This is a genomic window from Paenibacillus cellulositrophicus, from assembly GCF_009363095.1.
Taxonomy (GTDB): Bacteria; Bacillota; Bacilli; order Paenibacillales; family Paenibacillaceae; genus Paenibacillus_AQ; species Paenibacillus_AQ favisporus.
Map to the genome: position 1 here is coordinate 6,045,207 of NZ_CP045295.1, position 57,671 is coordinate 6,102,877.

The following is a 57,671-nucleotide window of genomic DNA, read 5'->3' on the forward strand; positions in this document are numbered from 1 at the left end:
CTGATCAATCCGGTGTTCATCAACCCGTTCATGTCCGTATTCACGCCGTTCAAATACGCCATGTACAAGGAAACGGCCGGACCGGAGCAGATCCGTAAAATGTTCAGGCTGTACAACTTCGTAGGCTGGCTGTGCGTGCTCGGGCTCTCGCTGTTTGCCAACCTTGCCACGCAGCTGGTCGCCACCGAGGCATACCGGGATGCGAACTACATTATCCCGATCGTGGCGATTTCGTATTTTTTGGCGGGTGCGGCGGATTTCTATGCGCTGGGGCTCCATATCGCCAGAAAAATGAAGCTGTACTCGATCATTATCATTATAGCCGCCCTGATCAACGTCGGCTGCAACCTGGCGCTTATTCCGCTTCTTGGGCTGTACGGATCGGCCATATCCACCGTGATCGCTTATATGGCCTCGAATTATTTGTTTTACCGGTTTGGCACCAAGTATTATTCGATTGGGCTCGGCCTGCTGTTTCCGTACAAGTACTTGTCCGTTACCCTGCCGATTTACGGCATTTATTTCGTCTTGATGCAGGTCATCCATTCTGTGCTGCTGGAGATTCTGTTTAATGGCATTCTCTGCTGCGGCTTCGTTTACTTATGCCTGCTGTGCAAGCTGGTGACCCGGGCGGAGCTGGGCGGGATGATCCGGCAGGTGCTCAAGCAGAAGTCCAATATGTCCATGAAAGGAGTCCAATCCGAGCTATGAATACCCGAATTGTGACCGATATAGAGGGGTTTCAAAGCCTTCAGGAAGACTGGGAGCGGTTGGAGCTTCAGGATCCGGATGCGACCTATTACAGTACATTTCAGTTCAATTATTTCTGGTGGAAAACCCATTCCAAGGACCCGGGCAAACGGCTTTTTATCGTGTGCTGCCTCCTGGACAACAGGGTTGTGGGGATCGCACCGCTCATGATCCGCCGTGACCGCAGCAAACTGTTCAGCTGCAGCACGCTTTGCTTTATCGGTCAGGGCGATTATTTCACCTTTTTGCTCGAAAGGGGGAGCGGAAGCGAGATCAAAATTCTGAAGGAGCTGTTCGGCGCTTTTCACGCCCATGACAGCCTCTGGGACAAATTCGAGCTGACCCATCTGACGCAGGAGTCGCAGCTGCTCCACTACCTGCTTCGCCATGAGCAGTATAACGAACATGTGCAGTACCTCACTTCCTGTCCGGTGATCCCGATCAGGGAGCATGAGACTTACGAGCGGCTGAGCCAAACAAAGGATTTTATCAAAATGAAAAAGACGCGGGATAAGCTCCGCAAACAGGTGAACTACCGGTTCAAGGTCGTCACCGGTGAGCAGAACGCGGAAATTTACGACCGGGTTGCCCGGGTTCACCGGCTGCTGAAGGAGTACCTGCAGACCGAAAAAGGCAGGTCCGAAAGACGGAGCCTGTTTGAAAACGAGTACACCGACGAGTTTCTCAGGCGGCTGTTCCGCAATAACGAGCAGGTGGTCGTCTTTATGCTTGAGGATGAGCGCGGGGAGATTATCAATTACAGCATCTGCTATCTTTACAAGGATGTTCTGTACGATTGGAATTCGGGTTACGCCCCCGAATATTCGACTTTTCACGGCCTAGCCAACGTGCTCATGATCGAAACGCTGGAGCATTTGTTCAAGGAGAAGCTCGGCAAGCGGCTCGACTGCGGGGCGGGCAGCTATGCCTGGAAGTTTAAATGGACCAGCCGGTTCAACGTAAACTATACGTTCAAGATGTGGAATCTGCTGAAAGCCAGGGGCCGGTTGTACCGGTTTTTGTCCGGATTCAAAACGATGCTTCAGACCGCCTTCATTATGACCGGAATGATCGAAATCATGCTGTAACGTCTACCGGCAGCCGAGCTGACTCAAGGATAAAGGAGTTTAACTGGAACCATGAGTATAAAAATTGTTACCGATACCGATGGATTCCTTAGCATTCAAGAGGATTGGGAGCGCTTGCAGGAGCTGGACGACGAATTGACCTACTACAGCACCTTTCAATATAACTACGCATGGTGGCTGACCTTTGGAGAGGACCGGAACAACAAGCTGTTCATTATTTGCTGCAGCCGGGACAACGAAATGGTCGGCATCGCTCCGCTTGTCATCCGTACGGTGGATAAAAAAATCGTGAAATGCCATGTGCTCGGCTTTATGGGTAAGGGCGATTATTTCAATTTCATCCTCCATTCCCAAAAGGGCAGTCCGGCTGCGATTATCAAGGAAATTTTCAAAGCCATCGAGGACCATTCCGACCTGTGGGACAAAATCGAATTGACGCACCTTGCAACCGACACATCGCTGCTTCACTTTTTACTGCGCCATGACAGGTACAATCCGAGCATCAAGTACCTCACCTCCTGTCCGAGCATCCGGATCGGCGGATGGGATACCGCAGCCGGGTGGGATACGAGCGGAATCAATGCCAAGGCGAAAAAGAAGCTGAGGAAGCTCCAGCAGGAGACCGATTATCAGTTCAAAATGGTGGACTGCCGGCAAAGCGGGGATATTTATGACCGGATCTCCAATGTTCACAAGCAGGAGAAGACGTATCTGCACGAGCAGAGGGGAAGGATCGACCGCAGAAGCCTGTTTGAAGACCAAAAGAATGAGGAGTTTTACAAGCGGGTATTTATGAACAACGACCAGGTCATTGCGTCCTTCCTCGAGCTTGAGGATTCGAACGTGATGATCGCCTACCAGCTGTTTTTTCTGCACAGGGGAAAGCTGTACGGCTGGAATACCGGGTATTCCCCCGATTATGCGAAATACGGCGTCTTCGACGTACTGATGCTGGAAACGATCCGCCGGCTGATCGAGCAGGGGCAGGTGACGGACATCGATCTGGGCGCCGGTTCGTACCCGTGGAAGTTCCGGTGGACCAATCAATTTACCGTCATGTATTCGCTGCAATTGTGGAACAATGACCGCCTTCACACCAGGCTGTACCGAATGCTGGTCAAGGGGAAGGGAATCTTGAAGTACCTGAACCGGAAAACCGCTGTGCATTCCTGATGCAGCAGGGTGAAGGAAAGGGATAAGGGGAAAATCGTCATGAACTTGGAGAAATGCAAATGGTTTAACGGCGCCGATTCGCCTGTTTTCTTTATGATCGATGATCTGGCCAATACGTGGGTGGACGTCAACCATAACGGAATTCCCGATCTGGAGGAGGATTGGGGATACTGCAAAAATGGAGAAAACTCATCCTTCCGGTACTTGAATGAGCAAATCCTGCGGCATTTTCCGCAGGTCAAGGTAACCTTCTTTGTTCCGGTAGGGGTCCGGGCCGGTATGTCCGATCATCCGGTGTGCAGGCAAACCTCCCTCCCGATCAACGCCGACGAGGAGAGCAGGGCTTTCTTCCGCGGCATTCACCGGCACCCAGGCTATGAACTCGCCTATCATGGTACGACCCATGGCCGAACGGGACCGAATCCGGAGGATTTTGTACAGGAATGGGAGCTGTTCGAAAGCGCCGAAGAAGCATTGGAACGTACCTTGGAAGGGATATCGGTCTATGCCGATGCCGTCGGCGAAAGGCCGAAAGGCGGCAAATACTGCGGGTACGCCGGCAACGATTGCTCGGATGAAAGCATTGATCGGGCGGGGTTCATTTGGTGGTGCAGATACTGGAACCGGGGGGCGGGAGACCCTGCGATGAAACGGATCAGCGGCGGGGATCCAGATCCGCTCACCAACTACGATATTAAACGCTTTGGCGAAGGCGGCGTCATCGACATTCCCTCGACGGTGGACGGAGGGCTGCTGAATGGGATTTACCGGCCGGAAGCTTCCTTGAAGGGGATGGCCAAACGGTTCTTAAAGACGCCGCTTCGCCGCTGGAAGCTCCGTGAGCTGGATTATTTGCTGGAGAACAGGCTGGTCATCGGGATTCAGGAGCATATTTCCCCCGCACGCGACGACGGGAAGAGGCAGTCCCCCAACATTTTTGACGACTGCGGCAGCCTGCAGGCGATCTTTCGTTATTTGGAGGGGAAAAACGTATGGTACTGCACCGGCTCGGAGCTTGCCGATTACGTGAACCTCCGGGATCACGTGCAGGTCGTGAGTTATCCGGGTGAGGAAAGGATGTTTACCCTGGAACACGAATCCAGATACGGAAACGGCGGCGTTCTCTCGCTGAAGCTGGACCCGTCCAATCCTGCAAGCATCCTGCTGCCCGACGGCACGGCAGTCCGGGTAACAGCCGGGATTGCGAACCTTCCGGTCATGAAAGGGGAATATTTCATTCGGGAAGGTGAAATCAGATGAAGCAGACGATGATCGTCATCTCGGATTATATCGAAGGCGCGCCGGTGGTCGCATCGGTCCGGTATACCGGATTGATGAAGCATTTTATGGAACAATACCGCCTGATCGTCGTGAACGACCGGAAATGCGGTCCGGCGCCGAGCCGGTATGCCGCTGTCAATTACAAATACGATACGCCCAGCAGTACTTTTACGCAGACGATGGTTGGCGGTGAGCCTTCCGGCCGGGGAATCAAGCAGCTTATTGAAGGTGTGCTCAGAAACAAATGGACGATCACGGCATGGAGGAACTATAAATACAGCTCCTATGCTTTCAGGCGCATGAACATCCGCCTCTTCCACGAGCTGGACGCATGCCTGGAGCAGAACGAGGTATCAGCCGTATTTTTGACGATACCGGATGTGTACGGACTGTACATCATTGACCACATCAAACGCAAAGCGCCGGGAATACCGGTAGTGATCGAGATCAGGGACATCATCAACCATAACATCGGGGAAGGTCAGCCCCGTCAGGCCTACCGCAGGGCGGAGAGGATGATCCCCCGGCTGGCCGACGAAGTCGTGGCCGTGTCCCAGGGGATCCGGCAGCATTATGAACTTGAGCAGGAACGGCCGTCTATACGGCTGATCCGCAACGGATACGACGAGGAACTGTTCCGAAACTGCGCATATCAACGTATTTCCGACAATGTTCGCGAGCTGACCATGGCTCATATTGGCTCCATCTATAAAGGACGAAATATACATGCATTGATCGAGGGGCTGCAGCTGTTTCACGAGAGGACCAGCATACGGATCAAGCTGAAAGTTGCGGGGCTGCTTGACCAGCAGGCGGCCAGGGATCTATCCAATGTGAACATGACAGGTGACGGGGTTACGGTGGAGATCGTAGGAAGCGTCAGGCATGAGGCGGCGGCGTCTCTGCTGAAAGAAGCGGACGTAGCGGTCATTCTTACGCATACCAAGGGCAGCGATTATGCCATCCCGGGCAAAACCTTTGAATATATCGGGGCGTGCAAGCCGATCCTGGCTGTTACGGCCGACCGGGAGCTGGTGGAATTGGTCCACGGCCGGTATGGCATCTGTGCGGGCCATCACCGGGACTCCGTGGCCGATGGTTTGGCGGACTTGATCGCCAAGGAGTTCGATTTCTCCGGCCGGTCAGCCTTTTCCCGTACGAACCAGGCGGAGCAGCTTCTGGCCATGATCGGGGAGCACATTCGTGGAGCGACGCAAAAAAGAGTAGAGAGGGTATAAAATGGCGCTGATTTTGTCGTGTTCCTACGTGCTGCATGAAATGCTGTCCGCTAATTTGGACCTGATGTACTTTCTAAGCCTTGTCCTGATTTTCGTGGATATCTATAAAAACAAACGGCTGACGGTCAAAGCACTGGGTTACATCTACCTCGTCGTCCTGTATGCGCTGCTGCAGATCGTACTGAACGACCAGATCGAGATTCCAAGACTGGTGATTAACGTCGCGAAAATCTTTCTGAACGTCTTTTTATTCATCCAAATCAAGGAATCGAAAATTCCATTACCGGTATGGAGAAAAATGGCCGTCTATTCCTCCCTGCTTCATGTATTCCTTCTTGCCGTCAGCCTGGCGTTTAAAACGGAATGGCTGTGGAGATTGGACGAAACGGTCAATATTTATCAAAAAACGAGGCTGTCGCTTCTGTACTTCGAACCGAGCGAAGCCTCTTTTCATGCCGCCTTGCTGGTCCTGCTGCTCGTTTTCTTTGCCCTGCGGGAAAAATCAGGGTCCAGGAATCTTCTTCACTTTGCGCTGATCGGCGCGAATCTGGTCATCGTGGTGCTCTCGGCAGGCATGGGCGGGATGTTCAGCCTGTCCCTGGCCTGTGTTGTGATGTACTTATTTTATTTGAAGGAAAACTTCAGCACGGTCCGGGTGCTCGGACTGATTGCCCTGATCTTTCTGGCGGTTCTTAGTGTGCTGGCGGTCGTGAACAGCAATAACAGCTTCTATCTCCGCTTTAACGATATCGTGAACGGAAATGACGGGTCGGTCGTCTACCGGTTCAACGTCAGCTTTCGCGTCATGAAACAGATGCTGCTGGACACACATTATTTCGGCGTCGGATTCGGCAACCTGAACACGGACACGATCCATAACGCCTATGCCGGCTTCGGGCTGGTGGATGTCATCTCCAACTCCTTCATGTACGCCTTGGCCGAGGGAGGGTGGCTGATGCTCCTTCTCCTCGCAGTCTTCTTCCTGTCATTGATCCTTCCGGTTCGTCCGGAAGAAAAAATATTGAAATACGCGCTTCTCTTCTTTATTGTCAGCTACCAAATCGCCGGCGGATATTTTACGAACCCGGTCAATTGGATTGTGTATGGCATCATAGCCAATCCCTATTTGCTTCGGCACAGCCGCAGCCCAAATCCTGTTCCCGCTGAGAATTTGCCCGCCGCAGGCGTTCAGAGCACGGGGACCTTGGAGTTGAAGTCATGAAACTGCTGCATGTCACCCTCGGATTGCCCCCATACCGAACAGGCGGACTGACGAAATACAGCGTCGATCTCATGCTGTCCCAGCTGCAGCAGGGGCATGAAGTCAGCTTGCTGTATCCGGGGCGTTATACTTGGTCCGGAAAAATGAAAACAAAGCCAAACCCTCCGTATGAGGGCATCGGCGTATACGAGATCATCAATCCGCTTCCGGTTCCCCTTCTCGGAGGGATCGGCCGCCCACCCGCATTTTCCCGAGCCGGGGATCCGGAGGTATTCCTTGAGCTGCTCCGTAAAGTACAGCCGGATCTGATCCATTTTCACACTTTGATGGGAATCCATAAAGAACTCTTGGAGGCGGCCAAAGCGCTGGGAATCCGGACGGTATATACGTCGCACGACTACTTCGGCATCTGCCCCAAGGTCAACCTCCTGAATGCGGCAGGAGACCACTGTGACGATTTTGACCAGGGAAAGAGCTGCATTTCCTGCAACCAGCATACGTATTCGCCGCACATGATCTACATGATGCAGTCCTACAGCTACAGGCGCTTGAAAAACAGCCGGATTTTGCAAAAGGCCCGCAGGGCCGTAAAAAAACGAACTTCCAGCACTTCCAGCACTTCCAGCCATATGCCTAGGAAAGCGGGGGATTCCAAGCCTATGATTCATCCGGAACGGGCCAACGAATACAAAGAGCTCAGAAGCTATTACTTGGAAATGTATCAAATGATCGACGAATTTCATTTCAACAGCCAGGTGGCCAAGGAGATTTTTACGGCTTACCTGAACGTGAAAGGAAAAGTCCTGTCCATCCGCCACCGGCATATGGCCGACCGGAGAGTCTTAAAATCATTTCCTTCAGCGGATGAACCCCTGCGCATCGCTTATTTGGGTCCGGTTGACCGCTATAAAGGATTTTTCCTGCTGCAGGAGGCGCTGGATCAACTGCCGGATACCCATGCGGGCCATTGGCATCTTCACGTTTACGGAAATGACGTCATCCCGGCATCGGCACCACCTGCTGAACACTGCACCTTTCATGGCCGCTATGAACCAGATCAGCTTGCCGGTATTTTCGCGGAAACCGATCTGCTGATCGTCCCCAGCATATGGAAGGAAACGTTCGGTTTCGTCGGGCTGGAAGGGCTGTCGCACGGGGTACCGGTGCTGGTCTCCAGACAGGCGGGCGTGAAGGATATGATCGCAGACGGAGTCAACGGATGGATTTTTGAGCCTGATCCCGCGGATCTGGCGCAGCGTCTTACACATCTGCTGGCCAATCGGCATTTGCTGACCGCGGCGAACCGCAGCATCGTGAACAGCGAACTGGACTTGTCCATGCAGCGTCATGCCCAGGATATCTATGATTGGTATCTTCAAATCGGAGAAGAGGTCGTGGTCAAATGAAGCACGTGTTTATCGTTGGCTCGAAAGGAATACCGGCGAAGTACGGCGGGTTTGAGACCTTCGTCGACCAGCTGACCGGAAGAAAGACCGACGGGGATACAAAGTATCATGTAGCCTGCCTGTCCGACCGCAAAGCAGAGGAATTTATGTATCAGGATGCACGCTGCTTTCCGGTGCACACACCGAAGATGGGAAGCGCAAGAGCAGTCGTCTACGATGTGCTCAGCCTGCTGGAGTGCCTGAAATATATCAAAACCCATCGGCTTGAGAACAGCATCGTTTATGTATTGGCCTGCCGGATCGGCCCGGTTTTCTATATTCTAAAAAGGCAGCTCGAAAAGCTGGGGGTGCCTGTGTTCGTCAATCCTGACGGTCATGAATGGAAACGGGGAAAATGGAGTACACCCGTCAAACGCTACTGGAAGTGGTCCGAGCGGCTGATGGTGAAGCACGCGGACCTTCTCGTTTGCGATTCCCGCGGGATCGAGCAGTACATTCATGACATGTACGCCCGGTATGAGCCGAATACCACCTTTATCGCCTACGGGGCGGACGTGACGCCGTCTCCGCTGGACGATGAGGATCACCGGTTTACGGATTGGATGGACCGGTTCGGATTGTCCAAATACGGATATTATTTGGTCATCGGCCGCTTTGTTCCGGAGAATAACTATGAATTGATGATCCGCGAGTTTATGAAGTCGGGCACCGCCAAAGACCTGGTCATTGTGACGGGGGCCCAGCAGCAGCCATTTTATGACGAGCTGCGGCAAAGAACGGGTTTCGATTCGGATCCGCGGATCAAATTTGTAGGAACCGTCTACGAGCAGCCGCTTTTGAAAAAGATCCGGGAGCAGGCATACGGATACTGCCATGGTCATGAAGTGGGCGGAACGAACCCGTCCCTGTTGGAATCACTGGCATCGACACGGCTGAACCTTTTGTTTGACGTCGTATTCAACCGGGAAGTCGGCGGGGAGAGCTGCCACTATTTTTCGAATGAATCCGGCGCCTTGAGCAGGCTGATCGATGAGGCTGAATCGTGGAGTCACGAAGAGCTGGAGGAGCTTGGGGAACGGGCGAAGCACCGGATCCGGAGCTTATATTCGTGGGATCATATCGTGCAATCCTACGAAACGCTGTTTCAAGGGAACGATTATGTGCGGGCGAAGCAGGCGGGCGGAAGCCGACTGGCGCGCACCAAAGGGACGACAACACCTTTGTGAAGTAAACTGGGCCCATTCGTCAGGGTACAGCACTTGGCTATATGGAACCTGCGGCAGGTAAAATAGGCAAGCGGCCCTAGGGAAATGTCCAAAGCTAAGCAAGTCTGCCCCGAATACAATAGCATTGGACTTGACATTCGTTGATGGGGAGGTTTTGCCTATGGGTCGTCTTTTCGATAGGCATCAGCATAAGAAGGGGATAAGGCAGCGGGGAAACAGGGGCCGCGCCCAGCCGGAGAAGAAAATCGCTTCCATATCGGCGGCTGAAGCGACCAGTGGGAATCTTCCGCTGAACTCGGTGGGGACGTCCAATCTGGTGGATGGGGCCGTGGTGACGACCAAAATCGCCGAACATTCGGTCACTGCCGACAAGCTCGGTTTGACCTGGCTGAGCGTCCCTGCCGCTGCAGGCTTCGCTGATGCCCTGAGCCGATTGAAAGCCCAAGGGGGTGGCGTGCTCGTAGTCCCCGCGGGAGATTATCCGATCCCGGCCGATACGGTGGTGGATCCGGGCATTACCCTTCGCTTGATGAACGGGGCCCGGCTGAACATCGCACAAGGAAAAGTGCTGACCATTAACGGCGGCGTGGAGGCCGGATTGTACCCCATCTTTACAGGTTCAGGCATCGTGAACGGGGCGCTGGCTGAATATTATCCGCAGTGGTTCGGAGCGGCTGCCGACGGGAACGCGGACGATTCAGCCGGGATTCAGTCCGCCGTCAACGCAGCGGACGGTTCGGGGGCGACCGTGGTCCTGCCTGCAGGAACGTACAAAATCAGGGAAATCAAGCTTCAGAACCGTATGAAGCTGAGAGGAGAGAAGGGCGCAGTACTGGAGCCGTTTACCGCGGGTCAGGATGCAAAACTGACCGCTTCCGGAGCAGCCGGATTCGAGGTAGCCGACCTTGAAGGGCCCATCAGCTTGAACATCCTATCCAGTTCGGATTTCGTCATCCGGAACCTCCGGGTTCGTCAAAATGTGGAGGGATGGCATATCTACCAGTCCGAAGACGGACAGCTTATGGATAACCACATCGTGGAGTCCGCCAATAAGGACGAACGATTCATATACCTTAACGATTGTACCCGTATGCTCGTTCAGGGCAACCAGATCCGAAATCAGACCTTGTTCAACGGCGCAGATCCGAACAGCAATACGGGAATCAATATTTCCTCCTCCAGCTACTGCCAAATCGTCAATAACTATGTGGAAAACTGCGGCGGTCAGGGCATCTGCTTTGACACCAATACAGGGATTGCGGACGCTGCGTCCCGGGCCTGCTTCAGCAACATTGCCGCAGGCAATATCGTGATCGGGAACGGGCAGGAAGGGATTACGGCGTTTGCTTCCAAACAATACGAAACCTATGATATAACGGTCGTAAACAATATTTGCATCAATAACCGGTATAACGGAATCGAATTTTGGGGTGTTAGGCAAGGCGTGATCGAGGGAAACAGCATCAGCGCGCCCGCGATGAAGGAGTACAGCTTTGGGGCAATCAACATTTTTGCGACGAAGGACGTCATCATCGACGGCAATTCGATCGAGAATGTACCTACCTCCGGGATTGCACTGGTCAACGGACCGAAATATGCGGAGTCCCGGTGCCAGAATATCATCATCACGAGCAACCGGATCCTGAACTGGAACAACCTTGACCTGAGCCCCGCGACCAATCATGACCAGATCTGCGGGATTAATTTGTTCAATGCCGACTGCTGCCTGATTCAAGGGAATCTGCTGATGGACACGAGACCCGGCCGAAAAAATATCGTAAAAGCCATTTCTGTTGTGGAAGGCCGCCATCTGATCCGGGGCAATATCAATCCCCAGAATTTATTGATTGACGACCATGTGGAAGCCGATTTGGCTTGGGCTGGGCATCAAATTGCTGAACGGACCCCTTTCGTACGGTTTTCTTCCTTGCCGGGCGACGTCAACAACGGTGTCATGACAGGAGTGGACCCTGGAACCGTATGGTATAACCACAGCAAGCGGGCATTGTTTTATAAAGGATACGATAAAACGATGCTGACCCCGCTCGTTCTGGATGAGAAGAGCACCTCCGGGTTCCCGTCCGGTGACTATGCGCCGGGATTTTTCAGCTATCAGACCCAAACGGGAAGGCTGTTCTACCGCGGTAAACCGAATAATTCCAATGGCAAGTACGCGGAGGTTGTGCTGAAGGATAAGTTCATCAATTTGAAAAGAAGCACCGAAGTGTCGAAAACCCCGGTCGAAGGCGACACGTACTACGATACCGTTCGGAAAAAGCCGGTCTATTACGACGGCGCAAATTGGAGAGATTTCAACGGTAACATCGTTAGTGTGAACCCATAATCAAGGGATGTCTTGTGGTGTGCAGATCATATGATGGTAGAGAGAGGGGTTGTTCGCAAGTGAAAGGCATCATTTTGGCAGGGGGCAGCGGCACGAGGCTGTATCCGCTCACCAGAATCATTTCCAAGCAGCTGCTGCCGATTTATGACAAACCGATGATATATTACCCGTTGTCCGTTCTTATGCTTGCGGGAATCCGGGATATTCTGATCATATCGACGCCGCAGGACACTCCCCGGTTTGAAGAGCTGTTCGGCACAGGTGAGCAGCTCGGAATCCGGCTGTCTTATGCGGTGCAGGAACAGCCGAACGGGCTTGCGGAGTCGTTCATCATCGGCGAGGAGTTTATCGGCGAGGACAGCGTGGCTTTGATTCTGGGAGATAATTTGTTTCACGGCCATGGACTGACGGAAATGCTGCAGACGGCGGTCCAGCGCGAGCAGGGTGCCACGATCTTCGGCTACCATGTGCAGGATCCCGGCCGATTCGGCGTGGTGGAGTTCGATGCAGACGGGAGGGCCGTTTCCATTCAAGAGAAGCCGGCCGAGCCGCGGTCCAATTACGCGGTAACCGGACTGTACTTTTATGACCGGAACGTTGTGGATTACGCCAAGCAAATCGTACCATCAGACAGGGGAGAGCTGGAAATTACCGATATTAACCGGATGTATCTGGAGCGTGGACAGCTGCGTGTGGAAATATTGGGCCGCGGGTTTTCGTGGTTTGATTCGGGAACGCATGAGTCGCTGCTGGAGGCTTCCCAATATATTGAGACGATTGAGAAGAGGCAAAGTTTGAAGGTGGCCTGCCTTGAGGAAATTTCCTATTCCAAAGGGTATATCAACCGGGAGCAGCTGACTCTGCTTGCCGAGCGGATGAGCAAAAATGCATACGGGACCTATCTCATGCAGCTTGCCGCCGGTAACGTCCAAGCCATCTATCAATGATGGAGCGGCTGGATACATACCAAAAGCCGGCGCCTCTGCGGCAGAGGGCCGGCTGTGAATGGGGAGCAGGCTCAGCAGCTTTGCTGTTTCCTTGCTTCCTCAGTAAACTTTATGGATCACATCCTCAAACGCCGGCTCTTCCGTATGGATGTCGGCTGCTTCGCCCCATGCGGACATCTCGCGCAGAATATCCACCGCACGGATCTGCTGGCGGTTCGCTTCAACCCGGACGTAATCGGGTCCGGTCTCCACGACGCGGAACGCTTCCCCGGTGGGGAGGCGAATTTCAAGCGGGAGCCTGAGGCTCTCTCCTGGCGGTAGCGGGATGGACCAAGCTCCTGCGAAAGTTACCCGGATCGTCGTCGGAAGACCGATCTTCTCCCGGAGTTCATCGATCGTCCCGTCATAGCTGAGCTGCCCGTGATTGATCACCATCACGCGCTCGCAGAGCTGCTCGATGTCGTCCATGTCATGGGTGGTCAGCAGGATGGTCTTGCCGAACTCGGTATTCAGCGTCTTCAGAAAATCGCGGATGCTGCGCTTGGCGGTGACATCGAGGCCGATCGTCGGTTCATCCATGAACAGGACGTCCGGATCATGCAGCATCGAGGCTGCGATGTCGGCCCGCATCCGCTGTCCTAGGGACAGCTTGCGCACCGGTGTCGTCCAAAATTCCCCCAGGCCGAGCAGCTCGGACAGCTGTCCGAGACGCAGGTCCCGCTCCTTGTCCCCAACTTTGTACATATGGGCCAATATTTCGTATGAGTCTTTGACCGGCAGATCCCACCACAGCTGGCTTCGCTGCCCGAAGACGACGCCAAGGCGGCTGACGACGCGGCGCCTGTGCCGATGAGGATCAACCCCGGCGATCCGGACTTCCCCCGATGACGGATGAAGGATGCCGGTCAGCATTTTGATCGTCGTCGATTTGCCCGCACCGTTCGGCCCGATATAGCCGATAAAATCCCCCTGGTTGATCGTAAAGCTGATATCTTTCACCGCTTCCTTGACGCGGTATTCCCGCGAAAACAAGGTGCGGATGCCCGCGAAGCTCCCCTCCTTGACCACCGGCGTTTTAAACTGCTTATGCAGCCCCCTGGCTTCAATCATCGGCTGGGGCCGATCCTTATCCGCCGACCGTTCCAACTCCGTTCGTACGGCTGCTTCTGTCATGATTCCCATATCGATCTTCTCCTTTCTAGCTTCCGGTACTTTGGTAACGTGACATGCCGAATGTCCACAATTTCATGCTGGCGAAGAGGCAGACTGCCGCCACCAGGACGATGCCAAGCAGGACCCAGGCGCCCAGCTCCCCGCGCAGGATAAACAGCGAAGGTACATAATTGACAAAACCGACGGGAATGACAACGAGCAGGATGGACCGGAGCCAGACAGGATACAAGACCAGCGGGTAACGGACCGCGGTCTGGGAGGCGTCCTCCGTCAGCGTCTGCAGCTCGTTGATTCGGGTCAGCCAGAACCCGGCGGTAGCGGTGGTGAGACCGATGGCGAACAGGATGACTGCTCCCGTAAGGATCACCAGAAAAGTGAAGGGAACCGCTATCCAGGTAATTTGCCCGGCCTGCATCATCCCGTGGAGCGCCCAGGTCAGAATAAATCCGCCTTGCAGCAGTTCCCCCGGCATCATCCGGAAGTTTTGCGACATCAGGGCAAGCAGAACAGGGACCGGCCGGGTCAGGAGCTGATCCAGGTCGCCTGACGTCAGGTAGTTCTCAAGATGATGAACATCATTGGCAAAGCTGCGGTACAGCGCCTTGGACAGCGTCATGACGGCAAACAGGTAGCCGACTTCATAGAGCGACCAGCCTTTCACCGCGCCAAACTTGTTCAGCACGATGGCAATCATGAGAAACTCGGCGATCTGGATCCCGGCGGCCAGAAACGTCCCAAGCAGAAAGTTCATCTTATACTGCATCCCGCTGCGGATGCTGGACCGGATCAATACGAAATACAGATGAAGCCAATACCGAATGTTCATCCGCCCTGCACCTCCACCTTGCGGCGAACGACCGCCGTTACGCCAAGACAAGCCAGAGTCATCAGTACGCACCATACGAGAGAGCCCAGCAGCCGGTAGGCATCCTCAAACCCGAGATAAATCCGGGTCGGTACGTACAGCAGGTAAGGATAGGGGGAGAGCCAGGAAACCGTTTGCAGCCAGCGCGGCAGCCATTCCACCGGAATGAAGAAGCCTGCCAGCAGGTTGATCAGGGCATGGTTCATCCAATACAGCCAGCTGGATTCCGTGGTCCACAAGGCCGTAGCCCCGATGATGTAATTCATGCAGATCGATAAATAGGCGGCCGCGGCCAAACCGGCCAGTGCCAGAAGCAGGGTGGTGACTTGCTGCGGAAGCGACAGGGAGAATACGAGGACGTACAGCAGATAGATCGGAACGGACTTGTACACAAACTGGTACGCGATTTGACCCCATTCCCGGCACATCAAATGAACGAACAGATGAACCGGGCGCATCAGATCCAGGGAGATCTGGCCTGTCCTGACCGATTGGGGAATGCCCAGCCCATTGGTCGTAAATCCGGAAATCCACAGCGACGCCTGGGTAAAAGCGATGTAGCCGATCATCCCGTGCACGCCGTATTCGCCGAGCGGCCTGTCCTGGCCGATGCCGATCCAGATGCAGGCATACAGGTAGCCGAACAGGGCGCTTGCAACGTTGTGCAGCATATGAGCCCCGCGGTACTGCAGGTTGCGCGCATACGCTTTTGAAGCAAGTGAGAAATAAAGCATTACACACCTCCGATAAGTTTTGTGGCGACGAGAACCGTCAACTTCAGTCAAGGCGGGTGAGTGAGAAGGATTTCCATCATACCAAAAATAGGATGGCGCGACAAGGAAAAGTTTTCGGCCGGAGGCGGATACAACCTTGTCTGCTGCCATGTGCATGCAGCGTCATGACATTCCACTATAACGCTTTCTTGCCCCTTTTACCACGTGATTTCCCACAATTATTTTTGTAATCAGAGGCGGTCCGGCGCATATTGACTTGCCCTTCCTTCCGAGTAGAATGGGAGCAAAGACGAAGTGAAAACAACAAAATGATTCGGTTTGAAGGCACCGGAGGAGAGTACCCGATGATATCATTCAAGACGCGGCCGCAGCACCGCCGCAAGACTTCCATGCAGCGCAGAAACCTGAGGGTAGCCAGCCTGGAAGGCATCCCGGCCGTGATGTTTATGACCCTGCTCGGCGGGCAGTTTTTGACCGGTTATCTGCTGTACCTAGGCGCAAGCTCGGGTGAGATTGGATTCGTGCTGGCGATCACGACTTTTGTCAATATCGTCCAAATTTTTGCCGCGTATCTGATCCAGAGGCTGCGCAGCCGGAAGTGGACGCTGGTGCTGTTCGTAGCCGTGCACCGGGTCATTTGGGGGAGCACCGGTCTCGTGCCGTTTATTGTCCCGAAGCCATACTGGGTGTCCGCGTTTATCGTATTGTACACGGTGGCCTTCATGTTCAATACGCTGGGGGGCATCCTGTGGAACTCGCTTATCAGCGATATGGTCCACCCCAAAGTCAGAGGACGGTACTTCGGCATCCGGAACACGATTCTGAATGCGCTCGGAACGCTGGTGATGTACGGGGGTGGAGTCATCCTCGATCATGAGCCGGGCGGAAAGGGATTTCTGCTGCTCTATATCATCGTCTGGGTCTGCATTGCGGCCAATATCGCCGTGTTCTTCTTCTATCCGGACATTCCGTTTGAGCGGTCCTCGGAGAAGCGTTTTATCCCGATGCTGAAAAAACCGCTGCGCGACGCTTCTTTTCTGAAGGCGACGCTCTTCCTGGCCGGATTCCTGTTTCTGCAAAACCTGGTTGTGCCGCTGTATTCGTACGTCATGCTGGAAATGCTGCACATCAACTACCAGAAGCTGTCGCTGCTGAACGTGCTGCAAACGGTGTCCATGATGGCCAGCTTCTATGTGTGGGGTAATCTGAACGTTCGGCACAGCAACCGCAGGCTGCTGTTCTGGACGCTGCCGATCATCGCATTATCCTGCCTGTGCTGGGGGCTGCTGTCGGTACTGCCGATGCTGCCTGTGCTGATTGCGGCACACATGATTTTTGGCATCGGTGTCGGCGGATTCAACCAGCTGGCGTTCAATTTCATGATCGGCGACACGCCTAAGGCGGAGCGCCCGATGTATATGGCGATGTACGCGGCGATTACGGGTGTCGCAGCGTTCTTTGGCCCGCTGATCGGGGGCAATCTTTACGAGCTCATCGGACACTGGCCGGAATGGACCCGGATCTATGGCGTGCAGATCGTCGTCGGCCTGAGCATGCTGCTGCTGACGGTCAGTCTTGGCCGGAAGATTCTGCGGAATTCGTGAGGGCTCGAGAAAAAAAGGCGAAGGTTAAAACTGGCCCGGGGCGGTCTGAGTTTATATACCCTGCTTGTCGATAATATTCCTAATAGAATACGAAATGGCTGAGGTACCTCCCATAAGAAGACGGCAAATTGAGCTTCCGTCTTCTTGAGGGAGTTTTTTTGTTGCTTGAAGCTATGCAAACGCGCGGAGCGTCCTCGCAACCGCCAAACACAGCGCGTCACAACAGCAAGGCGAACGTCTCTATGGCCTTGCGCAAAGCCGGCTTTTCGCGTGAACCTTCCGATTGGGTGGAAGTTGCTATTGCTTTAGCTAGGCGGATGCACGAAGCAGCGGAGAGATCGAAGGCATTCCGGAAAAGCGAAGCGGTCGCCTTTGTCCCCGAATATCCACCATTGAAATAGATTCAAGGATGTTCGGGGGCAACAGCGATTGAAGGAAGGATTCGAGCGCGGAGCGTCCTCACAACCGCCAAACGAGGCACCCGGGCAACGATATAGCAATGCCTCAAGCCCCAAACCAAAGTCCGTCTTTTCGCGTGAACCTTCCATTCGGGGGTATAATGAATAAGTAGAGGTGAATTTAGGAGCAGGGAGGAATCATTTATGTTTATCAACCAAATGTATATAAATGGTGCCTGGAAGGATGCCGCCGAGCACATCGACGTCCTGAACCCGGCCACCGGTGACGTGATCGGCACCGTACCGAACGGCGGCGCGAAGGAGGCTGGCGAAGCCGCGGATGCCGCTTATGAAGCGTTCCCGGCATGGTCCGCGCTGACGGCGGACGAGCGGGGGGCGCTGCTGATGAAATGGCACGGACTGATCGCAGAGCATACGGACGAGCTCGCCCGGATTATGACGACGGAGCAGGGCAAGCCGCTGAAGGAAGCCGCCGGCGAAATCGGCTACGCGAACAGCTTTATTTCCTGGTACGCGGAGGAGGGCAAGCGCGTCTATGGGCAGAGCATACCGGCCTCGTCCGCTTCGCAGCGGATCTGGGTGCAGAAGCAGCCGGTCGGCGTCGTGGCGGCGATCACGCCATGGAACTTCCCGGCGTCGATGATTACCCGCAAGGTTGCGCCGGCGATGGCCGCCGGCTGCACCGTCGTGATCAAGCCGTCCGAGGAGACGCCGTATACGGCCTTGAAGCTCGCTGAGCTCGCACACCAGGCCGGACTTCCGGCCGGCGTGATCAACGTGGTGACCGGCGAGGCGGCAGCGATCGCCGGCCGCTGGCAGCAGGACGAGCGGGTGCGCAAAATTTCCTTCACCGGCTCGACCGCCGTAGGCAAGGAGCTGATGAAGGGAGCAGCCGAAACCGTCAAGAAGATTTCCTTGGAGCTGGGCGGACACGCCCCGTTTATCGTGACCGCCGCGGCGGATCTGGACAAAGCGGTGGACGGGCTGATCAAGTCCAAGTTCCGCAACGGCGGCCAGACCTGCGTCTGCACCAACCGGGTGTATGTGGATGAACGGATCGCCGGCGAGTTCACTCGCAAAGCGGCGGAACGGACGGCCGCGCTTCAGGTAGGCAACGGCATGGAGGAAGGCGTGGATATCGGTCCGCTCATCAATGCCAAAGCGGTGGACAAAGTGCTGCGGCAAATTGAGGACGCCAAAGCTAAGGGCGGGATCATCGTGACGGGCGGCGAGGCGCTGCAGCATTCCGGCGGACACTTCGTGCAGCCAACCGTGATTGAACAGGCGACGGACGACATGGAATGCATGATACACGAAACGTTTGGACCGCTTGCTCCGATTACGACCTTTCGTACGCTGGAGGAAGCCGTGCAGCGGGCCAACCGCAGTCCTTACGGGCTGGCCGCTTACGTCTTCACGGAGCGGATCCAGGAGGCGCTGTACGCCGCCGAAGCCCTCGAATACGGAATCGTCGGCGTAAACGATCCGCTGCCTTCCACGGCGCAGGCTCCGTTTGGCGGATTCAAGCAGAGCGGACTCGGACGGGAAGGCGGTCATTTCGGCATCGAAGAATACCTCGAGGTCAAATATGTATCGCTCCGGCTCTAAGCGGAGGAGCGGCCGAAAACGCGCGGTGACTGGGCGCTGCCCCAACATCCGGGAAATGCACCAGGCAGAGCTCCGACCAAGATCTCATGCAAGCCGCCAATCAAAAATAAAGAAGAAGCCCGAGGTGATTACCCTCGGGCTTCTTCAATAACAAAGCTGTTATTTCGTTGTATTTGCCGCTGTATCGGCTGAGCCTGCGCCTGCAGCCGTATCGGTTGCCGCGTTAGCCGAATCGTCCAGCGAGTTGGTAATTTTGGCTTTAGACTTGAGGTCGGCAATCCAGGTCGACGCTTTGGAAGAAATGCCTTGCGTGATCAGCGTTTCCTTGATGTCAGCCTTCTTCTCGTCAAGCGTTGCCGTGTGAGCCGCTTTGCGATCGGTAACCTTGATGATATGGTAGCCGTTGCTGGACTGCACGATGCCGCTCATTTCGCCTTTTTGCAGCTTGAACGCCGCTTCTTCAAACGGTGCTTCCATCACACCTTTGGCAAAGAAGCCTAGGTCGCCGCCGTTGTCCTTGGAGCCTGGGTCGATCGATTTCTCTTTTGCCAGCGTGGCGAAATCGGCGCCTCCCTTGAGCTGCGTCAGGATGCCTTCGGCTTCTTCCTTCGTCTTCACCAGAATGTGGGAAGCTTTGACTTCTTCCGGCGTGTTGAAGGATGCTTTATTTTCATCAAAATATTTCTTGATATCGTCGTCGGTCACTTTTACTTCCGGTTCGAGCAGCTTGCGGATTTGCACCTGCATGTTCATTTGCTTCTTCAGGTCTTCCACCGACATGCCCGACTGCTGCAGAGCCATCTGGAATTCCTCGTCGCTGCTAAAGCCCTTCTTGATATCGTCCATTTCCTTGGTGACATCGGCATCGGTTACTTTAATGCCTTTTTTGCTCGCTTCCTGGTTGACCAGTTCTTCTGTGATGAGGCTGTCCAGCGTCTGTTTGCCGCCGGCATCCACCAGTGCGTCATAGAGCTTGTCCTTTTTAATGTCCGTGCCGTTGACCGTCGCTACCGTCGGGTTGCTACCCGAATTAAAAGGAGGCTTGATCAGCACAATGACGAGAATGACGGCAAGCACGAGCGATACGGCCATCCATACCTTGCCAGTTCCGCCGGACCATGCTTTCGGAGCAGGAGCGGACGCCGCAGCAGACGCTTTGGGAGCAGGCGTCTTCTCTTTATTCGGCTTGGCCGGCGTCTCGCCGTCGCGCTTCATTTCGCTGAGAACCGGTGCGCCGCTCTCGGAAGGGGCTGCCGGTTTGCTGGTCCGTTCAGATGATTCCCCCGTTGTTTCGGTATTGTTCAGCTCTTCGTTGTTTAACGATTCTCTTTCTTTGTCTGTCATTAAATCTTGTCCTCCTTTAATATATGCAAAACGCTTATGGGTTCACTTTACCAGATTTGCCGTAAATAATCCTTAAGAAGACATAAATTGTGACAGATTTTTTTTAATCCTGTTTTAAGATTCGGCTGTTTGCGGCGGTTTTAATCAGGAAGCAGACGATGTGTCCAAATAAAAGACCGCTCCGGGCGGGAATGCCCCGGGAGCGGCCTTAGCTACATGCTTTATTTTTGCCGTTCGATCGATACAGCGTGCGCAATACAAGGAATGCTCTCCTTCTGCTGATAGGAGAGGGGGGAGAGCAGGGCACCCGTCGCCACGACGAGGATGCGGTTCAGCTCGCCGCGCTGCATCCGGTTCAGCAGGTGGCCGTACGTTACGACCGCCGAGCAGCCGCAGCCGCTGGCCCCGGCCTGAACATTCTGTTTACCGTAATCGTAAATCATCATACCGCAGTCCGAATAGGTCGTCTGATGAATCGGAATGTTATGCTTCTTCAGCAGATCGTTGGCGATTTGATACCCGACCTTGGACAGGTCGCCGGTAACGATCAGGTCGTAGTAACCCGGCTCGATCTGCAGGTCGCGGAAATGCGCTTCCATTGTGTCTACCGCTGCCGGCGCCATTGCCGCGCCCATATTGAACGGGTCGCTGATGCCCATGTCGACCACCCGGCCGATCGTGGCGGAAGTGACGTATGGCCCGTCCCCGTCCTGCGACAGGACGACCGCGCCGGCCCCGGTCACCGTAAACTGAGCCGTAGGGGGCTTTTGGGAGCCGTACTCGGTCGGATACCGGAACTGCTTCTCCACGCTGGCATTATGGCTGCATGTTCCGGAGAGCACGTAATTTGCTCCGCCCGAGTTGACGATATAAGAGGCCAGCGCGAGGCTCTCCATCGACGTGGAGCATGCTCCGAACAGGCCGAGATAAGGAATGGCCAGCGTTCTCGCGGAAAAGCTGCTGCTGATAATCTGGTTCATCAGGTCGCCGGCGAGAAAAAATTGGATTTGTCCCTCGGTCAGTCCGGCGTGCTGCACCGCCATTTTGGCCGCTTCCTCCATTAAAGCCTTTTCGGCTTTCTCCCAGCTGTCCTGTCCCAAATACATGTCGCCGTGGATAATATCGAAATCGTCTGCAAGCGGACCCTGACCCTCAAACGGGCCGACGATCGCCGCTTTCGACTTGATGGAAGGCTTGTTCTCGAACACCCAGCTTTGATGGCCTTTCAGCATATGAATCCTTACCCCCCTACAATATTAGGATCAAAAATGATGTAGGCGATGCCGACGCAAAAGGCTGCGACCGAACCGAACACGATGACGGGTCCGGCAACCTTGAAGATGCTGCCGCCGAGGCCGAGCACGAGCCCTTCCCGGCGGTACTCGATCGCCGCCGAAGCCATGGCGTTGGCGAAGCCGGTGACCGGGACGGCGGTTCCAGCGCCCGCCCACTGAGCAATTTTGTCATATACCCCCAAGCTGGTGAGAATGACGGAGATGATGATCATGACGCCTACGGTCGGACTCGAGGCCGCTTTTTCCTCAAAACCCCACCAGTGGATAAACATCTGCTGCACCGCCTGCCCGAGCAGGCAGATAAGGCCGCCGACGAGAAAGGCCCTGTATAAATTTTTGAACGTAAACTTGCTGGGCTCTCGCTTTTTGGCCAATTCCTGATATTCCTGCTGGACAGGCGTCAGTTTCTTCTTCTTTTTGCTGACCATGCTGCTTCACTCCTAACGGGTTAATAATGGCTTGACGTTTGAGATAACCTGCTCCAGCTGGGCGGACACCTGCTCGTACATCGCCTTGTTCTGCTCGTTTTTGGTCGAAAGTCCGTACATCTCCAGGTCCGCCTGGCATTTTTTGAGATCCGCATACAGCATCGCTTTCTGCTGCGGCTCGGGAACCTTGATCTGATCGTCGAAGAGGTCGACGTACAGCTGTCCGTACGCATCCACCTGCCCGATAAAGACGTTGTCCAGCGATACGCCCAGCTTTTCGAGCTCGGTATGTATCCAGCGCCGGTTCAGGCCCCTTGTAGCCAGCGGCTCGTCCATGATTTTGCCGTCCAGAATGACCGTCTGCGGCTCGCTCTCCGGCCCGACCTTGATGCCGAGATGGGTGGGGGTCAGCGGTTGATTTTCTTTTTTCATCAGCACGTTGATCTGTCCGTTCGGCTCCATGATCGCAAACTCGACCTCCGCCGTTTTAAAGGCGTTTTTCCCGCGGAGCTGCTCCATAAGCTCTTCGTTCGTCAGCCGCTCCTTCTTCAGATTGTCCTCCATGATCTTGCCGTCCTTGATCAGCACGGTACTGGTGCTGTCAATGAAATCCCGGGCTTTCTTGCTCTTTAACTGCAAAAATTCAATCATGAGCGAAACGGCTACCCACACGGCGAGGGAAATGACGCCAAGGTACCAGGTGGCTTTCAAATCAAGCGAGATGGAGGCCGCCAGGTCACCGATCGTGATCCCCGTAATGTACTCGAAGAAGGACAGCTGGGAGATTTGTCTTTTGCCCAAGAGACGGGTCAAGGCAAACAGAAAGACCACAGAAGCCAAAGTCCGAACGATAACCTCTATCCAATCCGGCATATCTATAAATTCCTCCATTCCAGATCTTTGCTTTAAACGCGGATAACAAAATTATTTGCAGTATCTTCTCGTTTTATGAATTTTTTGATTTCAGACAGGTTAGATTATGTTTCGTACTTATCCTGTAAAGGAGGTGAAAGTAACAATGACCGTTGCATCCCAAGTCAAAACGACACTTGCATCCCTGAAAAGCGCCCAAGCCAGCTTGGAGACGTTTGCTCTCAGCACGCAAAACCAGGAAGCTAAAAACCTGTTCTCTCAAGCTGCCCAGCAAACCCAGCAAATCGTGCAGCAGGTGGAAAGCCGGGTACAACAGCTTGAAAACGAGGAGCCTCAATATAAAGGATTCTAATTCTTTAATTGATCCCCGATATCAGGCCATACCGCTCCAGTCCAATAACGTTTTGCCTTAAGCACCGGTTTTGCCGGTGCTTTTTGCTTATGCTACAGCTGACAAATTCTGATCAGGATAAGCGTGACAAAGGCCGGGTCTTCATGGATAATATTAAAGTCATACCGGATGGCAGAAGCGGGGGTTTATAGAGAGAGGAGTACATATAGATATGAGAGCAAATCAAAGACGGCTGAATAAGCTGTTAGTTATGAGCCTGGTGCTGGGCGTGCTGTTCGTGATCATGATGGTCCTGGTCGGAGCGGACCGGATCGCCTGGTTTGACCAATCGATCATCTATGCAGTTCAGGGGATGGAGAATGAGGGGTTGACCCGAATCATGAAGGGCTTCACCTTCCTTGGGTCATCGCTCGTGGCGACGCTGCTGAGCGTGATCGCGTTCCTGTTTCTGTGGCTGGTTTTGCGGCACCGCAAGGAGCTGCTGATGTTTCTCTTGTCAGTGGGAGGATCGGAAATTTGGAATATCATCATCAAAAATTGGATGCATCGGCAGCGCCCCAACACGCACCGGCTGATCGAAATCAGCGGATTCAGCTTTCCGAGCGGGCACTCGATGGCTGCGTTCGCCCTGTACGGGACGCTGACTTACTTGCTGTGGAGGCATATTCCCGCGCTGGCCGGAAGAATTGCGATGATCGTTATCGGGGTGGCCCTGACGCTGCTGATCGGGATCAGCCGGATCTATCTCGGGGTGCATTATCCGAGCGACGTCTTCGGCGGGTATTTGGCGAGCGCAACGTGGCTGATGCTGTCCATTTATTTCTTTGAAAAGTACTGGAAGCCAAGGCCATAGGCGCCAGGAAATGAAAACCGTACATCAGGCGGCAGAAACTTGCATGAAAACGCCTCGCTCGCGTAATATGATTGCATAAAGATCTTTTTAAAGGAAAGGGTGTATGGCTTCGGTCCGATGACGTCGCTAAGAGATTTTGTTCAACTGCCTGCCGTTAAAAAAGTGATGGTCCTCATTTTGCTCGTGCTGTTTTTGTATGTCTTCCGGAGCATGATGAACCTCATTCTGATTACCTTCATAGTTACGTACCTGGTGAACCGGATTCATTCGTCGCTCACCCGGCGGTTTACGAACCGAATGGGAATCAGCAAGAAGATCGCCGTACTAATCATTTATGCCGTCTTTCTTGGAGCCCTGTCGATCGGAACCTATCAATACGCTCCGAAGCTGCTGGGTGAACTGAACGTGCTGATCAACCAGGTTATTTCGTTCTACAGCAAGCCGCTGGAGCTTACCGACAATAAAGTCATCGACTACGTGCTGGAGTACATCCATAAGATTGATATTTCGCAGTACGTCAAGCAGGGTTACAACCTGCTGACCGGAACGATCTCCAACATCGGCAAGGTCGGTATCAATTTTGCCATCGCGATCATCATGAGCTTGTTCTTTATGCTGGAGAAAGAGAAAGTGACCCATTTCACGGATAAGTTCAGAAGCAGCAAATTCGCCTACTTTTATGATGAATTAGCTTATTTCGGGAAAAAATTTACGTTTTCTTTCGGAAAAGTGATCGAGGTCCAGTTTTTGATTTCCATTATTAACGCAACGGCTTCCACGCTGTTTCTGTGGATCCTCGGATTTCCCAACCTGTTCGCCCTCGGGCTGATGATCTTCCTGCTCGGCCTCGTGCCGGTCATGGGGGTGATCGTCTCACTGGTGCCGCTGTGTGCCATCGCGTTCAGCATCGGCGGAGTGATGAAGGTCGTTTACGTCCTGATCATGGTGGCCGTCCTGCACGCGTTCGAGGCGTACGTCATGAATCCGAAGTTTATGTCGGATAAAACGCATCTGCCGATATTTTATACGTTTGCTGTACTGATCATCTCCGAGCACTTCTTTGGGGTGTGGGGGCTTATTCTCGGCGTGCCGGTGTTCATGTTCCTGCTGGATCTGCTGGAGGTGCCGGTCAACGGGCCGAAAGATGAACCCGCTGGAGCCGCCAGGAAGAACAAAAAAATACCACACAAAAAATCCTAACGGTTGAAGTTAGGATTTTATTGTGCGGATATCCTTGCGTTAGATGTGCGAGTAGGAACCTGGCTGAGTGCGGTCCGAGTGCGGGCGGTACGTCCGCTCGGTAAACCGCTTCAAGGAAGCGGGCAGCTTCTGCTTAAGCTGATCGGCACGCTCCTGGGTCATTTTGCCGGCTTTGACGGCGGCATCGATTTTGGAGCTTTGGACGGCTGTCATCTTCTTGACGAGCTCGTCACCGCTCCAGCCTTTTTTCTCCTTGGCGATCTGCTGCAGCGTTTTGCCCTGCTTCCATTCCTTGCTGAGATCCTGGACGCTCATGCCGAGCAGATCCGCAGCGTCTTTAAGCAGAATGTACTTGCGGCCGTGATGTCCATGGCGGATATGATGGCCGTTCTCCTTCCGGTCCTGATCCGGCGTAGCTATATGGGCAGATGGGGAGTCGTCCGTTTGGGGAGTAACAGGCGCCGGGTCGGCGAAAGCGATGCCGTGGGATCCGGCGAACACGATGCAGGCCATCGTACCGGCCAGCAGCGCATTTTTGATTGGATTCATGTCAGTTCACCTCTTGGTTGAATTGGGTCATGCTTTATTTTTTCTGTCCTATTATGCGCCTGATTTGGAAAAACATACATGTATATTCAAAGATGCTGGGCCCTCGGGCTGGGCTGTAATATTTGGTTTGGTATCACAAAGGGCTTCACCGGGTAATTAATTCGGGAAGACGATACAATATGTACTATATAGAAAAATGAAAACTTTAGCTCAATCTATACAACGATGGAATTAGGAGGGGTGAGCGTGACTTTTGGCGCGAGGATGTTAAAGACGGGAATCGCGGTTACCCTCGCTTTATATATCAGCATTTGGCTTAATTTGTCTTCGCCGGTGATGGCGGCAGTGGCGGCCATCTTTGCCATGCAGCCGTCGATTTACCGCTCATGGCGGTACTTTCTGGACCAGCTCCAGACCAATACATTGGGAGCCGTTCTGGCACTGCTGGCAGGCCAGGTGTTCTCGAACGAGCCGATTGCCGTCGGCCTGGTGTGCATCTTGGTCATCATGATATGTCTTAAGCTGAAGATGGGCGATACGATCGGCCTGACGCTGGTGACGGTCATTGCCGTGATGGAGGCCTCCGGGCAATGGCAGTTTGCGCTGACCCGGTTTTCACTCAGCTTGATCGGCATCGTTTCGGCCTTTTTGATAAATATTTTGCTGTTTCCGCCGAAGCCCAAGCAGCAGTTTATCGGGCAGATCCAAAATACGTTCGACCGGATGTCGCTGCTCATGCGAACGGCCATTTCGGACGAAATCAAGGAAAATGTGTTCCGTGACAAAAAGCGCGAGCTGGAGGATGCCATCAAATCGCTGTCGAGCAAATATCAGCTGTTTGAAGAGGAGCAGAAGAAGATGAAGCGGGCATCCTTCAGCCAGACCCGGCTGCTGGTCGTCTATAAGCAGATGCTGAATGCTCTGCGGAAAGGGCGCGAAGTGCTGGACGCTGTGGAGGAGCATTATTTCCAGTCGGACCGGGAAGCCGGCACCGACCGGATCTTTGACGAACAGCTGGAGCGGCTGATCAAGTTTCACGAGCACATCCTGCTCAAATTCGAGGAGAAGCTCAAGCCGAACTGCCTGGAAGCTTCACAGCTGGACCAGGAAAACACCGCGTTTATCCAGGGCGTGCTGAGCCTTGCCATCGAGGAACCCGAAGGCAGGCTGCGCTTATCCATCGTGGGGGCCACGATGTACGATTACGGGTATCAGCTGGAGCGGCTTAACCGATTGGTCGAGCATTATCACAAAACCGATGACGATGAATCCGGATTTTGGGCATCGTGGATTAAAAAATAAAAGGAAAGCATAAACCCCGGTCATCTGCGGCAGCAGTTGACCGGGGTTTTAAATTTCTATGCCTTCAGATCGATCAGAGGCAGCTTCACGATAAACGCCGTTTCCGCCGTGTTGCTCGAAGCATAAATCTGTCCGTCATGAAGCTCGATGATGCTCTTGACGATGGCCAGCCCCAAACCGGCGCCGCCGGTGTCCAGGGAACGCGATTTCTCGACGCGGTAGAAGCGTTCGAAAATATAAGGGAGGTCCATCGGCGGGATCGGCGGTCCGTAGTTGATGACCCGGACCTCGGCCTCCTGTTCCGACTTCTTCGCCTCGACCCGGATCTGCTTTCCGTCATTACCATAGCGCATCGCATTGGTAATGAGGTTCTCAAACGCCTGCATGATCTTATCGCCATCGGCCTGGATCATCAGCTTCTCCTGCGGCGGCGAGAAGACGATCTCCATGTCCTGGTTGCGCAGCTGGAGCGAAAATTCCGCGGTCAGCTGACCGATCAGCTGCACGAGATCGATAGGGGTGCGGTGCAGCGGAATTTGGCCGAAGCCCATCCGGGTATATTCGAACAGATCGTTCACGAGCCGATTCATCCGTTTGGATTTTTCATAGGCGATATTGACATAGTACCGCAGCTCCACCTCGTCCTTGTATTTGTCTTCCTCAATCAGCCGGAGATAGCCGATGATCGACGTCAGGGGCGTGCGTAGATCGTGGGAAACGTTGGTGATCAGATCGTTTTTGGCCTGGGTCGCCAGACGCTCCTCCTCCCTGGAGGCTTCCAGCTGGGAGACCAGCGCATTGATCTGCCCGGCGAGCAGCCCGAGCTCATCCTTGGAGCGAACCGGAATCTGGACATCCGTATTGCCGGAAGACATGCGCTGAACTCCGCGGATGATATTGGTCAAATTCCGGGTCGTGCCCCAGCTTAGAATCAAGCAGTAAAAAATGAACAGCATAATGACGACGACGGCCTGCCACACGGAAAACCCAAAAATCCGGTTGACCCGGATGACCGCTTCCACAAAGGGATACAGCGCTTTGAAATGATTGTCGTACACCGCCTGCAGAATCGGCTTGACGATCATCAGCGTAGCGAACGTCAGGGCGACACTGAGGAAAAATAACGTGACGATTTTCCACTGCAGCTTGTTAAATATGCTACGCATCGATTTTATAGCCAACTCCCCACATGGTTTGGATCAGCTTGTAGCCCAGTTCTTTCTCCAGCTTGTCCCGGAGGTTGCTGATGTGAACCATGACCGTATTGTTGGAGACGTAATACTTTTCCTTCCAGACCCGCTGGAAAATTTCCTCGGCGCTGAACACTCTTCCCGGATGGGAGGCGAGCAGGTGAAGAATATCGAATTCACGGCCGGTGAGCTGTATGTCGGTCCCGCGGGCGGTTACCTTATGGGAAGTCCGGTTGATCTCCACATCGTGAATCCGAAGGGTGGAATCCGTCTGTTCTTTCGGTTCATTATATTGAAAAGAACGCCGGAGGAGCGTTTTGACCCTCACGGTCAGTTCCAGCGGATTAAACGGCTTGATCATGTAATCGTCGGCACCCGTCATCAGGCCGAGGATTTTGTCCATATCTTCGGTCTTGGCGCTGAGCATCAGAATCGGAATGGTCGACTCGTTCTCCCGAACCTGGCGGCAGACCTCAAGGCCGTTTAGTTTGGGCATCATCACGTCCAGCACGATGAGGTCGACCGGATGCTCGTTCAGCAGCTGGAGCGCCTCCTCGCCATGATAGGCGCAGATGACATGAAAACCTTCATTTTGCAAATAAATCGAAATCAGATTGGCGATTTCCTTGTCGTCGTCGACGACCATAATGTTGCGCATGCATAAACCTCCATCAGTGCTTGTCTATAAGTTCGAGACGGCATGGACCGTTCGGGTCAGCCAGCTGCGGGCAGGATTGTCCGCATGCTCAAAGGCGTAATCGAACATGGCCGCGGCGTCCTGGAACCGGGTCTCGGTGTCGGGCGCTCCCATGACAACGGCAATGACCCGCTTGCCGTCCTTTTCGGTCGTTCCGGTAAAGCAGTACCCGGCCCGCTCCGTATACCCGGTTTTGAAGCCGTCGTTGCCCGGATAGGCGTATGGCTCGCCGGGGAGCATCGCGTTGGTCGTATGCAGCGTAATTCGTTTCTCGGGGATGCTGACATCGGCCTTCTGCGTAATATTTAAAATTTCGGGGTAGGAATCAATGAGGCACTTCGCCAGTTTGGCCACATCCTGCGCGCTCAGCATCGTCTCTCCCCGCGAAGACGCTGACTTGAACTGACGCAGATCGCTTGAAGTCAGTCCGGTCGCATTGGCGAAAACGGCTTGGGGGGACAGGCCGATGTCCTTGGCCTTGGCGTTCATCCGTTTGACGAATTCTTTCTCGCTGCCGCCAATATGTTCGGAAATGGCCACCGCCGCATCGTTGGCGGAGTGCACGACCATCGCTTCAAACAGCTGGCGCAGCGTCAACGTCTCGCCTTCGCGGAGTCCGATCTCGGAACCCGTCACGTTCGCGGCATACCGGCTGGCGGTGACGGGCTCATCCCAGGTGCTTTGCCCCTGATGGATGCTGTCCAGCACGAGCAGCTCCGTCATCATTTTGGACATGCTGGCCGGCGGGAGTGATTGAGACCCGTTATGCTCATAATATACCTTTCCGCTCTCCGCATCCATAAGAACGGCTGCCTGCGCCTTGATCGTAATCATGGGAAACCGGATCAGGCTGACGGCCGCGGCGACCGTCAAGCTCGACAGGAGCGCGAGCGCAATCAGTTTTCTTTTTTGCTTTTGCTTTGATTTCATTGCACCATACCTCGTTTATCCGTTTTGAATACCTTTCATTCTTTTACCAGTCTAACCATCAAACTTTAATTGCCCTACAAGAAAATCTTAAGAAATGTAAAGTTTTCGTCCTTGTTCGGATATATAATATGACTAACCTAATGCCGTCCGGCAGCATGGATAAAGTTACAGATATCGATCGAGAGATAGAGAGACTGGAGGGTTTACAATGCACAACAACACTTGGAAAAGACTCCCGATGGCCGACTGTGTCCGGGATTTGGTCGCCACCGCACGCGGGGACCGCAAAGCAAGCCTCGTCATCCTGAACGTGAAACTGGTCAACGTCTTGTCAGGCGAAATTGTGCCGGAGATGTCCATTGCGGTACAGGGGCCGCGGATCGCTTATGTCGGCAAGGACGTGAGCCATACCATCGGCGAAGGGACCGTGGTTATTGATGCCGGAGGCAAATATGCAGCGCCCGGACTGCTGGACGGACATTGTCATATTGAGAGCACGCAGCTTACGCCAACCGAATTCGCCAGAGCGGTGCTTCCGCTGGGCACGACCGGCGGGTTTTTCGATGCGCATGAAATTTCGAACGTCCTCGGACTGCCAGGCCTTCGCTTCATGCTGGAGGAAGCCAGAACGACGCCTCTGGCCGCCTATATGCAGGTCGCATCCTGCGTGCCGTCAACCCACCCCGGGCTGGAAACCACCGGAGCTTACATCGGTCCTGAAGAAGTGGCGGAAGCGCTCAGCTGGGGGCCGGATATGATCGGATTGGGCGAAGTGATGAACTTCCCCGGCGTCGTATACGGCGACGACAAAATGATCGGGGAGATCGAGGCGACGCTGCGGGCCGGGAAATACGCGGACGGACACTTTACATGGAGCTCCGGGGATTGGAGGCTTCCAGTGTATGCGGCAAGCGGCATTGACGGAGACCATGAATGCGTGAGTGCGGAGGATGTCATCGAGCGCGTCCGGCTCGGCATGTACGCCAAGATGCGGCAGGGCTCGGCCTGGCATGACGTTGCGGCCACCATCAAGGCGCATACCGAAGGCGGCCTGGATACCCGGCGCATGATTCTGGTCACGGACGACCGAAGCTCCGAGTCGCTGATGAACGAAGGGCATATGAATTTTGTCGTCCGCCACGCCATTGCGCAGGGCGTCAAGCCGGTAACGGCTTTTCAGATGGCTACGATCAATACGGCAGAACGTTTCGGGGTGGCCAGAGATATCGGAGCGATCGCTCCCGGGCTCTGCGCGGACATCATTTTGCTGGACGGGAATTTGGCCGACGTGAACGTCACGATGACGATCGCGGCCGGACACGTTGTGGCGGAGGATGGCCGGATGACCGCCGAGTGGGAGCCATATGCCATACCGGCAGAGGCGTACGGCACCATCAAATTGGGGCGTCCGATTGAAGAACGGGATTTGGTCATCGCCGCGCCGCAGACGGGCGGAACGGTTGAGGTCCGGGCAATTGGGGTCGTGGAGAACCATGTGGAGACGAAGGAAACGTGGGTGAACGTGCCGGTGGAAGATTCGGCGCTTCGCGTTACGCCGGAGAGCGGCCTCTGCAAAATGGCGGTATTTGAACGCCACGGTCAAGGCGGAGGCCATGCGCTCGGCATCGTGGCGGGGATCGGCTTTGAAGAACCGGCAGCCATCGCAATGACCGTGGCCCATGACAGCCATAACGTAACGGTCATCGGCAATGATGACCGGCTGATGGCGCAGGCGGGAAACCGCGTGGCCGACATGCAGGGCGGCGTCGTGATGCTCACGCGCACGGGCCGGACGGAGTTTCCGCTGCCGGTCGGCGGCCTGATGTCCGATCAGCCGTTTGAAACGGTCGCGAGCCAGTCCGAAGCGATCAGCCAGGCGCTGATTCAGTCCGGCTGCCTGCTGAACAACGCGTTCATGACGCTGTCGCTTCTGGCGCTGGTCGTCATTCCGGAGCTGCGACTGTCGGATAAAGGACTGGTCCGAATTTCGGCGGATGGCATTGAGATCGTACCGCTGTTCCGGAGCTGAGAAAGGAATTTGAAGAGGGCGGACAACATCCGAACCGGCGGGCGCCATATAAGGCTCCGCCGGTCTTTTTAGTAGGCAAAGATTGGGTGAAGTAAAAGGAAACGGACGGGCCGTCCGCGAATTATAATAACATACAGGTTGAGTCACGAAGAAAATCGGGGCGATGCCACAGCCCTCCTGGAAGGACGAGGTACGCCAAAAAGGGGAGCCGGAGGCTCCCCTTATCCTGCATTGATTTACAATTCAAAAGTTGGTAATATAGAACTTGTGACTCTAAAACGATACAAATAAAAATAATAATCCTATACGGATTTTATCACATTGGGATGAGTTTGTCAAACATTTAAAAGGGGATGGATATCGGCATGGATTTAAACGATCAGGACTGGCAGCAGGAGCAGGGGCGGGTTACTCAGGTAACCGGGAAAATCGCCCGCCGCAAAAAAGCGCTTGAAGCGGAGGTCGGTACGGTCCGGGGAGATGTTGTGGAGCTGAGAAAGGATTTCTGGGATGAGGTCCGCGTCAACTTCAGCAGCGCCGACGACCTCGGAGAGACCTCGACCAGTTTGCGGCAGCAGTCCCAGGTGCTGTCGGAGCGAGAGCGCAGCCATCTGCAGGCTTTTGAATCCTTGAAGAAGCTGCGGCTGCTGGAGAAATCGCCGTATTTCGGCCGGATAGATTTTACGGAAAACGGTCAGAAGCAGACGGAACAGATTTACCTTGGCATCGCTTCGTTCCTGGATGATGACCAGGAGACCTTCCTCGTGTATGACTGGCGGGCTCCCGTCTCCAGCCTGTACTACGACGGTGCGCCCGGGCCGGCTTCCTACCAAACACCCGGCGGCGAAATTGAAGGGACGATGGAACTGAAGCGTCAGTTCGTCATTAAGGACGGCCGGATCGACGTCATGTTCGACACCGGCGTCACCATCGGCGACGAGCTGCTGCAGCAGGTGCTCAGCCACAGCTCCGACAGCCAGATGAAAAGCATCGTGGCGACGATTCAGAAGGAGCAGAACGCCGTAATCCGCAACGACAAGAGCCGGATGCTGGTCGTGCAGGGGGCGGCCGGGAGCGGCAAGACGTCTGCGGCCCTGCAGCGCGTCGCCTATCTGCTCTACAAATACAGGGAAATTCTGAAGGCCGACCAGGTGCTTCTGTTTTCCCCCAACCCGCTGTTTAACAGCTATGTCTCCACCGTCCTGCCGGAGCTGGGCGAGGAGAACATGATGCAGACGACGTTCCAGGCGTACCTGGAACACCGGCTCAGCAAGGAATACGACCTGGAAGACGTGTTTTCGCAAATGGAGTCGATTCTGAATGCGGAGGAAGGGGAATGGCTCGAGAATAAAAAGGCGTCGATTGCCTTCAAGGCCTCTCCGGCGTTTCTGAATATCATCCGCAGCTACAAGGATTATCTGGAGCATGACGGCATGATCTTTAAGCCGATCCGCTTCAAGGGGCATCTTATCGTTTCGGCTGAAGCGATGAAGGAGAAATTTTACAGCTATGACCCTGCGGTTCGCCTGGCCAACCGGATCGAGCTGATGCGGGAGTGGCTGCAGAAGGAGCTTGCCACCTTTGCGAAGCAGGAGCGGAAGGCGGCCTGGGTCGATGACCAGATTGAGCTGCTCAGCGCGGAGGAATACCAAAAGGCGTACACCCATGTCCGCAGAAAGCTTGCGTCCAAGAAAGACACTTTCGACGATCACGAGCGCGAACGGAACCTGCTGGCCAAAATGATCGTCAACGAGTGGCTGAAGCCGGTTCGCAAATGGATCAAGCGCAAGCGGTTCGTCGACGTCAAGGCGCTGTACCGTGAGCTGTTCGTCAATGAGGAGCTGTTTGCCCGGGTCAGCGGTACAGGCGATTTGCCAGAACGGTATCATGAGATCGGCGCCCAGACGGTTCAGGATCTCATGGAGGGAAGGCTGTCCTACGAGGATGCGACGCCATATCTGTACATGCAGGAGCTGATGAAAGGCTTTCAGGTCAACAGCTTGATCCGGCACGTGTTCATCGACGAAGTTCAGGATTATTCACCGTTCCAGCTGGAATACCTCAAACGGCTGTTCCCGCGGGCGCGCATGACGGCGCTGGGCGACCTAAACCAGGGAATCTACCCGCATACCGGTGTGCTCGGCGGGAGTTTGGCGTCGCTGCAGGAGCTGTACGGCCCGGAAGAGACGGAGGTCATTTCGCTGACCCGCAGCTACCGTTCGACGTATGAGATCGTGGATTTTACCCGGAGCATGATGCCGGGCGGGGAAGCGATCGTGCCGTTTAACCGGAACGGGGAGAAGCCGCTCGTACGGGTTCAGCTGGACCGGGAAGAGCTTCATGACCGGATCGTCACGGACATTATGGAGCTGAACGCCAAAGGCTATGAGCACACGGCCATCATCTGCAAAACGGCGGAGGAGTCCGTGACGGTCTACGAAGCGCTGAAGAACCGCCTGCCGCTGAAGAAGATCACGAAAACAACCCCTTCCTTCGCGAACGGGACGTTGGTCATTCCATCCTATTTGGCAAAAGGGGTCGAGTTTGATGCGGTCATCATCTATGACGCGTCGGAAGGCCAATACAGCCGGGAGTCCGAACGGAAGCTGTTCTATACGGCCTGTACCCGGGCGATGCACCAGCTCCATGTATACAGCCTGGGCGAGCCCAGCCGCTTCATCACGGATGTGGCGGAAGATAAATACGTTTTGGCCTAGAGTCAGGCGTGGATCGGTAGTCCCGCCAAGTCCGGCGGCTCACACGGGTTCCGTCAGCACGTAAGCCTGTTCCTCGAACGGCTTGCGGTATTTGGACGGGGTACAGCCTTTATGATGCTTAAAGACGGTAATGAAGTAGCTGAGGTTGTCAAAGCCGACATCCATGGCGACCTCGACGATTTTTTTGTCGGTGTTCTCCAGCAGCTTACATGCCTTGAGCACCCGGTAGTGGTTGACGTATTCCACCGGGCTCTTCTGGGTCATCTGTTTGAAAAAGCGGCAGAAATGCCCTTCGCTCATGTTGATCTGTCCCGCCAGCTCTTTGAGCTTAAGCGGCTCAGCGTAATGATCATGTATATAATGAAGCGCGGTTTTCAGCCGCTCCACCTTGTCATGGCTTCCGGTGGGGCGGCTTTTGCTGTCTTCGCCCAGCGGCGCATGAGCCGACAGCAGGGCAAAGATCCGCAGCAGATGCGCTTTCGTCGACAGCTCGTAAGCCGGTACTTTGGCTTCGTTTTCGCGGATAATCCGGTGCAGCGCGTCCAAAATATCCTTCTCCCATTCCGAGTTTCCGATGATGTGCTGTCGCGGCATAAAGCTTTTTTTCATCAAGGGATCGATATATTTCTCCTGGATGATGTCAAAGTCCGGGCTGCTGAGCAGATCGGCGCTGAACACGACCGCTGAAAAAATGCACGGTTCTTCCGAGGCCAGCATCCCCGAGTGAATTTCCCCGCTGTTGACGAATAATGCTTCGCCTGCCCGGACCTCCACATACGTCATATCGAGCTGAAAGACGGCGCTGCCTTGATGCAGCACGATAAATTCCATTTCGTCATGCCAGTGGCAGTCCAGAATGCTCTGCCCGTTGAGCTGCTCGACTCTGGGGTAGATGCTGACGGGATACAGTGGGTGTCCGTGCACGCGGTTCTCCCTGAGCGTTTCTCGATTCATATGATGTCACTTCCATTCCTAGCAAATATCAATATATTAATATATTTGGTCAAAATAACGTAAGAAATCTCTTCATTAGATCAATATTATTATAGTATAAACTCTAGGAGGGACGAAACATGAAATTCACGGACGGTTACTGGTTGATCCGGGAAGGCTACAACGTACAGAACCCTGCGGATATCCGCGATATTACCCATACAAGCGACTCCATGACGGTTTTCGCGGCGACAAAAATCATTGCGACCAAGGGCGACACGCTGAACGGTACGCTACTCAAGGCCGACTTCAGCTCCCCGATGCCGGATGTGATCCGCGTCAAGCTGTTTCACCATAAAGGAAAAGTAAACAAAGGACCTGCGTTCGAATTGTTCCCAAGCGATACCGATGTGCAAATTTCGGTGGATGAAGAGACCGCGGTGCTGACCAGCGGCCAGCTGAGCGTGCAGGTCAACCGCAAGCAGGGCTGGAACATCGATTTCAACTATGCCGGCAAGCGGATTACCGGCAGCGGCTGGAGAGCGCCTGCGTATATCCAGGATCCGGATAAAAAAGCATACTACCGCGAGCAGCTTGACCTGGGCGTCGGTGAGTATATTTACGGCCTTGGCGAACGCTTCACCCCGTTTGTAAAGAACGGCCAAGTGGTGGAAATCTGGAACGAGGACGGCGGCACGAGCAGCGAGCAGTCGTACAAGAACATTCCTTTTTACCTGTCGAGCAAAGGCTACGGCGTGTTCGTCAACCATCCGGAAAAGGTATCTTATGAGATTGCTTCTGAAAACGTATCCAGAGTGCAGTTCAGCGTCGAAGGCGAATATCTGGAGTACTTCATCATCGGCGGCGCCACGCCGAAGGACGTGCTGGACAACTACACGAAGCTGACGGGCAAGCCTGCGCTTCCGCCGGCCTGGACGTTCGGATTATGGCTGACGACATCCTTTACGACGGATTACGATGAAGCGACCGTCAACCACTTCGTGGACGGCATGGCCGAACGCGATCTGCCGCTCTCCGTCTTCCACTTCGACTGCTTCTGGATGAAGGAATACCAGTGGTGCGATTTTGAATGGGACAAGGATATGTTCCCGGATCCGGAAGGCATGCTGAGACGGCTGAAAGACAAGGGGCTCAAGATCTGCGCCTGGATCAACCCGTACATCGCGGAAAAATCGTACCTGTTCGATGAAGGCATGGAGAACGGTTACCTGGTGAAAACGCCGGACGGTTCCGTATGGCAGTGGGATTTGTGGCAGGCCGGCATGGGCCTGGTGGACTTCACGAATCCCGATGCGGTGAAATGGTACAAGAGCAAGCTCGAAGTGCTGATCGACCAGGGCGTCGACTGCTTCAAAACCGACTTCGGCGAAAGAATTCCGACCAACGTCGTGTATTTCGACGGATCCGATCCGGTGAAAATGCACAACTACTATACCTTCCTGTACAACAAGGCGGTATTTGAAGTGCTGGAGGACAAGCTGGGTAAAGGGGAAGCCGCTTTGTTCGCCCGTTCGGCCACGGTTGGCGGCCAGCAGTTCCCGGTTCACTGGGGCGGCGACTGCTCCGCGACGTACGAATCGATGGCGGAGACGGTCCGCGGCGGCCTGTCGCTCGGCCTGTCCGGCTTCGGCTTCTGGAGCCATGACATCAGCGGCTTCGAAAATACGGCTCCGCCGGATATCTACAAGCGCTGGGTGCAGTTCGGCCTGCTCTCGTCCCACAGCCGCCTGCACGGCAGCACATCGTACCGGGTGCCGTGGCTGTTTGACGAAGAGGCGGTCGACGTGGTGCGCAAGTTCACGAAGCTGAAATGCAGCATCATGCCTTACCTCTACAACTCGGCGGTGGAATCCACGGAACGCGGCCTGCCGATGATGAGAGCCATGGTGCTGGAATACCCGCAGGATCCGACCTGCTTCACGCTGGATACGCAGTACATGCTGGGCGATTCGATTCTGGTGGCGCCGATCTTCAATAAAGAAGGCGACGTCCAATATTACCTGCCGGAAGGCAAGTGGACGAACTACCTGACAGGCGAGGTGCTGGAAGGTAACCGGTGGTACAGCGAGAACCACGGATACATGACCCTTCCGATGATGATTAAGCCGAACACCCTCCTTGCGGTGGGTAAAGAAGACAGCAGACCGGACTATGATTATGCCGACGGCGTCTCGCTGCATCTGTTCAAGCTCGGCGACGGCGCTTCGGCGGAGGCCGACATCGTGAATACACTGGCCGAACAAGAGCTCAGCGTAACCGCATCCCGCAGCGGCAATGTCATCGAAGTGAAGGCCTCCGGGGCTGGCAAGCCTTGGACGCTCGTGCTCCGCGGCATCGGCGAAGTAGCGTCCGTAGATCAGGGCACGGCGGCAAGCGGCGAACACGGTGCAGTCATTACACCTGCGGCCGGCGCTTCTTCCGTCACAATCACATTAAAGTAACAGGCTGCTGAGGCAGCTTAGGGATAGGACCGGACCGCAGATGGCTGCGGTCCGGTTTTTTTAGAGATCAGAGCATTTAGCCGTGTTTTAAGCCGAATCGAGGAGATGTAATTACCAAGCCTGAACTGGGAGCGCATGCATATCCGTGACTGAAAAGAACCACAATAAAACATGATTTATCATCGAACGTAAAGGTGGTTTTGTCATGGAAGACAAAAAATGGGATCTGGTGGCACTTGCCTCGATACCGCTCATTATGACGCTTGGCAACTCCATGTTAATTCCCATTTTGCCCGAGATATCGCAAAAGCTGCACGTCAGCGCCTTTCAGGTCAGCATGCTGATCACGGTGTTTGGCGTTGTGGCGATCGTGCTGATTCCGATTGCGGGTTATTTATCAGACCGGTTCGGACGCAAAACCGTCATTATCCCCAGCTTGATGATTGCCGCGGCGGGAGGAGCGATATCGGGGGCAGCCGCCTGGTGGACGGACGGAGCCACCGCTTACTGGATCATTCTTGGTGGCAGATTCCTGCAGGGTATCGGTGCAGCGGGCGCTTTCCCGATCGTGCTTCCGCTTGTAGGCGATATGTTTGATGATGAAGACGATGTCAGCAAAAGCTTGGGGATCATCGAAACTTCGAATACGTTCGGCAAAGTGGTCAGTCCGATTCTCGGATCCGCACTGGCTCTGCTGGTTTGGTTTTTGCCTTTTCTCGCGATCCCCGTTCTCTGCATCATTTCGCTGATCATGGTCGCTTTTTTAGTGAAAACACCTAAGAAGAAAAACGAAAACAAAACGTCAATCAAGGAATTTCTGTCTGACTCGAAGGACATTTTGCGTGAAAAAGGGCGCTGGCTGTACGCCATCTTCGCCATTGGCGGGATCAGCATGTTTATTACGTTCGGCGTGCTGTTTTTTTTATCCGAGACGCTGGAAACCAAATACGGCATGCACGGAATCGTTAAAGGCCTCGTGCTGGCGATTCCGCTGGCAGTGTTATGTCTGTGCTCGTTTATCGCCGGGAAAGTCATCGGCAAAAACAAAAAGCGTATGAAATGGACCGGCTTTGCAGGCATGGTGCTGCTGACGGCCGGACTCGTTATTGCCGGATTCAGCAGCCAGATTACGTTTCTCCTGATCTTTTTCTCAGTCTGCGGAGCAGGCATCGGCACCACCCTTCCCTGCATGGACGCACTGATCACCGAAGGGATTGAGGAAAAGCAGCGCGGAACGATCACTTCTCTATACAGCAGCATGAGGTATATCGGGGTATCTCTCGGCCCTCCGGTAGTATCCCTGCTCATGAAGAGTACCCACTGGATCCTTTTTGGTACGATGGCTGTGGTAGCGGCGATTGGCGTTCTGCTGACCCTGCTGGCCGTGAAGCCGAAGGAAAACAGCAGCAAGCCGGAGGATTCGGGCCGCAGCTCCCGAAGCAAGGGGCGGCGCGGAATCGGGTTGAGCAGACGGGTTGGTGCCCGCTGAGGGTGATCTTGGAATAACAAATGAATATGGATGAAGCCTGGCCCAATGAACGCGGCAGGTTCGGAAAATGTTTGCATTTTTCGGATCTGCTGCGTTTTTATTTGTTTTTTGATGAAATAGGGGTGTAAAAACAAAACAAGGTCTGTTATAATCAAACCAATACAAATACAAACAAACAAAAACAAAAGAACTTATTGGAGGTTATCCTTTTCATGGTACAAAATCGATGGAATTCCGATGAAGCTTCCCGGCAGAAAGCCGGCGTCGACCAGCTGGTGTACCGGTCCAACCTGATCGGCAGTGACCGCAGTGTCTGCAACTGGGGCGGTGGCAACACGTCGCTAAAGACGGTGGAGCAGGACTTTCGCGGCCGTGATGTAGAGGTCATGTGGGTAAAAGGGAGCGGTTCGGACCTGGCGACGATGAAAGCGCAGCATTTTACCGGCCTGCGGCTTGAGGATATTCGTCCGCTGATGGAGCGTGATGAAATGTCGGATGAGGAAATGGTGGCTTACCTGTCCCACTGCATGATCGACAGCAAGCATCCGAGAGCGTCGATCGAGACGCTGCTGCATGCATTTCTTCCGTATCCGCACGTCGACCATACCCACCCGGATGCGATTATCAGTTTGTGCTGCGCGGATAACGGCAAAGAAATCGCCCAAGAAATCTACGGCGATACGTTCGTATGGGTACCGTATATCCGTCCCGGGTTTACGCTGTCCAAAATGATCGCCGAAGGCGTCCGGAACAATCCGAATGCCCAGCTGGTGCTGATGGAGAAGCACGGTCTGGTGACATGGGGCCAGACGTCCGAGGAATCCTACAACCAGACGATCGCCATGATCCAAAAAGCGGAAGCGTATATTGCCGCAAAAGTACAGGAAGAAAAGGTGTTTGGCGGGCAAAAGACGGAGGCGCTGGCGCCTGAGAAGCGCAAAGCCCTTCTGGCCGAAGTGCTGCCTGTGATCCGCGGCGCGGTTAGCGACAGCAAAAAAATGATACTCACCTACGACGATGCCGAAGACGTGCTTCAGTTCGTCAACAGCCGTGATGCGAAGGAGCTCTCCCAGGTGGGAGCGGCCTGCCCGGATCACCTGGTGCACACGAAGCGGGTTCCGCTGTATATCGACTGGGATCCGGCTAACGGCGATGCCGATTCCCTCAAAGCGGCGGTACGTCAAGGCGTCGAAGCCTATAAGGAAGAGTACAAGGCGTATTTTGAACGGAACAAAAATGAGGGCGATATCATGTCCGAGGCGGCTCCGCGCGTCATCCTCATTCCGGGGATCGGCATGGTCAACACCGGCAAGAGCCTGGATATGGCGGGGGTCAGCGGAGCTCTGTACCACCGGGCGATCGCGGTGATGAAAGGTTCTACGGCCTTGGGACAATTCGTATCCTTAAGCGAGAACGAATCCTACAACGTGGAATATTGGCCGCTTGAGCTTTACAAGCTGTCCCTGGCTCCGGCGGAAGCGGAGTTCTCCCGCAAGGTCGCCTTTATTACCGGCGGCGCAGGTGGCATCGGCAGCGAAACGGCGCGCCGCTTCGTGTCGGAGGGAGCTCACGTCGTCCTGGCCGACCTGAACCTGGAAGGCGCCGAACAGGTGGCCTCCGAGATCAATGCCAAATACGGCGAGGGCCGGGCCAAGGCTGTCAAGATGGACGTAACCCAGGAGGACATGGTCAGGGATGCTTTGGCCGAAACGGCTTTGACCTATGGCGGCGTGGACATCATCGTCAACAATGCCGGACTTGCCACTTCGAGTCCGTTTGACGAAACCTCCCTGAAGGAATGGAATCTGAACATGAACGTCCTCGGCACGGGTTACTTCCTGGTAGCCAGAGAAGCGTTCAAGCAGATGAAAGAGCAGGGAATCGGCGGCAGCATGGTGTTTGTCGGCTCCAAAAATTCGGTGTATGCCGGCAAGAACGTAACGGCCTACAGCTCCGTCAAGGCGCTTGAAGCCCACTTGGCCCGCTGCATCGCGGCTGAAGGCGGAGAATACGGCATCCGGGTCAACACGATTTTACCGGATGCGATCCTGCAGGGATCGGCCATCTGGAACTCCAACTGGCGGAACGAGCGGGCCGCGGCCTACGGCATCGAGCCGGATCAACTGGAAGAGCATTACCGCAAGAGAACGACGCTGCTGGTCAACATTTATCCGAAGGACGTGGCCGAAGGGATTGCCTACTTCGCTTCATCCAAGTCGGAGAAGACGACCGGCTGCATGCTGACGATCGACGGCGGCGTACCGGCGGCGTTTACCCGGTAGGCAGTCGGTCTTACAGGGGAAACTGGCGCAGATTGCACGTCTGATAGAAGGGAGCAGGTACCAGCTGAACAGGCATGTTTGGCGGGAGCCGCTCCCTCTCTTGCCATAACACACGGCAGACACCGGCTCGCTGCCGGCGCTCTGCCGGACTTTTAATGTTGAACCGCAAAGGAGGTATTACACCGTGAAGGTTTCGCTATTCATTACCTGCATCAGCGACGCGCTGTTTCCGCCCATCGGCGAAGCGATGGCCCGTCTGCTGGCGCGGTACGGCGTCCGGCTCAATTTTCCGCAGGTGCAGACCTGCTGCGGCCAGCCGGCCTTTAACAGCGGCTATTGGGATGAAGCCAGAGTTTCGGCGCGGACGATTTTGGAAGCGTTTGACGACAGCGATTTTGTGATCGCCCCTTCGGGCTCCTGCACCGGTATGATCCATCATTATTACCCCAAGCTGTTTGAACACGAGCCTCAGCTTCAGGAAAAAGCGCTGGCGCTGAAGGAGAAGACGTACGAGTTCACCCAATTTCTCGTCCAGGTGCTGGGCGTGACGGATGTGGGGGCCGTTTTTCCCCATAGAGTCACTTATCACCCGTCCTGCCACGGCTCCCGGCTGCTCGGCATCAAAGACGAGCCGATGCAGCTGATGGCCAGCGTGCAGGGCATGGAGCTGATTCCGCTGCCTTATGCGGAAGACTGCTGTGGCTTCGGCGGAACGTTCGCCATCAAGATGAGCGACATCTCGGGCGCGATGGTCGAAGAGAAAACCCAGCACGTGCTGGAGACGGAGGCCGAGGTGCTGGTCGGGCTGGACATGGGCTGCCTGCTAAATATCGGCGGCAATCTGCATTATCAGGGCAAGCCGGTCCGGGTCATGCATCTGGCGGAACTGCTGTATGAGGGAGTGAAGCACCGTGAGCAAACCGCAGGGGTCTAGCGTAAAGGAGCGGGCGGAAACCGCACTGAAGGACGAATTTCTCGTTAACGCCGTCAAGTTTACGACGGAAAAGCTGAAAAACGGCAAGAAGGCAGCGACGGCGGAACACGGCAACTGGGAGGAATGGAGGGAGCGGGGAAGGCAGATCCGGGCCCATACAATCGCCCACCTCGACTACTATTTGAACGAGTTTGTGAATAATGCCAGAGAGCAGGGCGTGCATGTGCATTTTGCTCCCGAAGCGAAGGACGCCGCCCGGATCGCGGTGGAGATTGCCAAGCATAAGCAGGCCAAGTCGGTCGTCAAGTCCAAATCGATGGTGTCCGAGGAAGTGCATATCAACGAAGCGTTTGAGGACATCGGCATCGAATCGATTGAAAGCGACCTAGGCGAGTACATCATCCAGCTGGCGAATGAACCGCCTTCCCATATCATTATCCCGGCCATACACAAAAACCGGTATCAAATCGCCGAGCTGCTGTCGAAGGAAGCGGGAGAGACGCTGGCACCGGACACGAAAATTTTGGCGGGATTTGCGCGGAGAAAGCTCCGCGACAAGTTTCTGGAAGCCGACATCGGGTTAACCGGGGCCAACTTCGGCATTGCTGAGAGCGGATCGATCGTCATTTTTGAAAACGAGGGCAACGCCCGCATGGTGAGCACGGTGCCGAAAACGCAAATTACGCTGATGGGGATGGAGCGGCTTATTCCGACCTGGGATGACCTCGAAGTGATGGCGACGCTCCTGCCGCGCTCGGCGACCGGCCAGAAGCTGACCGTGTACATGTCGGGCATCACGGGGCCGCGCCGGACGGCGGATGGAGACGGCCCGGAGGAGATGCATATCATCATCGTCGACAACGGCCGCTCACTGCAGCTTGGGGATCCGGATTTCCAGGAACTCTTGAACTGCATCCGATGCGGAGCATGCCTGAACGCCTGCCCGGTGTACCGCCATATCGGGGGGCATTCTTACCCCGGAACGTACAGCGGGCCGATCGGTGCGGTACTGACGCCGGCGCTGAACAAGAATACCGAGGAGTGGCAGGACATCGCTAACGCCTCCAGTCTATGCGGCGCCTGCTATGAAGCCTGTCCGGTCAAAATTCCGCTGCACGACATGCTTGTCTATTTGCGCAACCGGAAGGTCGAGAGGGGTTATACCGCAGCCGGCGAAAAACTGGCGATGAAAGGCTTCAAGATGCTGATGAAAAGCTCGGGCCGCTTTAAGCAAGCGGTGAAGCTCGGGCAGACGGGCCAAAAACTGCTGGTCCGGGACGGATATATCCGTTCTCAATTCGGCCCGCTCAAGGGCTGGACGGCGTACCGGCACATTCCGGCACTGCCTAGCAGATCGTTCCGGGAACGCTGGCCGCAGCTGGACGCCGAGGTCGGGGCCAGCCTCCCGCCGATGCCGGAAGCGATGAAGTCCCGCATGGAGAGCATCGTCGCCGGCCGGAAGGAAAGGGGGATGAAACGATGAGCACATCCGATCCGGCATTTTTGGAGAAAATGGAGCAGCAATCCCGGGAGCAGCAGCAGCGGTTCATCGGCCATATCGCCAGCCGTCTCGGTCGTGGGGGCGCTTCTGAATCCCGCAAGCCGGAGCATCCGTATCGGGGCGCACCGGATTTTTGGAACGGCTACGAGCTGACGCATGAAGAGCGGATCGAGCGCTTTATGGGGAACTGGCGTGCCGCCGGCGGCCATACCGAGCGGGTGGCCGGCTGGGAGGAGCTGTCCGGCGTCGTGACCCGCATCCTGCAGGAGCACGGAGCACAGTCAACGATCCGCCAGGACCTTCCTGAGCTGGCCGGGCTCCGGCTGGAACAGCATTTACCGGAGCTTGCACACCGGGTGTGGAACGGGCAGGATCCGGACGCCTCCCTGGCCGCCGCGGCCTATACGGATGCCGGGATCGCGCTTGTTGATGACGCCGTGGCGTATACCGGCTCGCTCGTGGTCACATCATCGGCGGAGAAGGGACGGTCGGTGTCCCTCCTGCCTAATCTGCTGATCGCCATCGTCCCGGCGGAGCGCATGAAGACGCGGCTCGGCGAGGTTATGGGCCGCCTGTCCCGCAGCGCCGGGGAGGGGCTGCCGGCAGGGGTTCACTTTATCTCGGGGCCGAGCCGCTCCTCGGACATCGAGAACGACCTGACCATCGGCGTTCACGGGCCGGGGATCGCTTACGCTTTGATTGTCGGATAATCCGATTCGGGAGTGTCCCCGCTCAGAAAGGCATGGGGATAACACGTTGTCCGGGAACGGGCAAATCTATATAATGGGTGTACGATAGAACGAAAGAGGGAAGCTATGTTAGTTGCGGAACGTTATGATACCATCGTGCGGCTGGTCAATGAGCGCGGCAGCATCCGGGTGTCGGAGCTGAGCGAGCTGTGCGGCGTGACCGAAGAGACGATCCGCCGCGACCTGGACCGGCTGGAGCAGCAGGGCAAGCTGCGGCGGAGCCACGGCGGCGCCGTCAGCGTTAAGGAGACCCAGGCGGAGACCCCGTATTTTGAGCGGGAGGTCATCCATCAGGACGAGAAGAGGCGGATTGCCGAAGAGGCGGTGCGGCGGATCGAGCCGCGGAACCGCATCGCCCTGGATGCCAGCTCGACGGCGTGGTATATGGCTTCGATCCTGCCGGACATTCCTTTGACCGTGGTTACCAATTCCATCAAGGTTGCCCTGGAGCTGTCCTCCAAGGAGAAGATCGAGGTCATATCGACGGGCGGCATGCTGGCAGCCCATTCCTTGTCTTACGTCGGCCCGCTCGCCGAACGCGGCCTGGAATCCTATTATGTGGATAAGGCGTTTATTTCCTGCAAAGGCGTGCACTTGGACCGCGGAATCAGCGAATCCAACGAGCTGCAGGCGATGGTCAAGCATCGGATGATCCGGCAGGCGAAGACCGTGTACATCCTGGCCGACGCGAGCAAAATCGGCGTGCAGGCGTTCACCCATCTGGCCGATTGGGCCGAGGTGGACGTGCTGATCACCGACGGCCATGTTGACGAGAAGGACGCTTCGCTGCTCCGGGAGAAATCGATCGAGCTGATTATTGCAGGACAGACAGATAGCAATGCAGGTTAATTCGTATGCACCGCCCGATCACTAATAGCAGCAGTAAGAACCCTCCCGCAGTGCTGGTTTCCAGCGATTGTGGGAGGGTTTGATTTTGGTAAAGAAAAAAGAAGCAGCTGAAATAATGGCGGCGAAAATCGCATAAGACTCCTACGTTAAAAGCAGCCCTGCCGGGAAACTCCCAGCCGGGCTGCTTTTATAAGTGTGCTGTTCGAACGTTACTCGCCGGCCTTCGCCTGGCTTTTGGCCGCTTGCGGCACTTTCTCCCAGTCGGCCAGGAAACGCTCGATCCCGCTGTCGGTGAGCGGATGCTTCCACAGAGACGGCAGCAGCGAGCCCGGAATGGTCGCGATGTGGGCGCCGGCGATGGCCGCGTCCTCCACATGCTTGATGTTGCGGATGCTGGCCGCGATAATTTCGGACGTCATGCCGTAGTTTTCGAGGATTTGCTTCAGCTCGCGAATCAGCTTCATGCCCTCGACCCCGATATCGTCCAGGCGTCCGACGAACGGGCTGACGTACGTAGCCCCGGCCTTGGCGGCCATCAGGCCCTGTGCGGCGGAAAAGATCAGCGTCACATTCGTTTTAATGCCCTTTTTGGTCAGCTCATGACATGCATACAAGCCGTCTTCGGTCATCGGCACCTTGATGACGACGTTTGGCGCCCATTCGGCAATCTCGTACGCCTCCTTCAGCATGTCCTCGGCTTTGGTACCGATGACTTCGGCGCTGACCGGGCCGGAGACGATGCTGCAAATCTCCTGAATGACCTCTTTGAAGTCCCGGCCTTCTTTGGCGATCAGGGAAGGGTTGGTCGTTACTCCGTCCACCAGTCCCAGGCGGGAGATCCGTTTAATTTCGTCGATGTTGCCCGTATCCAGGAAAAACTTCATATCACTGATTCCTCCTTCGGTTATGAAAAGATATGGCTATCGGTTAAAATAAAATTTATAATAGTGTGTATCATAACTGATTTATGACACAATAATTATTTAAACCATGCTGCCCGTGATATAACAATGAAATTGCAGCTTCAGGTGATTTTTCTCAAAGGAGAGGATTCCCATTCAACTAACTCCGAGACAGCTGGATATCGTGGAACTTGTGCGGGAGCATGCGCCCGTTACAGGCGATCAGATCGCTGAGATGATCGGCCTCAGCCGCCCGACCCTGCGCGCGGACCTGTCCCTGCTCACGATGCTGGGCTTGATCAGCGCCAAGCCGAAGGTGGGGTATTTTCCCGCCGAAACGCCAAGCTCCCAAGGTGAGTTTGAACAAAGATTGCAGCAAATATACGTGAAGGATATATACAGCACTCCCGTGACCATCTCCGAGCATGCGACGGCCTACGATGCCGTAGTGCAGCTGCTGTGTGAGAATACGGGCACGCTGATGGTGACCGGAGAGTCCGGTGAACTGAAAGGGGTCGTCTCCCGCAAGGACGTGCTGAAGCTGACGATGGGGCATGCGGATTTGAGCACGATTCCCGTCGGTCTGGCGATGACCCGCCGGGCGCACATGGCGGTCCTGACGCCTGAGGAGACCGTGCTGGATGCGGCTGACAAGCTGGTGAAGCATCAGGTGAACTGCCTGCCGGTCGTTTCCGGCGAGGGAGACAGCATGATGGTCGGCCGGGTCACCAAAACGGATATTTTGCGCGTATTGATCGATCTCGCGGGTAAAGGCGGTTCGCCCGCCCCGAATTAACGGGTCTCTTGAACACATAACTACAAGACACAACAACTAAAAAAGCCGGCTGCTCCCATCCCGTATGGAATGGAAGCAGCCGGCTTTTGCCATGGGCCGTTACCGTCTTGGAAGCAGCCTTACGTATTCGTCCGACAGCTTCATCAGGTTCAAAATATAGTCGTAATCCTTCCGGTATTTCGAGAAGTCGGCGACAGGCTGCATCGTCTTCAGGGAGATGGCGGTGCCATCCTCAAAGCCTTTGCCCGGCACAAACAAAATGTCATTGTTGAAGAAGGAGCCTGTCGGCAGATAATACCGCATACCGACGACGTTCTTGTCGATGTTAAGCAGGTCGTGGCCAAATGCGGTAAAGTGCTTGTCCTTGAGCGAAATGCCCAGCAGGTTCGCCAGCGTCGGCATGATGTCGAGCTGACCGCCGACCTGGTCGACGACCTTGCCCTGCTTGCCAGGAATATGCATGATCAGCGGGATGTTGAAGCGGGTAATCCGCTGGTCATAGGAGATACCGAGCGCCTGCTTGATGACCGCCGGATCGTTGTCCTGCGGCTGAAGCCCGAAATGGTCGCCGTAAATGACGAGCACGGTGTCGTCCCACATGCCTTTTGCTTTCAGACCGTCGATCAGGGTACCGATTGCATAGTCCGTGTAATTCACAGCCGTCAGGTAGTCCCCCAACTGGGTTCCCTGGATGGAATCGGGGACCTTGATTTTTTTGCGGTCCTCCGGCACCTTGAACGGAAAATGGCTGGAAGCCGTGACGAACTGGGCGTAAAACGGCTTGCCCTGCTCATGCAGCTCGGACAGCTTGTCCAGACCGACCCGGTACAGCTCCTCATCCGAAGCGCCAAAATCGTTGAAGTGATCGTTTTTGTACGACTTTTTGTCGTAATAATTCGTAAAGTTCAGCGCCGGGTAAAGCTGGTCCCGGTCCCAGAATTTCACGTCGTTAACGTGAAACGTATCGGCCGTGTAACCGAGCTGCCCGAGCAGACGTGGCATACTCGGGAGCTCCCGGTCGCCGAAGCCGCTCGACATTGCAACGGTGCCGGTCGGGTAGATCGACGTATTGCTCATAAATTCGGCGTCCGACGTATTGCCTTGCCCGATCTGCTGGAAGACATGCGGAAAGTACAGGCCGCCGTCAGCCAGTTGGTTCAGCACGGGGGTCAGTTCCTGGCCGCCCGTCGACAAATGGATCGGGAAGTTCTGGAACGCCTCCATTTGAATGACGATGACGTTTTTGCCTTTGGCAGCTCCAAACATCGCCGGTTTGTCTTGTGCAGTCTCACTGGCGTACGGGTATGACTGCTCGGCCTGGCTGACCTTTTGCACGGTCTCGTCCAGATTGCCGGAGGCGATCATGCTGTTCTCCTCGCTGGCGCGGATCCCGGCAGCAACCTGGTAATCCAGGAAGCCGAGATGCTCCGCCTGCATCAGTTCATTGGTGATGGAGCGGTCCGCATGAATGTACAGCGCCGAGACGATCAGGCCGATGACGCCGAGGGCTGCCGGCCAAATTTTACGAAGCCGCGTGCGCAGCGAAAACCGGAGCGGTACCCAGCGGCCGATCAGCCAGAAGAGCGCGACGATCACGACGTCGGCAAAAAATAAATAGTTCTCCGTTTCGATCGTTGACTGAACGCTTTCCTTGATCTGCAGCACCTGCTTCAGCTCGGACAGCGCCGTATAGGTCGGCACCGAATTGAAATGCTGAAAATACAGCGCCGACGCAAACATGAGAATCGAGAAAATGGCGTTAAAAATCCAATAGACCCATCCCTTCGCTTTCGCGGGGGTAATCAGCTCAATGATGCACAGCAGCACCAGCAGCGCAGCGGCGTCGGCGGTGATCCGGCTCCACAGAATATCATGGAAGAAAAAGTACCGGAGGAGCAGCAGCTTGAGCAGCAGGACGACGAAAACGGCGATAAAGGGCGTCTTCGGTCTGGAATAAGTGGAACGGAAGTCGATCATACCTGCTCCTTTCTGTTTCATTACAGTGTTCGTTGGTATTTACAAGTATAGTCATGTTAAACCCGATTTTACATACCGCGAACACTAAATTAACACAAAAAGGGCGCGCTGTTAATCATTTTTGGTATTGCGGACCACAAATGCCATAAAAGAACACATGAATCATATCCTCTGTAAACGCCTCGGGATCCTCACTCTGATTGACCAGATCCAGCATTTTTTCGTACTGCTCCGTCATCATGCCTACATAAAGAAGCACCATTTGGACGGACACTTTCTCTGAAATTTCTCCGCGCTGCTTCCCCTTCTGCACAAAATCGGTGATCAAGGGAATGGCACGTTCCTCATACTGCTGCTGGATAAACCGGTTGATTTCCGGGTCGGCTTCGATCAGCTGCTTGAGCGCGGATGGGGTGAAGGGCAGCTTTAACCGGCTTTTTTGAAAAATAATGTATTCGATTTTTTCCTTCAGCGGCGCATCGCCCGTCAGCACGCGCTCATACTCCTCCATCAGCATGGCGACAAATTCCTTAAACACTTCGCGGAGCAGCGCTTCTTTGCTGCCAAAATAGTTGTATATGGTGACCTGCGACACTTCCGCCTTGGCTGCGATATCCTTGATGCGGATTTGCCGGGGTTCCCATTCGCCCAGCATTTCCAATACGGTTTGTTTGATCTTTTGTTTAATCTGCACTGCCCGCTTCTCAAATCCATTCATTTCTTTCGAACCATCCTAACTATTGTAAAATAGGTCATCGGCTTGATCGAATGAACGAAGAATATCGGTTCTCGCCGGTTCGATCCAATTAATGAAATTATACCACAAAAATATTTCATAAAATGTATTGACGATGGAAAGCGGCAGGCGTATGATCCGATTATGAAATATCCGAACAAGAATATTTCATAAATTCAAATATGCATTGGAGGCGCTGGCATGCTGAGCGTTGAACATGTAACTAAAATTTTTCCGAACGGGAGAGGCATCCGGGACGTGACCTTTTCGGTCCGCCGCGGCGAGGTGTTCGGTTTTCTGGGACCGAATGGAGCCGGCAAATCGACGACGATCCGGCATATCATGGGCTTTTTGAAGCCGGATCAAGGCTCCGTAAAGGTATGCGGCTACGACACGTGGAAGGAACAGGGACGGTTTCAAAAATATATCGGCTACCTTCCCGGCGAAATCGCGTTTATCGAGGGGATGACCGGCAAAGCGTTTCTGGATTTTATGGCAGGCATGCAGGGCGGCGTCGATCCGGCTTGGCGCGACGAGCTCATCCGACGGCTGCAGTTTGACGTCCGGACGCCGATCCGGAAAATGTCCAAGGGAATGAAGCAGAAGGTCGGGATCGTTGCCGCCTTTATGCACCGGCCGGAGGTCATTATCCTGGATGAGCCGACGTCAGGGCTGGATCCGCTCATGCAAAAAGTGTTCATCGAGCTCGTGCTGGAGGAGAAGGCAAGGGGGACGACCTTCCTGATGTCCTCGCATAATTTTCCGGAAATCGAACGGACCTGCGATAGGGCAGCGATCATCAAGGACGGCGTGATTATTGCGGTCAAGGATATCCATGAGCTGCAGTCGATGCAGCGCAAGCTGTTCGAAGTGACGTTTGAGACGGAGCAGGAGCTGGACGATTTCATGAAATGCGGCCTGATGATCGATTCCCGGGAAGGAAACCGCGTGCGGGTGGCCGTTCAGGGCGACGTGGACCGGTTTATCCGCGAAACCGCCCGCTTTCACGTCCGCAATATCGATGTGTTCACGCAGAACCTGGAGGACATTTTTATGGATTATTACGATCGGGAGGGTCAAACGCCATGAATATGCCGCTGTACAGACAAATGCTTGCGATTAACCTCAAAATGTTCATGAATTATGCCGTCGGATCGGCCTTTTATATATTGTTGATGTTTTGGATTTATCCGGGAATCGCCAAAAACAGCAGCAGCTTGAATTCGCTGATCGATGGGATGCCGGAGGGCTTGGGCAAGGCGTTCGGCCTGGAAAACGGCTTCAGCAGCATCGGCGCGTTTATATCCGGTGAGTATTACGGCCTGTTGTATCTGCTGATTCTGTCCATCTTCTGCATTCTCGTATCCACGCAGCTGATCGCCAAGCTTGTCGACCAGGGCTCGATGGCGTACCTGTTGTCGGCGCCCACCACGCGCACGAAGGTAGCCCTGACCCAGGCGGCCGTGCTGCTCTCCGGGCTGGTGCTGATTTGCGCGGTCACGACACTGGCCGGGTTTGCCGGGTACGCCTGGTTTATCGGGGATCTGGGGGATTTCGACGGCACTGGCTTTGTGCTGCTGAATGCAGGCGCCCTGCTGCTGTTCTTCTGCATCGGAGGCATTTCTTACTTGATTTCCGCCTGCTGCAATGACGAGAAGCGGGCGCTGACGCTCTCGGGCGTGATCATCATCGGATTTTTCAGCCTGAACCTGATCGGCAAAATCAGCGGGCAGCTCAGCTGGATGCGGCATATTTCGGTCTTTTCCTTATTTGATCCCGGCGAGATCGTCGGCAAAACGGCGGATTGGCCGGTGTCTATCGCGGTTCTGGCCGGCCTGGGCGCGGTAGCCTTCGCCGCCGGCATGATTATTTTCCGGAAAAGAAGCCTGCCGCTGTAAATCAAGCTATACTAGGGGGAGCAGGTATACCGATCAAGAGACCGATCAAGGAGGTCACGATGAAAGCACTCATATTGGCGGCTGGCTACGCCACGAGGCTGTACCCGCTGACGCGGGATGTGCCCAAAGCCCTGCTCCCCCTCGGGCCCGGCACCATTCTCGATCATATCGTCCGCAAAGTGGAGCGGGTCAGCGGCATTTCGGAAATCGTACTGGTCAGCAACCACAGGTTTGCCTCTGCGTTTCGGGGATGGGCTGAGTCGCGCGAATGTAGCGTACCGGTGCGCGTGCTCGACGATGGTTCCACACATGAAGGGAACCGGCTCGGAGCGGTCGGCGACATGGCGTTTGCCGTAAAGGAAATGGGAATGGAAGAAGACCTTCTGGTTATGGCCGGGGACAACGTGTTTACGTTCGATCTGCAGGAGTATGTTGACTTTTATTACAAACGGCAGCGCGACTGCATCCTCGTTCAGCCGATGGAGCGCAAGGAGGACTTGCAGCGGGTCGGCGTCGTCCAGCTTGATGAGGGGGACACCGTCCTGTCTTTCGAGGAAAAGCCGGTGCATCCCCGGACGAATCTCGGCGTGCTCGCCGTGTACATTTACCGCAAAGACACGCTTCCTCTCATTGACGAATATCTGAATGAAGGGAATCAGCCGGATGCCCCGGGATATTTCCCTGAGTGGCTGTGCCAGCGCAAGGAGATGGCCGCATACCGGGCACGGGGAACGAGTTATGACATCGGGACGCCGGAGGCTTACCGAAAGGTGACGGAGAACTATACAACTCTGTTTGGGAATTGAATATTTATGAGTATACATGTATATTTATTCCAATGATGCTGAAGGAGCGATATACATGTATAAATTTTTGGAGGAAATCACGATCAACACGTGGCCGGCCAAGTATTCCGCTCAGATGAACGGTTGGCTGGTCCGCTATGCAGACGGATACACGAAGCGGGCGAATTCGGTCAGTCCGATTTACCTGAACCCGGGCTGCGATGTGGAAGGCAGCATCGCCGCCGCCGAACGGTTTTACAGGGATGCCGGTCAGCCGGTCATTTTCAAGATGACTCCTTATGTTATACCGTCCGATCTGGATGAACGTCTCGCCGGGCGGGGATATGTTCAGGTGGACCTATCCAGCGTGCGGATTCTGGATCTTCAGCGAGAAACGGCACCGGCGGCTGACCCCGGGCTTCATGTCGTGTTCCGGGACCGGCTGGATACCGGCTGGCTCGAGCAAATGTCCCTCATGAACGGAATACCGGGCAACGGACAATCGGTCCTGGCGCACACGCTGGCCTCCACTCCGCTCAAGCAGGGATTTTTCCTGTTACAGCAAGGGAGTGAGACGGTAGCCGCCGGACTCGGCGTCATTCAAGAGGGATGGCTGGGCCTGTACGATATCGTGACACATCCTGATTTCCGGGAGCGGGGGTTTGGATTCCAGCTGATCCAGCGCATGCTGGCATGGGGCCGGGAGCAGGGCGCGCATTCGTCGTTTCTTCAGGTCGTTCAGGCCAATGAGGCGGCATGCCGGTTATACGACAAGCTTGGTTATCGCCATGTTTATTCCTATTGGTACAGAGTGCTTAAATAATGGAATTAGGCGAATGTTTGTTCTTGTCTCAAATGCCCTTCCAGGGTATCATAGTGTGGCATGGCCAGCGCCATGACAGATTGACTTGGATTGGGAGAGATGAGGATGAACGACATACCGGAGAAACTTGCGCCGATGTGCGAACTGATCGATGAGGTGAAGGCACTGGCGGATATTCCGGAAGATCAGTGGACGGGAGCGATTGCCGAAGGCAAGTGGTCGCCGCAGGAAATCATCGGGCACATGATGCTGTGGGACAAGCATTTCCTGGAGCACGCGATCCGGCCGATGGCGGCCAAAAAACCGATGGATATGCCAAAGGTGGAGCTTGACGAATTCAACCGGGAAGCGGCCGCGTATGCGCGCAGCCAAGGACGCCAGGAGCTGATCGATCAGACGGTGCACTGGCGGGAGCAGATCATCGGAGAGCTGAAGCGGATACCTGAAGAAGAGTATGCCACCGAATACAGTACCGGAAGCGGCAAGCTGTCCGTAGACGAGTATCTGGCCGATTTTTACTGGCATGACCGCCATCATATGAATCAGATCCACCATTACATAGCAAACGGACACAAATAGAACAGCTCTCCTAACAAGAGGACCGTAACGAGGTGAAAATTACTTCGGGCGGTCTTTTTTTAATCAACCTATATTGGGTAGGAAGGAGAAACGTGATGAGCAGCATCATGAATGAGAAGGTCTAAAAATACAGCATGGGGTAACGTTTAAGCTCCGGGGAATTTCTCCGGGCTGATCTGGCATGAAATCGGATGGCCGGACCGTAGACTAATAGAAAATCTATCTGTCTGAGCCCAAGGAGGTCTGGCATGAACAGAGAGGACCGGCTGGAAGCAAGCCCACATGGGGGAAAGCCTGAATCCGTAAGCATTCGTGAAGCCGAGCCGGCAGAATGGGAGTGGTACCTGCGCATATATGATAAACAGATGGCTGCAGGGATCAAGCTGCCGCTTCATACCGATTCATTTCTGCCTGCGGGCTTCATGCCTTATTGGCTGAAAAAAAACGGCAAGGTGATCGGCGGTGCTGCTCTTTCGGGCAGTGCGATCCGGGATTTGTTCACGATTCCTCCCCATCAGGTGGATCACCGATTAATCCTTGCTGTCGTCAAGGCGATCCGGGAGACGGAAGCAGGAGGGGGAACGCGTACGATCCGCGCCTATGAAGTCTTTGCGGATCAGGAAGATGCCTATATGCGGGCAGGCTTTTTCCCGGCACCCCATAGGCATCGCTGGATGCAGCGGCCAACGGCCGAATATGATTCCCACGGAAACGGCGGATCAGCTTTTCAATCCATAGAAATCCAACATGAGGGCGGAGAACGGAGGCTCGTGCTTGAACGGGAAATCGGATTGTTTTTGTTCAAGCATGCACGGCATGAAGAGGGCAGTAAGCTGGAGGACGCTTCTTTTGCTGACGTGCTGTCCAAGCTCAGGCTCGTTGCTGCGCATATGACAGAGGAAACAACAACGGCTTCAAGCCTGTTGTATGATACGTCGACCCGCGCATTGATCGGTGTCTGTATCATTGGGATGCTGGCGGGCTGTCCCACGATTCAGGAGCTCACCGTCATGAAGGCTTACAGAGGCCGTAGGCTGGCGACCCAGATGGTGCAAAAAGCGCTGACGATGTTAAAAAAACAGGGGCTGCCGCTGCTGCGGATTCGTGCCATGCATGGACACCCCCATGAGTCCTTGTGCTTTCAACTTGGATTTATGCCTGGTCCTCTGTTTATTTCGACCATGACCATGTATGGTTGAGAAGCCGCAACCAGCGCATCTGGAAGCAAAGCATGGGGAACTGGGAAGGAGCGTCCGGCATATTTTCCATAACTTGATCGGGCCATCTGCTTTATCCTGCTACCGTAACTCATTGACGCTCACAGCATAATGATTTAGAATTTCTTTTCGAAAGGTTCAGTTCAACATTTCTACATCAAGTTCGTGCAGCATCCGCTTTTAAACTCCGATTCGTTCGCGAGTGGCGAAATTTTAACGAAGACTTCGTAGTGTCATCGGTTTCGTTCGCCCCCTGTCCTAACCGACAGGGGGCTTTTGGTTGTTGCGCGGGTACTGGCATCAGGAGGTTATCCATTTGAACAAGCTCAAATACTCGCTACTAATACTGATCGGTGCATGCAGCTACGGCGTGCTTTCCTCCATTATGAAGGTCGGCATGAAGGAAGGTTTTACAGTCAGCCAAATGCTTGGCGGCCAATATATTTTCGGTTGGTCATTGCTGCTGGTGCTGATGCTTATTTTTTCCCGGAAAAAGATTGCGCCGAAGCAGTGGCTTGCATTGCTGGCGGTCGGAATTACCATGAGCGGCACGTCGGTCTTTTACGGCAAAGCCGTTGAGCGGCTGCCCGCATCGATTGCCGTTGTGCTGCTGTTCCAGTTCACATGGATCGGCGTATTAATGGAAGCCGCGGCGGATCGTCGCATTCCAAGCCGCAGCAAGATCATTTCGATCGTGATTTTGATCCTGGGGACCCTGCTCGCTGGAGGCGTCATCGGCGAAAGTACCGGACCGCTGGACACAAGAGGCGTCGTATACGGTCTGCTGTCCGCTTTTACGTTTGCGCTATATATGTTTGTCAGCGGACGCGTCGGAACGGCGGTTCCTGCCTTTAATAAAAGCTTCTTCATGACCACGGGCTCGGGCGTCATCGTATTGTCCGTCTTTTCTCCCGCTTTTTTGTGGGATGGGGCTCTGGTCGCCGGATTATGGAAATACGGTCTGATTCTTGGCATTCTAGGCATCTTGATCCCGGTGCTCTTTTTCGCGATCGGTATGCCGAAGGTGGGATCCGGCACGGGGGCGATCCTGGGAGCTGCCGAATTGCCTGCGGCGGTCGTCGCTTCCGTCCTGCTGGTTCACGAGCATGTGAGCAGTCTGCAGTGGCTCGGGATCGTGCTTATTTTCATCGGCATTGCCATCCCGCAAATCCGCTTTTCAAGGAAGCAAAGCCCGCCGATGTATGAACGACCGGAAAGCGCCGCACATCTTTAGCTTTTTGACGGGCCGCGAGATTAAGCATTACGGTACAGGGTAATGTAAACATGTAGACATCTCTTCTTATTTTAGCCTCGGCGCGTAGCCGCAGGCTGTTTTTTTTGTATAATGGAATCAGTGAGAAGGGGGTTGATTTGCAATTATTCATGCAATGACTGCATTTTCTGTTTAGGGTAATCAAAGAAAGCTTCGATTTCATTAAAAATATGGAGGTCATTTCTTATGATTATCAGACAAATGCATGTGAACGAGGCGGACAAGATCCGCCAAATCGACCGGTCCGAACAGATCGACCGGATTTACAAAATGAACGGCGGGCAGCTTGAAACCGTTCCGATGGGACATGAATGTCCGACCTGGGATGAGGAACACACAGATGAAATGGTCAACCGATTCCGGCATGAGCTGGAGCAGGGAGGCACGGCATACGGGGCGTTCGACGGCGATGTGCTCGCCGGCTTTGGCGTGCTCGGACACCGGTTTAGAGGCCGCAACCAAGACCAGCTGCAGGTGGATCTGATGTATGTCAGCCGGCCATACCGGAGACAAGGGCTGGCTACCCGGATCATGAACGAGCTGAGCCGCGTGGCCAAGGAGCGCGGAGCGAGCTATTTATACATATCCTCGACGGAAACGGAATCGGCGGTCGGCTTCTACCGTGCCAACGGCGGAAACCTCACCGAGG

The 57,671-nt window shown here is 54.8% G+C and carries 49 protein-coding genes (2 of these 49 cut by a window edge); 34 read left to right on the top strand and 15 right to left on the bottom strand.

Going from position 1 to position 57,671, the window contains the following annotated elements; translation table 11 throughout:
• From GCU45_RS27505 to rfbA, 10 genes are all read left to right on the top strand, one after another.
• On the top strand, window positions 1–711 hold the final stretch of the coding sequence (locus tag GCU45_RS27505; protein ID WP_152402062.1) for a lipopolysaccharide biosynthesis protein. Its footprint begins 774 nt before the window's first position; only the last 711 of its 1,485 coding nucleotides appear in the window; its start codon lies off the left edge, out of view; its stop codon occupies window positions 709–711.
• A complete protein-coding gene (locus GCU45_RS27510) occupies window positions 708–1,838 on the top strand; it encodes a GNAT family N-acetyltransferase (protein ID WP_167527247.1) in 1,131 nt (376 codons plus the stop codon). The genes GCU45_RS27505 and GCU45_RS27510 overlap by 4 nt, the downstream gene beginning before the upstream one ends.
• Window positions 1,839–1,889: 51 nt before the next feature.
• Entirely contained in the window at window positions 1,890–3,011 is a 1,122-nt protein-coding gene (locus GCU45_RS27515) for a GNAT family N-acetyltransferase (RefSeq protein WP_152402066.1), read from the top strand.
• A gap of 39 nt (window positions 3,012–3,050) precedes the next feature.
• Complete coding sequence (locus GCU45_RS27520) at window positions 3,051–4,271, top strand: polysaccharide deacetylase family protein (protein WP_152402068.1); 1,221 nt, start codon at window positions 3,051–3,053, stop codon at window positions 4,269–4,271.
• Complete coding sequence (locus tag GCU45_RS27525) at window positions 4,268–5,530, top strand: glycosyltransferase family protein (RefSeq protein ID WP_152402070.1); 1,263 nt, start codon at window positions 4,268–4,270, stop codon at window positions 5,528–5,530. Before GCU45_RS27520 ends, GCU45_RS27525 begins: the two co-directional genes overlap by 4 nt.
• Before the next feature lies 1 nt (window position 5,531).
• Complete coding sequence (locus GCU45_RS27530) at window positions 5,532–6,752, top strand: O-antigen ligase family protein (protein WP_152402072.1); 1,221 nt, start codon at window positions 5,532–5,534, stop codon at window positions 6,750–6,752.
• Window positions 6,749–8,158 carry a glycosyltransferase gene (locus GCU45_RS27535; RefSeq protein ID WP_152402074.1) on the top strand — a complete coding sequence of 470 codons (1,410 nt, stop codon included), beginning with the start codon at window positions 6,749–6,751 and terminating at the stop codon, window positions 8,156–8,158. The genes GCU45_RS27530 and GCU45_RS27535 overlap by 4 nt, the downstream gene beginning before the upstream one ends.
• Entirely contained in the window at window positions 8,155–9,384 is a 1,230-nt protein-coding gene (gene cps2T / locus GCU45_RS27540; protein WP_152402076.1) for a beta 1-4 rhamnosyltransferase Cps2T, read from the top strand. Before GCU45_RS27535 ends, cps2T begins: the two co-directional genes overlap by 4 nt.
• 160 nt (window positions 9,385–9,544) lie before the next feature.
• Window positions 9,545–11,728, top strand: coding sequence for a right-handed parallel beta-helix repeat-containing protein (locus GCU45_RS27545; RefSeq protein WP_152402077.1), 2,184 nt, complete (start codon window positions 9,545–9,547; stop codon window positions 11,726–11,728).
• 59 nt (window positions 11,729–11,787) lie between these two features.
• Window positions 11,788–12,675 carry a glucose-1-phosphate thymidylyltransferase RfbA gene (gene rfbA / locus GCU45_RS27550; protein WP_152402079.1) on the top strand — a complete coding sequence of 296 codons (888 nt, stop codon included), beginning with the start codon at window positions 11,788–11,790 and terminating at the stop codon, window positions 12,673–12,675.
• Window positions 12,676–12,774: 99 nt separating this feature from the next.
• On the opposite strand, the gene GCU45_RS27555 is transcribed toward rfbA, so the two are convergent.
• The 3 genes from GCU45_RS27555 to GCU45_RS27565 form a co-directional block, all read right to left on the bottom strand.
• A complete protein-coding gene (locus GCU45_RS27555; RefSeq protein ID WP_152403376.1) occupies window positions 12,775–13,785 on the bottom strand; it encodes an ABC transporter ATP-binding protein in 1,011 nt (336 codons plus the stop codon).
• 88 nt (window positions 13,786–13,873) lie between these two features.
• Window positions 13,874–14,674 (bottom strand): ABC transporter permease, encoded by an 801-nt coding sequence (locus GCU45_RS27560; protein ID WP_145022120.1) that lies wholly within the window; start codon window positions 14,672–14,674, stop codon window positions 13,874–13,876.
• On the bottom strand, window positions 14,671–15,447 hold the full coding sequence (locus GCU45_RS27565) for an ABC transporter permease (RefSeq protein ID WP_152402081.1): 777 nt from the start codon (window positions 15,445–15,447) through the stop codon (window positions 14,671–14,673). Before GCU45_RS27565 ends, GCU45_RS27560 begins: the two co-directional genes overlap by 4 nt.
• A 344-nt stretch (window positions 15,448–15,791) precedes the next feature.
• Between GCU45_RS27565 and GCU45_RS27570 the strand changes: the two genes are divergently transcribed.
• Entirely contained in the window at window positions 15,792–17,051 is a 1,260-nt protein-coding gene (locus tag GCU45_RS27570) for an MFS transporter (protein WP_152402083.1), read from the top strand.
• A 602-nt stretch (window positions 17,052–17,653) separates the two neighbouring features.
• Entirely contained in the window at window positions 17,654–19,078 is a 1,425-nt protein-coding gene (locus GCU45_RS27575; RefSeq protein WP_152402085.1) for an NAD-dependent succinate-semialdehyde dehydrogenase, read from the top strand.
• A gap of 159 nt (window positions 19,079–19,237) precedes the next feature.
• Here the strand turns inward: GCU45_RS27575 and GCU45_RS27580 are convergent, their stop codons facing one another.
• The 4 genes from GCU45_RS27580 to GCU45_RS27595 all read right to left on the bottom strand — a co-directional run bounded on the left by GCU45_RS27580 (window position 19,238) and on the right by GCU45_RS27595 (window position 23,018).
• Entirely contained in the window at window positions 19,238–20,422 is a 1,185-nt protein-coding gene (locus GCU45_RS27580) for a foldase protein PrsA (RefSeq protein ID WP_152402087.1), read from the bottom strand.
• Between the two features lie 221 nt (window positions 20,423–20,643).
• Window positions 20,644–21,654, bottom strand: coding sequence for a stage V sporulation protein AD (gene spoVAD, locus GCU45_RS27585; RefSeq protein WP_152402089.1), 1,011 nt, complete (start codon window positions 21,652–21,654; stop codon window positions 20,644–20,646).
• A gap of 8 nt (window positions 21,655–21,662) precedes the next feature.
• Complete coding sequence (gene spoVAC / locus GCU45_RS27590) at window positions 21,663–22,145, bottom strand: stage V sporulation protein AC (RefSeq protein ID WP_116231330.1); 483 nt, start codon at window positions 22,143–22,145, stop codon at window positions 21,663–21,665.
• A gap of 12 nt (window positions 22,146–22,157) precedes the next feature.
• Window positions 22,158–23,018 (bottom strand): DUF421 domain-containing protein, encoded by an 861-nt coding sequence (locus GCU45_RS27595; protein ID WP_152402091.1) that lies wholly within the window; start codon window positions 23,016–23,018, stop codon window positions 22,158–22,160.
• 145 nt (window positions 23,019–23,163) lie between these two features.
• Here GCU45_RS27595 and GCU45_RS27600 point away from each other — a divergent pair, with 145 nt between their 5' ends.
• From GCU45_RS27600 to GCU45_RS27610, 3 genes are all read left to right on the top strand, one after another.
• Complete coding sequence (locus GCU45_RS27600; protein ID WP_076168463.1) at window positions 23,164–23,370, top strand: DUF1657 domain-containing protein; 207 nt, start codon at window positions 23,164–23,166, stop codon at window positions 23,368–23,370.
• Between the two features lie 211 nt (window positions 23,371–23,581).
• A complete protein-coding gene (locus GCU45_RS27605) occupies window positions 23,582–24,223 on the top strand; it encodes a phosphatase PAP2 family protein (RefSeq protein ID WP_244364300.1) in 642 nt (213 codons plus the stop codon).
• A 117-nt stretch (window positions 24,224–24,340) separates the two neighbouring features.
• Window positions 24,341–25,423, top strand: a complete 1,083-nt coding sequence (locus GCU45_RS27610; RefSeq protein ID WP_152402092.1) for an AI-2E family transporter — start codon at window positions 24,341–24,343, stop codon at window positions 25,421–25,423.
• A gap of 39 nt (window positions 25,424–25,462) precedes the next feature.
• Here GCU45_RS27610 and GCU45_RS27615 read toward each other — a convergent pair whose 3' ends face one another.
• A complete protein-coding gene (locus GCU45_RS27615) occupies window positions 25,463–25,972 on the bottom strand; it encodes a hypothetical protein (RefSeq protein WP_145156684.1) in 510 nt (169 codons plus the stop codon).
• 246 nt (window positions 25,973–26,218) lie between these two features.
• Here GCU45_RS27615 and GCU45_RS27620 point away from each other — a divergent pair, with 246 nt between their 5' ends.
• Window positions 26,219–27,274: an aromatic acid exporter family protein gene (locus GCU45_RS27620; RefSeq protein ID WP_076168456.1), complete on the top strand. Its 1,056-nt coding sequence runs from the start codon at window positions 26,219–26,221 to the stop codon at window positions 27,272–27,274.
• 56 nt (window positions 27,275–27,330) lie between these two features.
• Here GCU45_RS27620 and GCU45_RS27625 read toward each other — a convergent pair whose 3' ends face one another.
• The 3 genes from GCU45_RS27625 to GCU45_RS27635 are packed head-to-tail and all read right to left on the bottom strand — an operon-like array spanning window position 27,331 to window position 30,091.
• Window positions 27,331–28,440, bottom strand: coding sequence for a sensor histidine kinase (locus GCU45_RS27625; protein ID WP_152402093.1), 1,110 nt, complete (start codon window positions 28,438–28,440; stop codon window positions 27,331–27,333).
• A complete protein-coding gene (locus GCU45_RS27630) occupies window positions 28,433–29,122 on the bottom strand; it encodes a response regulator transcription factor (protein ID WP_152402095.1) in 690 nt (229 codons plus the stop codon). Before GCU45_RS27630 ends, GCU45_RS27625 begins: the two co-directional genes overlap by 8 nt.
• A 24-nt stretch (window positions 29,123–29,146) precedes the next feature.
• Window positions 29,147–30,091, bottom strand: coding sequence for a D-alanyl-D-alanine carboxypeptidase family protein (locus tag GCU45_RS27635; RefSeq protein WP_145156687.1), 945 nt, complete (start codon window positions 30,089–30,091; stop codon window positions 29,147–29,149).
• 208 nt (window positions 30,092–30,299) lie between these two features.
• On the opposite strand from GCU45_RS27635, the gene GCU45_RS27640 reads away from it, so the two are divergent.
• On the top strand, window positions 30,300–32,120 hold the full coding sequence (locus GCU45_RS27640; RefSeq protein WP_152402097.1) for an adenine deaminase: 1,821 nt from the start codon (window positions 30,300–30,302) through the stop codon (window positions 32,118–32,120).
• Window positions 32,121–32,485: 365 nt separating this feature from the next.
• Complete coding sequence (helD, locus tag GCU45_RS27645) at window positions 32,486–34,837, top strand: RNA polymerase recycling motor HelD (protein WP_152402099.1); 2,352 nt, start codon at window positions 32,486–32,488, stop codon at window positions 34,835–34,837.
• A gap of 39 nt (window positions 34,838–34,876) precedes the next feature.
• Here the strand turns inward: helD and GCU45_RS27650 are convergent, their stop codons facing one another.
• The gene (locus tag GCU45_RS27650) at window positions 34,877–35,791 is read right to left on the bottom strand and encodes an AraC family transcriptional regulator (RefSeq protein ID WP_152402100.1); all 915 of its coding nucleotides are present in this window, start codon (window positions 35,789–35,791) and stop codon (window positions 34,877–34,879) included.
• A 119-nt stretch (window positions 35,792–35,910) separates the two neighbouring features.
• Here GCU45_RS27650 and yicI point away from each other — a divergent pair, with 119 nt between their 5' ends.
• From yicI to GCU45_RS27685, 7 genes are all read left to right on the top strand, one after another.
• On the top strand, window positions 35,911–38,232 hold the full coding sequence (yicI, locus tag GCU45_RS27655) for an alpha-xylosidase (RefSeq protein ID WP_152402103.1): 2,322 nt from the start codon (window positions 35,911–35,913) through the stop codon (window positions 38,230–38,232).
• A 205-nt stretch (window positions 38,233–38,437) separates the two neighbouring features.
• Window positions 38,438–39,721 carry a bacillibactin exporter BcbE gene (locus GCU45_RS27660; RefSeq protein WP_089546477.1) on the top strand — a complete coding sequence of 428 codons (1,284 nt, stop codon included), beginning with the start codon at window positions 38,438–38,440 and terminating at the stop codon, window positions 39,719–39,721.
• A 212-nt stretch (window positions 39,722–39,933) separates the two neighbouring features.
• Window positions 39,934–42,003, top strand: a complete 2,070-nt coding sequence (locus tag GCU45_RS27665; protein WP_152402105.1) for a bifunctional aldolase/short-chain dehydrogenase — start codon at window positions 39,934–39,936, stop codon at window positions 42,001–42,003.
• 184 nt (window positions 42,004–42,187) lie between these two features.
• Window positions 42,188–42,937 (top strand): (Fe-S)-binding protein, encoded by a 750-nt coding sequence (locus tag GCU45_RS27670; RefSeq protein ID WP_152402107.1) that lies wholly within the window; start codon window positions 42,188–42,190, stop codon window positions 42,935–42,937.
• Window positions 42,915–44,420 carry a LutB/LldF family L-lactate oxidation iron-sulfur protein gene (locus GCU45_RS27675; protein WP_152402108.1) on the top strand — a complete coding sequence of 502 codons (1,506 nt, stop codon included), beginning with the start codon at window positions 42,915–42,917 and terminating at the stop codon, window positions 44,418–44,420. Before GCU45_RS27670 ends, GCU45_RS27675 begins: the two co-directional genes overlap by 23 nt.
• On the top strand, window positions 44,417–45,148 hold the full coding sequence (locus tag GCU45_RS27680) for a LutC/YkgG family protein (protein WP_152402110.1): 732 nt from the start codon (window positions 44,417–44,419) through the stop codon (window positions 45,146–45,148). The genes GCU45_RS27675 and GCU45_RS27680 overlap by 4 nt, the downstream gene beginning before the upstream one ends.
• Window positions 45,149–45,253: 105 nt before the next feature.
• Entirely contained in the window at window positions 45,254–46,036 is a 783-nt protein-coding gene (locus tag GCU45_RS27685; RefSeq protein ID WP_152402113.1) for a DeoR/GlpR family DNA-binding transcription regulator, read from the top strand.
• A gap of 209 nt (window positions 46,037–46,245) precedes the next feature.
• On the opposite strand, the gene fsa is transcribed toward GCU45_RS27685, so the two are convergent.
• Window positions 46,246–46,920: a fructose-6-phosphate aldolase gene (fsa, locus tag GCU45_RS27690; RefSeq protein WP_076168422.1), complete on the bottom strand. Its 675-nt coding sequence runs from the start codon at window positions 46,918–46,920 to the stop codon at window positions 46,246–46,248.
• A gap of 166 nt (window positions 46,921–47,086) precedes the next feature.
• On the opposite strand from fsa, the gene GCU45_RS27695 reads away from it, so the two are divergent.
• Complete coding sequence (locus GCU45_RS27695; protein WP_152402115.1) at window positions 47,087–47,734, top strand: helix-turn-helix transcriptional regulator; 648 nt, start codon at window positions 47,087–47,089, stop codon at window positions 47,732–47,734.
• A gap of 99 nt (window positions 47,735–47,833) precedes the next feature.
• On the opposite strand, the gene GCU45_RS27700 is transcribed toward GCU45_RS27695, so the two are convergent.
• Complete coding sequence (locus tag GCU45_RS27700) at window positions 47,834–49,711, bottom strand: LTA synthase family protein (RefSeq protein WP_152402117.1); 1,878 nt, start codon at window positions 49,709–49,711, stop codon at window positions 47,834–47,836.
• 115 nt (window positions 49,712–49,826) lie between these two features.
• Window positions 49,827–50,429: a TetR/AcrR family transcriptional regulator gene (locus GCU45_RS27705; RefSeq protein WP_152402119.1), complete on the bottom strand. Its 603-nt coding sequence runs from the start codon at window positions 50,427–50,429 to the stop codon at window positions 49,827–49,829.
• 219 nt (window positions 50,430–50,648) lie between these two features.
• Between GCU45_RS27705 and GCU45_RS27710 the strand changes: the two genes are divergently transcribed.
• From GCU45_RS27710 to GCU45_RS27745, 8 genes are all read left to right on the top strand, one after another.
• Complete coding sequence (locus GCU45_RS27710; protein WP_152402120.1) at window positions 50,649–51,536, top strand: ABC transporter ATP-binding protein; 888 nt, start codon at window positions 50,649–50,651, stop codon at window positions 51,534–51,536.
• Window positions 51,533–52,345: an ABC transporter permease subunit gene (locus GCU45_RS27715; RefSeq protein WP_076168412.1), complete on the top strand. Its 813-nt coding sequence runs from the start codon at window positions 51,533–51,535 to the stop codon at window positions 52,343–52,345. The genes GCU45_RS27710 and GCU45_RS27715 overlap by 4 nt, the downstream gene beginning before the upstream one ends.
• A 59-nt stretch (window positions 52,346–52,404) precedes the next feature.
• Window positions 52,405–53,151, top strand: coding sequence for a nucleotidyltransferase family protein (locus GCU45_RS27720; RefSeq protein ID WP_152402122.1), 747 nt, complete (start codon window positions 52,405–52,407; stop codon window positions 53,149–53,151).
• Window positions 53,152–53,206: 55 nt separating this feature from the next.
• Window positions 53,207–53,953 (top strand): GNAT family N-acetyltransferase, encoded by a 747-nt coding sequence (locus GCU45_RS27725; RefSeq protein WP_167527248.1) that lies wholly within the window; start codon window positions 53,207–53,209, stop codon window positions 53,951–53,953.
• A 105-nt stretch (window positions 53,954–54,058) separates the two neighbouring features.
• On the top strand, window positions 54,059–54,532 hold the full coding sequence (locus GCU45_RS27730; RefSeq protein WP_167527249.1) for a DinB family protein: 474 nt from the start codon (window positions 54,059–54,061) through the stop codon (window positions 54,530–54,532).
• 248 nt (window positions 54,533–54,780) lie between these two features.
• Entirely contained in the window at window positions 54,781–55,731 is a 951-nt protein-coding gene (locus GCU45_RS27735) for a GNAT family N-acetyltransferase (RefSeq protein ID WP_152402129.1), read from the top strand.
• A 334-nt stretch (window positions 55,732–56,065) separates the two neighbouring features.
• Complete coding sequence (locus GCU45_RS27740) at window positions 56,066–56,983, top strand: EamA family transporter (protein ID WP_152402131.1); 918 nt, start codon at window positions 56,066–56,068, stop codon at window positions 56,981–56,983.
• Between the two features lie 225 nt (window positions 56,984–57,208).
• On the top strand, window positions 57,209–57,671 hold the 5' portion of the coding sequence (locus tag GCU45_RS27745; RefSeq protein ID WP_152402133.1) for a GNAT family N-acetyltransferase. It continues 62 nt past the right edge of the window; the window shows 463 of its 525 coding nt (coding positions 1–463); it begins with the start codon at window positions 57,209–57,211; the stop codon falls past the right edge of the window.

What these genes read in the sequence shown, in the direction of transcription:
- GCU45_RS27710 (WP_152402120.1), top strand. Translation starts at nt 50,649, where the DNA reads ATGCTGAGCGTTGAACATGTAACTAAAATTTTTCCGAACGGGAGAGGC.
- helD (WP_152402099.1), top strand. Translation starts at nt 32,486, where the DNA reads ATGGATTTAAACGATCAGGACTGGCAGCAGGAGCAGGGGCGGGTTACT.
- GCU45_RS27705 (WP_152402119.1), bottom strand. Translation starts at nt 50,429, where the DNA reads ATGAATGGATTTGAGAAGCGGGCAGTGCAGATTAAACAAAAGATCAAA.
- GCU45_RS27735 (WP_152402129.1), top strand. Translation starts at nt 54,781, where the DNA reads ATGAACAGAGAGGACCGGCTGGAAGCAAGCCCACATGGGGGAAAGCCT.
- GCU45_RS27600 (WP_076168463.1), top strand. Translation starts at nt 23,164, where the DNA reads ATGACCGTTGCATCCCAAGTCAAAACGACACTTGCATCCCTGAAAAGC.
- GCU45_RS27625 (WP_152402093.1), bottom strand. Translation starts at nt 28,440, where the DNA reads ATGCGTAGCATATTTAACAAGCTGCAGTGGAAAATCGTCACGTTATTT.
- GCU45_RS27615 (WP_145156684.1), bottom strand. Translation starts at nt 25,972, where the DNA reads ATGAATCCAATCAAAAATGCGCTGCTGGCCGGTACGATGGCCTGCATC.
- GCU45_RS27720 (WP_152402122.1), top strand. Translation starts at nt 52,405, where the DNA reads ATGAAAGCACTCATATTGGCGGCTGGCTACGCCACGAGGCTGTACCCG.
- GCU45_RS27555 (WP_152403376.1), bottom strand. Translation starts at nt 13,785, where the DNA reads ATGATTGAAGCCAGGGGGCTGCATAAGCAGTTTAAAACGCCGGTGGTC.
- GCU45_RS27680 (WP_152402110.1), top strand. Translation starts at nt 44,417, where the DNA reads ATGAGCACATCCGATCCGGCATTTTTGGAGAAAATGGAGCAGCAATCC.
- spoVAC (WP_116231330.1), bottom strand. Translation starts at nt 22,145, where the DNA reads ATGGTCAGCAAAAAGAAGAAGAAACTGACGCCTGTCCAGCAGGAATAT.
- GCU45_RS27535 (WP_152402074.1), top strand. Translation starts at nt 6,749, where the DNA reads ATGAAACTGCTGCATGTCACCCTCGGATTGCCCCCATACCGAACAGGC.
- GCU45_RS27520 (WP_152402068.1), top strand. Translation starts at nt 3,051, where the DNA reads ATGAACTTGGAGAAATGCAAATGGTTTAACGGCGCCGATTCGCCTGTT.
- GCU45_RS27685 (WP_152402113.1), top strand. Translation starts at nt 45,254, where the DNA reads ATGTTAGTTGCGGAACGTTATGATACCATCGTGCGGCTGGTCAATGAG.
- GCU45_RS27580 (WP_152402087.1), bottom strand. Translation starts at nt 20,422, where the DNA reads ATGACAGACAAAGAAAGAGAATCGTTAAACAACGAAGAGCTGAACAAT.
- cps2T (WP_152402076.1), top strand. Translation starts at nt 8,155, where the DNA reads ATGAAGCACGTGTTTATCGTTGGCTCGAAAGGAATACCGGCGAAGTAC.
- yicI (WP_152402103.1), top strand. Translation starts at nt 35,911, where the DNA reads ATGAAATTCACGGACGGTTACTGGTTGATCCGGGAAGGCTACAACGTA.
- GCU45_RS27595 (WP_152402091.1), bottom strand. Translation starts at nt 23,018, where the DNA reads ATGCCGGATTGGATAGAGGTTATCGTTCGGACTTTGGCTTCTGTGGTC.
- GCU45_RS27725 (WP_167527248.1), top strand. Translation starts at nt 53,207, where the DNA reads ATGTATAAATTTTTGGAGGAAATCACGATCAACACGTGGCCGGCCAAG.
- GCU45_RS27665 (WP_152402105.1), top strand. Translation starts at nt 39,934, where the DNA reads ATGGTACAAAATCGATGGAATTCCGATGAAGCTTCCCGGCAGAAAGCC.
- GCU45_RS27610 (WP_152402092.1), top strand. Translation starts at nt 24,341, where the DNA reads ATGACGTCGCTAAGAGATTTTGTTCAACTGCCTGCCGTTAAAAAAGTG.
- GCU45_RS27565 (WP_152402081.1), bottom strand. Translation starts at nt 15,447, where the DNA reads ATGCTTTATTTCTCACTTGCTTCAAAAGCGTATGCGCGCAACCTGCAG.
- spoVAD (WP_152402089.1), bottom strand. Translation starts at nt 21,654, where the DNA reads ATGCTGAAAGGCCATCAAAGCTGGGTGTTCGAGAACAAGCCTTCCATC.
- GCU45_RS27650 (WP_152402100.1), bottom strand. Translation starts at nt 35,791, where the DNA reads ATGAATCGAGAAACGCTCAGGGAGAACCGCGTGCACGGACACCCACTG.
- GCU45_RS27510 (WP_167527247.1), top strand. Translation starts at nt 708, where the DNA reads ATGAATACCCGAATTGTGACCGATATAGAGGGGTTTCAAAGCCTTCAG.
- GCU45_RS27700 (WP_152402117.1), bottom strand. Translation starts at nt 49,711, where the DNA reads ATGATCGACTTCCGTTCCACTTATTCCAGACCGAAGACGCCCTTTATC.
- GCU45_RS27525 (WP_152402070.1), top strand. Translation starts at nt 4,268, where the DNA reads ATGAAGCAGACGATGATCGTCATCTCGGATTATATCGAAGGCGCGCCG.
- GCU45_RS27660 (WP_089546477.1), top strand. Translation starts at nt 38,438, where the DNA reads ATGGAAGACAAAAAATGGGATCTGGTGGCACTTGCCTCGATACCGCTC.
- GCU45_RS27715 (WP_076168412.1), top strand. Translation starts at nt 51,533, where the DNA reads ATGAATATGCCGCTGTACAGACAAATGCTTGCGATTAACCTCAAAATG.
- GCU45_RS27635 (WP_145156687.1), bottom strand. Translation starts at nt 30,091, where the DNA reads ATGAAATCAAAGCAAAAGCAAAAAAGAAAACTGATTGCGCTCGCGCTC.
- GCU45_RS27570 (WP_152402083.1), top strand. Translation starts at nt 15,792, where the DNA reads ATGATATCATTCAAGACGCGGCCGCAGCACCGCCGCAAGACTTCCATG.
- GCU45_RS27630 (WP_152402095.1), bottom strand. Translation starts at nt 29,122, where the DNA reads ATGCGCAACATTATGGTCGTCGACGACGACAAGGAAATCGCCAATCTG.
- GCU45_RS27545 (WP_152402077.1), top strand. Translation starts at nt 9,545, where the DNA reads ATGGGTCGTCTTTTCGATAGGCATCAGCATAAGAAGGGGATAAGGCAG.
- fsa (WP_076168422.1), bottom strand. Translation starts at nt 46,920, where the DNA reads ATGAAGTTTTTCCTGGATACGGGCAACATCGACGAAATTAAACGGATC.
- GCU45_RS27730 (WP_167527249.1), top strand. Translation starts at nt 54,059, where the DNA reads ATGAACGACATACCGGAGAAACTTGCGCCGATGTGCGAACTGATCGAT.
- GCU45_RS27575 (WP_152402085.1), top strand. Translation starts at nt 17,654, where the DNA reads ATGTTTATCAACCAAATGTATATAAATGGTGCCTGGAAGGATGCCGCC.
- GCU45_RS27560 (WP_145022120.1), bottom strand. Translation starts at nt 14,674, where the DNA reads ATGAACATTCGGTATTGGCTTCATCTGTATTTCGTATTGATCCGGTCC.
- GCU45_RS27530 (WP_152402072.1), top strand. Translation starts at nt 5,532, where the DNA reads ATGGCGCTGATTTTGTCGTGTTCCTACGTGCTGCATGAAATGCTGTCC.
- GCU45_RS27515 (WP_152402066.1), top strand. Translation starts at nt 1,890, where the DNA reads ATGAGTATAAAAATTGTTACCGATACCGATGGATTCCTTAGCATTCAA.
- GCU45_RS27605 (WP_244364300.1), top strand. Translation starts at nt 23,582, where the DNA reads ATGAGAGCAAATCAAAGACGGCTGAATAAGCTGTTAGTTATGAGCCTG.
- GCU45_RS27640 (WP_152402097.1), top strand. Translation starts at nt 30,300, where the DNA reads ATGCACAACAACACTTGGAAAAGACTCCCGATGGCCGACTGTGTCCGG.